Genomic DNA, 57,671 nt, shown 5'->3' with positions numbered 1-57,671 from the left:
CCACCTTCGGCGCAGAGGCGCTGATGCCGGCACTTGGCGGCTATCGACTGACCGCACCCGATGTGGAACTCGACATCACCCTGTCGGATCGCAATGTCGATCTCGTCGAGGAAGGCTTCGATCTCGCCTTCCGCATCGGCGCGATCGAGGACAGCGCCATGATCGCCAGACCTCTGGCGCCCTATCGCATGGCGGTCTGCGCCGCGCCCGACTACCTCGCCCGCCGAGGAACGCCGGTCCATCCGGACGACCTGGAAGGCCATGAAGCCATCGCTTTCACGCCTTCGGCGCGTTCGCCATGGACATTCGCGAGGGGCGACGACGAGAGAGCGGTGACACCTCCACGCATGATCACCGTGAACAGCGGCCAGGCAGTCCGCGCAGCGGCGCGCGCGGGCCTCGGCATCATCATGCAGCCGGAGATCCTCGTGCGGCGCGATATGGAGACCGGCTGCCTTGTCCGGCTGTTCCCGGAGTGGCGGCTGGGTGACAGACCGATGTGGCTTCTCTACCACCGTGACCGGCGCATGACGCCACGCCTGCGCAGCTTCATCTCCTTCGCGACCGCGGCCTTCGGTGTCGCGTGACACTCGGATATTTCGGCTTCGCTCAGGCGCCGCGCGGGCTTGTCATCCGCATTCCGGACGTGATCGTCCGGCCGGACGTGATCGTCCGGCCGGCGTCTGATTCCTCCCCGCGGAGTCCTGTGGACCCGGCCCGCGGGCGCGGATCGCGGCCCGGCCCGCCCGTGTTAGAACCCCGGTTCGGGTGAGTGCGGAGCCGTGATGACGATCTGCGTGGAGATGGGCGTGGCGGCCGGCCACCAGGCCGCCGCCCTCGATCTGGAGGAACTCCTCGCCACCCGCCTCCTCGTCCAGGGCAATTCGGGCTCGGGCAAGTCGCACCTGCTGCGCCGCCTGCTGGAGCAGAGCGCCGCCCATGTCCAGCAGGTCGTGATCGATCCGGAGGGCGACTTCGTCACCCTGGCCGACCGCTTCGGCCACGTGGTGGTCGACGGGGCGCACGGGGAGGCGGATCTGCAGCGCATCGCCGCGCGGGTGCGCGCCCACCGGGTCTCGGTGGTGCTGACCCTGGAGAGCCTCGACGTCGAGGCGCAGATGCGGGCCGCCGCCGCCTTCCTGGGCGGCCTGTTCGACGCCGAGCGCGACCATTGGTACCCGGTGCTCGTCGTCGTCGACGAGGCGCAGCTCTTCGCCCCGGCCGCCGCCGGCGAGGTCTCGGATGAGGCCCGCAAGGCGTCGCTCGGCGCCATGACCAACCTGATGTGCCGCGGCCGCAAGCGGGGCCTCGCCGGGGTCATCGCCACCCAGCGCCTCGCCAAGCTCGCCAAGAACGTCGCCGCGGAAGCCTCGAACTTCCTGATGGGCCGCACCTTCCTCGACATCGACATGGCCCGCGCCGCCGACCTGCTCGGCCTGGAGCGGCGCCAGGCCGAGAGTTTTCGCGACCTGGAGCGCGGCTCCTTCGTGGCGCTCGGGCCGGCCCTGTCGAAGCGCCCGCTGACCCTGCGCATCGGCCCGGTCGCGACCGCGCCGCGCTCGACGAGCCCCAAGCTCGTGCCGCTGCCCGCCCCCGCGGCCGAGGACCTGCGCGACCTCATCCTGACCCCCGCCGCCGACGAGCCGCTGCGGATGCCGGCGCCCCGCCCGGCCGCCCCGCGGCCCTCGCCGGTCGACCTGCTGCAGCAGCTCGCCCAGGCCCGGCCCCTGCCGCCGGAGCCCGAGGAGCAGCCCGCCCTCGGCCCGGAGGAGCGGGAGGCGGCCCTCGCGGCGATCCTGCGCGAGATCGCCGCCGACCCGGATGCCGGGCACCACACGGTCGCGGTGCTCTACCAGGATTTCCTGGTGCGCTGCCGCATGCGCCGGGTCGGGGCGCCCCTCGACCTGCCGGCTTTCCGGCGCCGGCTCGCGGTGGCGCGGGCGGGGCTCGAGGAGGGCGGGCGGGAGGCCGAGGCGGATGCGGTGCTCGACGCCTGCGCGGGCCTGCCGGAGGAGGTGCAGGGGCTGTTCCTGCTCCTCGCCCGCGCGGCCCGCGCCGGGGCGCCGTGCCCCTCGGACGAGGCCCTGGCGCGGGCGATCGGCTCCCGCTCGCCCGGCCGGGCGCGGCGGCTCCTCGCCTTCGTGGAGAGCCGCGGTGCCGTCGTCTGCCGGACCGATTTCCGCGGCAACCGGATCGTGGCGATCCCGGGCCTCGGCTGCGAGACCGGCCCGGGCGACCCCAAGGCGGCGCCAGGCGACCCCAAGGCGGCGCCAAGCGACCCCAAGGCGGCGCCGGGCGGCCCGAAGGGGGCGGCCGAGCCTCCGGCGGGGCTGTTCGCGGCCGAGTAGGGGGCCCTCAGGGGCGCCGCTCGCAGAGCGTCTTGACGTAGGTGGTGGCGTCCGGGCTGCGGCCGGCATGGGCCGCCATCGTGGGACCCATCAGCATGCATTCCTGGGGCGAATGCGCGGGCGCCGTCATCACGTCCTGCGCGGTGTCGCGGGTGCAATCCTTGGCATCGAGCGTCGAGGCGCAGACGAGCGCCACCACGAGCAGCACGGGCATCGGAACCTCCGACCGGGGGAGACCGGAATTCTAGAGCTGGTCTCTCGCCCGCCAAGGATCGACTCCTGCGGTATAGTGCACCGTTTCGGCACGGCCGCGGGCGGCTTCGCCGCCGCGCCCGCCACCCGCCTTCGGCCGTGCCGCCCCGGCCGGAGGGTGAGGGGTCGGGCTCCGCCTCCCGGATCCGTCCCGGGCCGCCGGGATGGGCCGCGGCCCGCGTCGGGACGATGGCCGAGCACGGCGCATCCGCCGCAGGCCGGCACCGTGGCGGCGGTGCCGGCTTGCGCCGCTCGCTCCACAAAGATGATGGGACCGCTGCGCGCCGCTGCCGGCGCGAGAGCCCGGTGAATCCGCGTGACATCGCAGAGTTTCAGCAAGGCCTGGGACGCCATGGCCTCGCATTTCGGCGCCGATCAGGTGAACGGCATCGTCAGTTCGCGGCGCCAGTTCGGCGCCCATCTGATGCCTGATCTTCGGGCCGCGGCGATGGCGCAGGTCGCCCCGTTCTCGCCCGTTCTGATCGGCCTGCATCAGCTTCACGACATGCTGCCGCTGACCGTTTCCAGTCTGCTGGTGCGCGGCTCCGCTCCGGACGAGTGCGCCGCCTGCGGCGACTGATACGCCATCCGGTTGATGGCTTCGCCCTCTCCCGTTCCGGCCATGCGGATGTCGGCGTCGCTCAGGCGCCGCGCGGGCTTGGGATCCGCTTCGAGCAAGCGGATCCCGGATCAGCCGCGCATCCTCCCCGGCGCGGGCGGCGCCGGGGCTGCGGCGCCGCCCCGGATCAGCCCTCAGGCGCCCGCCCGCAGCTCCGCCAGATGCGCGACGAGGCGCCGGGCGACCTCGTCCTTGGCCAGGGTCGGCCAGGTCTCGACCGCGCCGTCGCGGCCGATCAGCAGGATCGTGTTGCGGTCCCCGCCCATCACGCCCGTCCCCGCCGAGACGTCGTTGGCGACGATGAGGTCGCAGCCCTTGCGGGCGATCTTGGCGCGGGCATGGGCGACCACCTCGCGGGTCTCGGCCGCGAAGCCGACCACCAGGGGCGGGCGACCCTGCGCCCTCCGCGCGATGGTGGCGAGGATGTCGGGATTCTCCACGAGGGCGATGCCCGGAGGACCGCCCGGCCCCTTCTTGATCTTCTCGCCGGTCTCCGCGGCCGGGCGCCAATCGGCGACGGCGGCGGCGAAGATCGCGATGTCGGCGGGCAGGGCCGCCTCCACGGCGGCGAGCATCGCGCGCGCGGTCTCGACCCTGACCACCGTGACGCCCTTCGGGTCGGGGAGGGCGACCGGACCGGAGACCAGCGTCACCCGGGCGCCCGCCGCCGCGGCCGCCGCCGCGATGGCGTGGCCCTGCTTGCCCGAGGAGCGGTTGGCGATGTAGCGGACCGGGTCGATCGGCTCGTGGGTCGGGCCCGAGGTGACGAGGACGTGCCGCCCCGCCAGCGCCCCCGCCGGCGGATTCGCGAGGGGGCCGCCGGCGCGGCGCGCCAGCAGCGCCACCAGCGCCTCGGCGATCTCGTCGGGCTCGGCCATGCGGCCGGGGCCGGTCTCGGCCTCCGCCATGGCGCCCTCGTTCGGGCCCACCACCGCGACGCCGTCGGCGCGCAGGGTGGCGAGGTTGCGCTGCGTCGCCGGGTGCAGCCACATCCGCACGTTCATGGCCGGCGCGATCAGGATCGGCAGGGTGGTGGCGAGCAGCACCGTCGCGGCGAGGTCGTCCGCGTGGCCGCCCGCCATCCGGGCCATCAGGTTGGCGGTGGCGGGCGCCACCACCACCGCATCGGCCTGCCGGGCGAGCTTGATGTGGCCGATATCGGCCTCGTCGTCCCGGTCGAACAGGTCGGTATGGACCCGCTCGCCCGAGAGGGCGCCCGCCGCCAGCGGCGTCACGAAGCCCTGCGCGCCCTGCGTCAGCACGCAGCGCACGGCGGCGCCGCGCGCGCGCAGGCGCCGGATCAGGTCGAGGGACTTGTAGGCCGCGATGCCGCCCCCGATCACGAGCAGCACCCGGCGGTTCGCGAGGGGGAGGGGCGCGGAATCGCCGGGAAGCAGGGAATCCTCGGGGAGCATGGGGGCCTCGTGGGCAGTCGGATCCGGCGGGCGGCGGCGCGCCCGGCGCCTCCTCGATGACCTCGTCCGCCCGCGCCAGCAACCCGTCCGGCAGGCCGAGGGCCGAGCGCAGGGTGACGACGCGCGCGAAGGCGGTGGGCTGCTCCACCGGTGAGAACGGGCGGGGCGCCCCGCGCCTCCGCGAGGACCGGCTGCATGCGCCGGTTCGACGGAATGATCCGGGATCCGCTTGATCGAAGCGGCTCCCGGATCACGAGCCTGCGCGGCGCCTGAGCGAAGCCGACATCCGCATGGCCGAAATGGGAGAGGGCGAAGCCATCAACCGGATGGCGGATGAGCGGAGTGGCGAGGATGGCGACCCGGGCGAGGGCCGGAAGGCGCCGCCGCCGGGCCAGCTTCGGTTCACGGCGCGCGGTCGCGGGCGCTCACCGCGCCGCCTTCACCAGCGGGCAGCCCCCCTCGGCCAGGGGCCGGAAGGCCTCGTCGCCGGGCACCGTCGCCAGGAGCTTGTAGAGGTCCCACTCGCCCTTCGATTCCTGCGGCGTCTTCACCTGCATCAGGTACATGTCGTGGACCATGCGGCCGTCCTCGCGCACCCGGCCGCCCGTCGCGAACATGTCGTCCACCGGCATCTCCCGCATCTTGGCGACGACCTTGAGGGCGTCGTCGGTGCCGGCCTCCCGCACGGCCTTCAGGTAGTGGGTGACCGCCGAGTAGACCCCCGCCTGATGCATGGTCGGCATCAGCCCGTAGGCCTGCTTGAAGCGCGTCGCGAAGGCGCGGGTCGCCTCGTCCCGGTCCCAGTAGAAGGCCGTGGTCAGGAGGAGCCCCTGCGCCACGTCGATGCCGAGGCTGTGCACGTCGTCGATGTTGATGAGGAGGGCGAGCAGGGTCTGCCCGCCCTGGACGATGCCGAATTCGTGCGCCTGCTTGATCGCGTTGACCGTGTCGCCGCCCGCATTGGCGAAGGCGACGAGCTTGGCCCCCGATCCCTGCGCCTGGATCAGGAAGGACGAGAAGTCGGCGGTGGCGAAGGGCGCCCGCACGGTCGACAGCACCTTGCCGCCGGAGCGCTTCACCTCGGCGGCGCCGTCCCGCTCCAGGGCGTGGCCGAAGGCGTAATCCGCCGTCACGAAGGCCCAGGTGTCGAGGCCCCGCTTCACCGCCGCCTGGCCCGAGACGTGGGACAGCGCGTAGGTGTCGTAGGTCCAGTGCAGGCCGGTCGGCGAGCAGGCCGGCCCGGTCAGGTCCGAGGTGCCGCCCCCGGACACGATCAGGATCCTGCCCTTCTCCCTGGCGATCTGCTGGACCGCGAGCGCCACCGAGGAGGTCGGCACGTCGAGGATCACGTCGACGCCGTCCCGGTCGTACCATTGCCGGGCGATGTTCGAGCCGACATCCGGCTTGTTCTGGTGATCGGCGGAGACCACCTCGATCGGCCTTCCGCCGATCGTGCCGCCGAAATCCCGCACCGCCATCTCGGCCGCGATGAGCGAGCCGCGGCCGGTCGAATCGGCGTAGACGCTCGACATGTCGGTGAGGACCGCGAGCTTGACCTTGCCGTCGGTGAGGACGGGCTCCTCCGCCCGGGCCGCCCCGGCGAGGGCGAGGGCGGCGAGCGGGGCGAGGAGGGCGCGACCCGTGGTCCGCCGCTGGCGTGCTGGCATCGGGCGCGTCTCCCGGAGTCTCGTGGGGGTCAGTGCAGGGCGAGGAGGAGGACCGCGCCCGCGATGGCCCAGAGCCCGAGAGTAGACCAGACGGCCCGCCGCGTCTCGGCCCGCAGCTTCCGCTCGAGCTTCGCGCCCTCGCGCGGCGCCTCCTCGTCGAGGCGGATCAGCAGGCGCTTGAGGCGCTGGGACAGGTCGGGGGCGTCGGCCAGCACGTCCGCGAGGGTCAGGGCGGCGCGGCCCGCCTGCTCGATCCGGCCGATCGGCCCGAGATTCCGGGCGAGCCAGGTGCGCACCACCGGCTCGGCGGTGGTCCACATGTCGAGGCGCGGGTCGAGGGAGCGCGCCACGCCCTCCACCACCACCATGGTCTTCTGGAGCATCACCAGCTCGGTGCGGGTGCTCATGTCGAACAGGGCGGTGACGTCGAAGAGCAGGGTGAGCACCTTGGCCATCGAGATCTCGTCGGCCCGGCGCTGGTGGATCGGCTCGCCGATCGCCCGGATCGCCTGGGCGAAATCGTCGACCGAGTGGTGGGAGGGCACGTAGCCGGCCTCGAAATGCACCTCGGCCACGCGCCGGTAGTCGCGCAGGATGAAGCCGAGCAGGATCTCGGCCAGGAAGCGCCGCTCCTTGATGCCGAGCCGGCCCATGATGCCGAAATCGACCGCGGCGAGCCGGCCCATCGGGTCCACGAACAGGTTCCCGGGATGCATGTCGGCGTGGAAGAAGCCGTCCCGGATCGCGTGGCGCAGGAAGGACTGGATCACCGTGCGCCCGAGCGCCGCGGTGTCGTGCCCGGCCGCCACGATCGCGGCGCGGTCGTTGAGGCGGATGCCGTCGATCCACTCGCTCGCCAGCACGTCGCGGCCGGTGCGCTCCCAGATCGGCCGCGGCACCCGGAAATCCTCGTCGCCCTTGATGTTCTCGGCGAATTCCGAGAGCGCGGCGGCTTCGAGCCGCAGGTCCATCTCCATGGCGACCGAGCGGGCGAGGGTCTCCACCACCTCCCGGGGGCGCAGGCGCTCGGCCTCGGGGCGCAGGATCTCGACCACCCGCGCCATGAAGCGCATGGCCTGGATGTCGCGGGCGAAGCGCTCGCGCACGCCCGGCCGCATCACCTTCACGGCGATGGTGCGCTCGGCCCCGCCGGGCTCGCGGATGCGGGCCCGGTGCACCTGCGCGATCGAGGCCGCCGCGATGGGCGGGCTGAGGGAGAGGAAGAGGGCGCCGACCCGCTGACCCAGCGTCTCCTCGATGGTCGCCACCGCCACCTCCTGCGGGAAGGGCGGCACCCGGTCCTGCAGGCGTTCGAGGTCGCGGGCGGCCGCGACCCCGACGATGTCGGGGCGCGTCGCCAGGAACTGGCCGAACTTGACGTAGGAGGGGCCGAGCCGCGTGAGCGCGGTCGGAAGCCGGGCGGTCGGCCCGAGGCCGCGGCGCTCCAGCCGCCGGCCGAGCCGCAGGAAGGCGCGCAGGTGCGGGGGGAGGGCGGCCGCGTCCACGAAGGCGAGCGCGCCCTCGCGCGCCAGCACCCAGCCGACCTCGACGCCGCGCAGGAGGTGGAAGACCGCGCTCAGCACGACCGGCGGCCTCGCGATGCGGGGTCCGTCACGCGATCTTCCAGCCCGAATGGATGGCGCAGATCCCGCCCGAGAGCGGCCGATGCGTGACCCGGGAGAAGCCCGCCTCCTCGATCATGCGCGCGAAGGCGCCGGGCGTCGGGAAGCGGCGGATCGACTCGACGAGGTAGCGGTAGGATTCCCTGTCCCCCGCCACGAGCTCGCCGATGCGCGGGATCACCCGGAACGAGTAGGCGTCGTAGATCCGGTCGAGGCCCGGCACGTCCACGCGGGAGAATTCGAGGCACAGGAAGCGCCCGCCGGGCTTGAGCACCCGGAAGGCCTCGGCGAGCGCCAGCGGGATGCGCGGCACGTTCCGGATCCCGAAGGCGATCGTGTAGGCGTCGAAGGCATCGTCGGGCAGGGGCAGGGCCTCGGCGTTGCCGGCGACGAAGGCGATCCGCCCCTCGAAGCGCCCGCCGGCCCGCTCGCGCCCCACCGAGAGCATCGCGTCGTTGATGTCGAGGACCGTCACCTGCGTGTCCGGCCCGCCCGCGTCGAGGGCCCGGAAGGCGATGTCGCCGGTCCCGCCCGCCACGTCGAGGAGCCGGAACGGCCGCTGGCGCGAGGGGCGCAGGGTCGAGATCAGCGCGCTCTTCCAGGCCCGGTGCAGCCCGCCCGACATCAGGTCGTTCATCAGGTCGTAGCGCTTGGCGACGGAGCGGAAGACCTCGTTGACGCGCCCCTGCTTGTCGCCGAGGGGGACGCGCGAGAAGCCGAAATCGGTGCTGGTCTCGTCGGCCATCGGGGTCCTCCTCGCGCCGCCTCCATAGCGAAGGCGCGGGGTTCGCGCCATCCGGGGCCGGGCGGGCGGGGGTGCGGTTCTTCGCGCGGCCCTTCATCCGACATCCTGTTGATGGCTTCGCCCTCTCCCATTTCGGCCATGCGGATGTCGGCTTCGCTCAGGCGCCGCGCTCAGGCGCCGCGCAGGCGCGTGATTCAGGGGCGCGGCTCGGCCGGGCCGGCCGCGTCCGGCGCATAGGTCCCGTCCCGGTCCCGGCGGATCGCGCCCCGCCCGGCCGGTGCCGTCTCACCGTTGCGCTCCCTCACCGCCTCCAGCGCCTTGCGCAGCGTTTCGGCCTCGGCGCTGCGCGGGTCCAGCCCGGCATTGAGCAGCGTCGCGAAGCTCACCCCGAGCTGGTCCAACCCCAGATGCTTCTCGATCAGGTCGACGATCATCTTGGGGTCCTTCTGCTGCTTCAGCAGCGCGACCGTGTCGGCGTCGAGCGACAGCCGCTTGCCGATCGCGACGACCTTCTCCTCGTCGGCCGGCTTCGCCAGCAGGGCGTTGAACTCAGCCTTGATCGCCGAGGCGAAATCCGTCAGCGACGCGTAGCGCGAGCGGTCGAGGCCGAACACCGCGCCGGCGCGTTCGAGCAGGCGGATCACCTGCTTCTCGGGCGTCACGGTGTTGACGCTGAACAGCGCCTGGCTGGCTGCGCCGGCATCGACACGGGCGGGTCCCTCCGAGAGGCGGCCTTCCCGCGCGCCGGGGCGCGGCGGGGCCGTCCCGGGGGTGGCGGGCGGCCGCAGAAGCAGAAGGGCCGTGGACCTGCTGGCGACGATCGCATTCATCATGGCGATTCTCCCAAAGGGCGGTGCCGTTCCGGGCCGTGCCGGTCGATCGCGCCGAGCGTTGCCGCCCGGTGCGCGACGCGCGCCGTTCCTGATCGCCGAACACCGTAAAAAACCCGTATGTGCGGCGCGCGAAGCGCGACTTGCGGGGCCATGACCCTAGGAAAACATGACGCACAATGTAGGAACTACTTCCGACGAACGGGGGCGACGCCGGATTTTCGGTCCGTTCTGCCCTGCCGGGCGCCGGCCGCGCGCAGCCCGCCGGCGGATTGCCCGGACGACGGGCCGCATGGCCTTCGCGGCCGCGAGACCTCATCTGCCGGCAACCTGTCCCTCCGAGAGCCGCGCGCCGCACCCGTCATGCCCGAACTGCCCGAAGTCGAGACCGTGCGCCGGGGCCTCGAACCCGCCCTCGTCGGCGCGCGCTTCACGACGGTCCACCTCGCCCGCCCCGACCTGCGCTTTCCGCTGCCCGCGCGCTTCGCCGCGCGCCTCACCGGCCAGCGGGTCGAGGCCCTGTCGCGGCGCGCCAAGTACCTCGTGGCCGACCTCTCCTCGGGCGACGCGCTGATCATGCATCTGGGCATGAGCGGGCGCTTCGACGTCGTGTTCCCGGACGGGCGCCAGCTCTCCCCGGGCGAGTTCTACCTCGAAGGCGCCCCGGGCCAGGCCAAGCACGACCACGTCGTCTTCGCGCTCTCGAACGGGGCGCGGGTGACCTACAACGACGTGCGCCGCTTCGGCTTCATGGACCTCGTGCGGCGGGCGGAGCTGGAGACCTGCCGCCACTTCGCCGGGATGGGGATCGAGCCGCTCGGCAGCGACCTCTCGGGCGAGGCGGTGGCGCGGCTGTTCCGGGGCCGGCGCACGCCCCTCAAGGCCGCGCTCCTCGACCAGCGGCTGATCGCCGGCCTCGGCAACATCTACGTCTGCGAGGCGCTGCACCGCGCCCGGCTGCATCCCGAGGCCGCGGCCGGCACCCTGGCCGACGCGGCGGGCCGGCCCACCCGCGCCGCCGCCCGCCTCGCCCAGGTGATCCGCGACGTGCTGACCGAGGCCGTCGCGGCCGGCGGCTCGACGTTGCGCGACTACGCGCACACGGACGGCACCCAGGGGGCCTTCCAGCATCGGTTCCGCGTCTACGACCGGGAGGGGCTCGCCTGCACGGCGCGGGGCTGCCGGGGCAGGGTGCGGCGGATCGTGCAGGCGGGCCGCTCGACCTTCTACTGCGAGACCTGCCAGCCGGCGCCCTGAGCGGAAGGGCGCGAGGCGATCCCGCCCGGCTTCGGCGCAGGAGGCCGGGACCGCGCCGATGTGCGCTCCCGCACTTTTGGGCGGAAGCTTCCGGGCTAGGGAGGAACCCGCGGGGACGCGTTGGCGTCGCGGCCCCGCTGCCCTCGATGGGCGTTTCCTCCCTAGACTTCGGGCCGCTCCTCGTGGGCGGCCTCTTTTTTGGGCCGTCCCGCGCCGCTCCCGCCATTCTCGGGACTCGTCGCGCGCCGGGAAACCGGGCCTGGCGGCCTAAGCCGGTCCCGGCCCGTCGCGCCAGCGGGCCTGCGCCTGCGCGACCCGCAGGGATCCCCTCCCGGCGCGGGTGGCCGGCGGCGGGACCGCCTCGCCGGCGAGGACGCGCCGCTTCAGGGCGAGGAGGTCGGGATCGCCGAACGCGGCGAGGAGCGCCTGGAAGGCGCGGTGGCGGGCGGCGTCGAACCCGCCCCCGGCGAGCGGGTGGGGCGGCTGGAGCGACCCGATCGGCACCAGCCCGGCCGGGATCGGGGCGGTCGCCGCGTGGCTGCGCCGCTGGCGCAGCAGCTTCGGCAGGATCTGCAGCCGCGGCCCGGCATCCTCCCCGGGCCGGGCCTCCCCCCGGTGCAAGGCCTCCGCCCGGTGCCCCCCGGCCAGCACGACGCGGTCGCAGGGCAGGGCCAGCAGGGCCGCGAGCACCGCCTCGGACGGCGCCCGCCCGCGCGCGGCGCGCAGGGCCGCGAGCGCCGCCCCGTCCCGCGCCCGCAGGCACAGGCGCGCGGCCCGCAGGCCGAGACCGAGGTCGAACAATTCGCCGTCGCGATCCTCCGGCCGCGCGGCGGCGCGATCCGGGCCGAGCGCCGTCACCCGGTCGGGCAGGCCGGTCGGGCAGGATTCGGCCGGCAGGCAGAGCGCGACGGCGTGGCTCCAGGCGCCCCCGCCGAGCGCCGTCTCGTACGCGAAGGCGCGCAGCGCGCCGGGATCCCCGAAGGCGAGCGCCCCTCCGGGCACCACGGCGGCGAGGCGGCCGGGCAGGGGGCGGGCCCCCGGCGGGACGAGGATCGCCGCCCCGTAGGCGCCGAGGCTCCAGCCCGTGCGGGGATCGGCGAGCGCGCCGGCGATCAGGCCGCGCAGGGCGGCCGCATCCTGTCGTTGCCGCATGGGGGCCTGCCTTGAGCGCAGCGCAGCAAACCGTTACCTGTGCGCGGGCAGGGGGCGCCTGCGCTGGTGAGGGCGAGAGCGTGCAGGATCCGTCGCCGTTGATCCACGAGCCCGAACCCGCCGCCCGCAAGCGGGTCAGCGTCCGGGGCCGCCTGCGGAACTACTTCTTCACCGGCGTCATCGTCGCCGGGCCGCTGGCGATCACGATCTACATCACGTGGTGGTGCATCAGCCTGATCGACGGCTGGGTCAAGCCGCTCGTGCCCGCCACCTACCTGCCGGACCATTACCTGCCCTTCAACATCCCGGGGCTCGGCCTGCTGATCGCCTTCGTGGGGCTCACGCTGCTCGGCGCCTTCACGGCGAACCTGGTCGGGCGCTCGGTGGTGGAGTTCGGCGAGGTGCTGCTCGCCCGGACGCCGGTGATCTCGGGCCTCTACCGGGGCCTGCGGCAGGTCTTCGAGACGCTGTTCTCCACCAGCGGCACCTCGTTCCGCACGGTCGGCCTGGTGGAGTTCCCCGTCAAGGGAACGTGGTCGGTGGTGTTCCTGTCGGCGCCCGCCGGCCGCGACGTGCAGGCGGCCCTGCCGCCGGGCGGGGATTACGTGGGCGTGTTCCTGCCCTGCGCGCCGAACCCCACCACCGGCTTCTTCTTCTATCTCCCGCGCAGCGAGGTGATCGAGCTGCCGATCAGCGTCGACGACGCGGCCAAGCTGGTGATGTCGGCGGGCGTGATCCAGCCGGAGGACGCCCAGACCCGCCTGCAGGCGATGGCGGCCGGGTTGAAGGTGGCGCAGGTCGGCCCCGAGATGCCCGCGCGGGACAAGCAGGACGCGTGATCGGCCCCGCCCGGGCCGACCGGCCGGGGCGGATCACGCCCGGCGCGCGGCCCCGCGGGACGGCTGCGCCGGGGAGGCCTCCTCGGCTTTCAGGCCGTAATACTCCGTGAGCATCGACCCGTACGACAGGGACGGGTAGGGCCGGCGGCGCGCGTAGAGCTCGGCGAGCGGCAGGTCGAGCAGCCTGTCGTTGACCTCCTGCGGCCGCCCGATCAGCGCGGGATCGAGCAGCAGCCCCTCCTGGCGGGCCCGCAGGCGCTCGGCCGGAGCTCCGAGATCGAAGACGAGCGGCGGCAGGCCGGCCGCGAGCGCGATGGAGAGCGCGTAGCAGTAGGTTTCCGGCCAGATCGACGGGATGAGCACGACGTCTGCCCCTTCCGCCTCGAGGAGGTCCATGGCCTCGTCGGGCGAGCGGTAGCGTCCGGTCTCGGTGACGCCGATCTCCGACAGCCGGTCCGTCATGGAGGTGTAGCCGACGACCGCGTAGCGGATCGGCAGATCCCGCAGCCTGGCGTCGAGCCCCAGGCTGTGGAGCAGGGCGACTCCCTTGTGCGGCCCGATCGCGCCGACGACCGCCACGCGCAGCACCTCGCCCCGGCGCAGGGCGGGGAGCGGGCGGGGCGTCAGGGTCTCGGCGTGGGGGCGCAGCGCGATCCGCGCCCCGGGCAGGAGCGGCCCGATCCGGGCGGCGATGTCCCGGGAAGGGGCGAAGACCGCCTCGGCCCCCGCCACGAAGGCCGCGTAGGCGCTCCGGCGCTCGTCGGGGTCGACGCAATCGGGATCGTCGTGGTCGGCCGCCAAGCAGCCGCGGCAGGTCTCGACCCCGGGCAGGCCGCAATAGGTGCCGAGCCTCGTCACGAGGTCGTTGCGGTGACAGACGGGCGAGTAGTCGTGGAGCGTCACGTAGCGGCGCGGGAGGGGAGCGAGGATCTCCATCAGGCGGCGGGTCGCGCGCCACTCCAGCCCGACCAGGGAATGGACGTGGACGAAGAGCGGCTGCAGCCATCCGAGGAAGCTCTCGAGGGAGGCCGCGTGCCGCAGCACGTGGATGGCGTCGCAGGAGCAGGTCAGGACGGCGCGGCGGCTCTCGGGCGCGAATTCCACCTTGACCGTGGAGTGCCCCGCCACGCGCAGCAGCACGACCGGGACGCCCTCGCCCGCGAGGCGCGCGGCCGCGTCCCGGACGTGGGTCTCGATCCCGCCGCCCCTCTCGTGGGTGACGAACAGGGCCGCGCGCGGGCCGGCCTGCCGGGCGATGCGGTAGAGATCGAGGCGCATCCGCCCCTCGCGGCCGGGATCCGCCGCGATGAAGCGCTGCACGGCCCCGAAATAGTCGGGGTGCTTGAGGCTCAGCCGCCGCTCGATGCGCGGCGCGTTGTCGATGTAGGCGGTCGAGAAGGACACGCCGCCCGCGTGGTACACGAAGACGTCCTGGACGAGCAGGTTGCGGTAGCCGGCCTGCTTGGCCCGCATGCAGAAGTCGTTCTCCTCGCCGTAGCCGTGCCCGAAGGTCTCCGCGTCGAAGGGACCGATCCGCGCGAGCGCCTCGCCGCGGATGTAGAAGCAGAAGCCGACCCCGGTCGGCACCTCGACGGCGCGGCCCGGGTTGCAGGCGCGCGCGCAGGCGTCGATCTCGGCCGGGCCGATCTCGAGGGCGAGGCGGTTGTCGATGTTGGCCTGCGGGTAGCTGGCGATCGTGGCATTGTTGGAGAGGGGGGTCAGGGTCGCCGCGTCCGGGTTGGCGCGGGCGTGGGCCCGCAGGCGGTCGATCCAGTCGCCGGACGGCACGGCGTCGGAATTGAGCAGGATCACGTCGCGGCCGCCGCTCGCCGCGATGCCGCGGTTGACCGAGCGCACGAAGCCGAGATTCTCCGCGTTCTCGACGAGGATCAGGAACTCCCTCGCCGCCAGGGCCTGCAGGGCGGCGCGCAGCTGGGGCTCCGGCCCGCAATCGTCCACCACGACGAGGGCGAAGGACGTGGTTTGGCGGCTCGACAGGACGGCGTGGATCGCCCGCAGGGTTTCGGCCCGTCCCTTGTAGACCGGGACGATCACGACGACCTCGGCCGCCGCAAGGTCGGCGGCCGGCCGCGCCGCCTCCCACTCATCCGCGCGGGGCGCCTCCAGAGGCGGCCATTCGCCGCAGCCGAAGGGGTTCGGCAGCAACCCCGCCGGCCGCCCCTCCGTCAGGTAGTGGTAGAAGGGGTTCACCGCGTCGCCGAGGTGCGGGGCCTGCTCCTCCCGATAAAAGCCCGTCCAGAACCACTCGCTGGGATCGCGGCCCTCCTTCCAGCCGAAATCCACGTAGTGCTCGACCGGGTCGATGCCCGATTGCCGCACGTCCGCGTACCGGGTCAGGTAGGAGGCGCGGTCGAATTCCTGCGCGATGGTGCTGAGGACGACGGGGCGGGACACCCGTGCCCTCCCTCCGCTCGCGCCGCGGGCCAGGGCGGCCTCGAGCGGCTCCGGGTGATCGAGCAGGCCGTAGGTGGACACGAAGTGGTAGAAGGGGCACAGGCCCGTCGCCGCGATGTGGCGGTGCTTGCCCGCATGCGCGGCCGACGAGAAGCCGGGCGCCGGTTCGTACCCCTCCCGCCATCCGACCGTGAGATAATGCGTGAGGGCGTCCGCCCCGGCATCGAGGCGCGCCGCGTCCCTGTAGAAGGCCTCGTCGAAATGGTCCCGGACGACGCGGGCCTGGATCGCGACCGCCTCCTCGGCCGAGAACGCGACCGCCCGCTGCCGCTCCGCCTCGGGCCGCGCCGCGTAATGGGCGAGCGGGTTGGTCCGCGGCGTCGGGCCGAGATGCTTGTCCTTGTAGAGGAGGGTCGGGAAGGAGGGCGACGGGTCCCGCCCCTCCTTCCAGCCGAAGGACATGTAGTGCGCGAAGGGATCGGCCCCCGCCACCCCGACATCGGGGTAGCGGAGCCGATAGAATCGCTCGTCGAAATGCACGCGGACCGACAGTTTTCTCGGCGAGCGCAACCACCTCAGCATCAAATCACGGCCCCGCGGCAAGCGTGTCGAGTAGACCACCCGCGCGCGGCGATTCAATAGTCATCTCTCGATGGGTAAGCGCGCCGAGGCGGTCCGCGCGCGAGGCCCCGGGCGGAGCCTCTCGGGGGGTCAGGAGCGGGCGGCCTGACGCATGGCCGCACGCATGGCCGCGACGGCGGTCTCGACGCGGGCGACGCCGTCGGGCGTGAAGGTGATCTCGTCCGCGCTGAGGGACGCGAGGCCGCGCGCCTCGATCTCGGCGGCCCCGTCCGGGTCGGCCCGGTGGCCGGACCCGTCCCGGCGCACGACCGCCCGGATGGGCTGGCCCGTCGCCAGGTGGTGATAGGCGGCGAAGGCGAGGATCGAGAGGGCGCGGTCGGAGAGAGGATCGGTGCTGCTGGCCATCGGCGGTTCCACCCGGGATCTGGTCTGAGAGCTCCGGCCCGGCGTCTCGGGCGAGGCGCCGGCCGGACCCGGCATCAACGCCGCAGCGGCGGCTTCGTGCGCGGTCGCGGGCTGGCGCAGGGTGTCGCGGCCGGACCCCGGTCAGGCCTGGGCGAACGGACCGCCCCCCCGGGCGTTGCCCCACGCCACCGCCACCGGTGGCGCGAGATGCGGTGGAGGAGACGGCGCATGAGAACGGCAACGATGGGGGCCGCGGCGGCCCTGGTCGGAACGCTCCTGGTCGGCACGGCGACGCTCGCCGCCGAGGGCTCGGGTCCGGGCGCCTCCGGCGCGGCGCCCGGCCGGGAGGTCCAGCCGAGCGGGCGCATGCAGGGGCCGCCCAACGCGGCGGGCTTCAACGGCCAGACCGACGCGACCGGCTCGACGCGTCCCGGCGCCTCGGGCGCGGCGCCCGGCCGGGAGGTCCAGCCGGGCGGCCGGATGCAGGGTCCGCCGAACGCCAACGGCTTCGGGAAGTAGCGCGGCGCCGGAGCGCCGCTCCAGGCCAGGGTGCGGGTCGCGCCGTCGGCCTCGACCGCTCCGCTCGCCGCGAGGCGCGGCGGAGCGGCGGCCTGGACCTCGCTCAGCGATTCGCGCGGGCCCTGCGGCCCCTCGGCGGCGGGGAGCCGCCGGGCGGCCGGCAGGGCGCCGGTCCGACCCCGCGCCAGGGCGTCACGATGCGGGGGCGGTCCCGAGGGCGGCTCAGGAGGTGGCGCCGTAGGCATCGCTGCAACAGGCCGGCAGGGGCAGGCCCTCGCTCAGGCGGTCCGCGCAATCGTCCATGCTGCCGGAGGGCGCGCCGAGGGCGTCGCCGGTCGCGAGCCCGAGGCCCAGGGCGCCGGAGCCGACGGCCCGGCCGCAGCCGCGACGGCGGCCGAAGCCGCGATGGCGGCCGAAGCCGCCCGCCTGGCCCTCGCGGCCGTTGAAGCCGCGCCCGACCACGATCCCGCGATTCGCGCCCGCGGCGATGCCGGCCGCGCCGAGGGCGGGTCCCCGAGCGCCGATGCGCGCTCCGCCCGAGCCGAGCCCGCCGGTGCCGATCCCGGTCCCCGGAACCCGCCGCCGAGACCGGCGCCGCCGCGCGCATCCGCGGCGACGGGGGCGAGCGCGAATGCGGCGGCCACGGTGCCTGCCAGCCAAGTGTGTTCCAGCCAAGGGCGCTCCAGCCAAGGGCGCTCCAGCCAAGGGCGCTCCAGCCAAGCGTGATGGGTCGTTCCATCCGCTCCACGTTCGGTCCGGTGCGTTCGTGGCGGGCCAACGGGCCCGGCCGCCGGACCGTTCACGCGGGGCCGGCGGGCGTCCGCCGCGGCACGCGGGCGCCTCGCGGGATCTCGGGCCGGGGCCGAGGCTCGCCCCTCCCGGTCTCGGCGACGCCCGTCCGGCTATCGGGGCGCCCGCGGCGCTTGGTCGGGCGTTCCCGCGACGCGCGCCGGGGCGCCGAGCGCGCCCTGGGCGCGGTCGGCGCGATGCGCGGCCGGCATGACGAAGGTCTGCGGACCGCCCGCCATCACGGCGCGGCGCTGCCCGGTCGAACTCGCGGACAGCGCCGCGACGTAGATGCAGAGGGCGAGCGCGGCGACGCTCAGCACGCCGCTCACCAGATCGGCCCACGGCTCAAGCCACTTGATGACGAGCAGGCCGACGACGAAGACCGGGACCGCGACGAGGGCGAGCACGACGGGCGAGGACACCGGCTTGGTCTCCTGGACGGAGTTCGGAGACGCGACCAACGTTCCGCTCGCCCCGAGGATCCCGGCGCCTCATCCCGTCCGGGGCCCGGACCCGCCCGCAGCGCCGTCCGATCCGACATCCGACGGATTGCGTCGCCATCTCCCATTTCGGCAATGCGGATGTCGGCTTCGCTCAGGCGCCGCGCGGGCGTGTCATCCGACATCCGGTTGATGGCTTCGCAATGCGGATGTCAGCCTCGCTCAGGCGCCGCGCGGGCTCGTCATACCCGGACGTGATCGTCCGGACAGCGGATGGGGAATAGAATCCTTCAACCGATTGCGCGCATGATCGGCGGACCGGGCGCCCCGGGCCAGGGCGCCGGTTGCCCACGTCGAGCCGCCACGGGAGAGGTCGGTGCCGGATCCAGAAGACCAGCACGAGGAGCCATCCAAGGATGCCGGGGCTGGCGCGTCGGGCGGGGGACCCGCCCCGGAGGCGGGGGACCGCGATGCGCTCCCCGACCGCGATCTGGACGCCGTGTCCGGCGGGACCGGCCCCAAGAGGCCGCATGCCGGGTAACCCGAGCGCCGCGACGGTGCCCGCGCCGTCCCGGCGGCCTCCCTCGCGTTCGGAGCGCTCGGCGTGATCCGCGCGACCCTGTCCGCCACGGTCCTGCTCGCGCTCGCCGCCTCGCCGGCTTTCTGCGTCGCGACGATCGACGGCGAGTGCCTGATCCAGGTGAACGGCCGCACCGTCAAGGACGGCTTCTGCCGCATGATCGTGTTTCCGGGCGGCTCGTTCCAGACCGGGGCCGAGCAGCCCGGCGAGGCCTTCGCCATCGTCAGCACCGACGGTCGGACCGGGCGGGCCGAGGCCTTCTGGAACGGCGTCGAGCGCGCCCCGCACGCCCACGACCCGCTGGGCAACGTGGTGCGCCAGGGCGGCTGCTGGGTCAACGACCGCGCCCGCGTCTGCGCGTGGCGGCCCGGAACGCGACCGCGCTGAGGGGCGTCACCGGTGCGGGCCGCGGGCGCGCCGGCCCGCCGGCGGGCCGGCTCGCAGGCGATCACGACGAGAGCAGCGCCCGATCACGCTGAACTCGGACGCTGCTCTCGGTCGTTGATGGTGCCGCATCGTCTGCGAGGAACCGGCATCCACGTCGTCGGACGGTTGCCGCCGCGACGCCGCGCGCCGGGCATGTCACGTCTCGAGCCTTCGTCGCGCAATGCAGGCGCTGTTCGCTCGCCTGAGCATTCTCGGATCTGCCTCACGCAAATAGATTATGTCGGTTTGTCGCAGATCCGGGCCATCCCCGTTCCTAGCCTCGATGCACTATCAATCTCATCTGGTTTGACATAACCAGTCAAGCTCCGGGGAGAGACCGATGTCCGTCAGCTACGATTCGGCAACGAATACATATACTGTGGTCGACGACGCCCAAAATGTGCCCGACGCCAACCCTTACAAGTATGATCTGTCCGGAACGACCGTCCCGGTCAATTTCCAGTTTCAGAGCTCGACTGGCAACGATTCGCTGTACGGCAGCACCGGTGCGGATACCATCTTGAGCGGATCCGGCAACGACCAGATCGCGGGCGGCTACGGTAACGACCTGATCGACGGCGGCGGCGGTGACGACGTCATCGCGAGCGGGGGCAATGCCGATCTCGCGACCGGCCGCGACACCGTCTACGGCGGCGGCGGAAGCGACGTCATCTACTGGGCCTACGACACCACCGGTTCCCTGCTCTACGGCGACGCGGGCGACGGAGCGGCCGACGGCGGCAACGACACGATCACCGGCGGCTCGGGCAACGACACGATCTTCGGGGAGGGCGGCGACGACTACATCCGCGGCGGCAAGGGGAACGACGCGATCGACGGCGGATCGGGCAATGACACGATCCGTGGGAGCGGCGGCGAGGGGATGGACACGGTTCACGGCGGCAGCGGGAACGACCTGATCACCTACACCACCGACGCGTCGTCCGTTCGGCTGTTCGGTGATGCCGGGGACGACTCGATCGCCGGCGGCTACGGCGCCGACACTCTGATCGGCGGCGTCGGGAACGACACCCTGTCGGGTGGGCTCGGTGCCGATTCCTTCGTGTTCGGTGCCAACGACGGCACCGACGTGGTCCGGGACTTCTCCGTCGGCCAGGGCGACAAGATCGCGCTGATCGCCGGGACCACGGCCGAGAAATCCAGAGCCTCTGACGGATTTCTGCAGCTGAATTTCTACGACAGCGGCCATGTTCTCGGCGGCTCGGTCGAGCTGTACGGCGTGTCGTACAATACGAACCTGAACAATGTTCTCGTTCAGGCGCCGAGCTCGATGACCGCCTGAGCGCTCTCGGCCACGCGCACGGCGCCCGGGCGGTGGCGTGCGCGTGCGGGGGCGGGCCGCTGCGCCGCGGCTCGACGGATCATCCCCCCTGCGTGCCGGCCCGGCCCGGGCGGTCGACGGCGCGCCGCGCCCCCGCCCAGGACCCGGCACATCACCGCGTGGGCGCCGGGAAGTGCGGATCGTACCTGACCTCGGGCTCACCCTGCGGCGTCGCCTCGGCCCGATCCGGATCGGCCGCGCGATCGCGGCGCGGCGCGCGAGGAAAGTAGGGATCGAACGGCACGACCCTCGGGCGGCGCGGGGCTGCCTCGGGCGCTTGTGGTCGAACGGGTTGGGTCGGCCACTGAGTCACGTGGACCTCCTCCATCCTGGGCAGCACCTCGCATCGATCGGTGCTGACGGGCCGACCCTACTCGGACGCCGAAGGAGACGATCTGCAATTCGTCAACGAATCGTGAAAAAACCGGGTGCTGCGAGGTCGAGCTTCCTGTCTCCGACAGTCAGCGACTTCCCGGGACTGAGATCGTTCAGACCGGCTTCGATGAACGCGCCGAGATTTTCGTCCGCGTCATGCTGCTTCGTGAGCAGATCTTCGATTGAGAGCTCGGCTGGAGCGCCGACGGTCGAAGTGGAATGACCATATTTGCAGCACATGACGGAGTTCTGTGCACCTGGACATCCCACGAGCAAGAGAATTGATCTGTCTCATGTTCAGGGATGCGTCCATGTACTGGCGGCTCTGGATGCCCGCCGCCTCCGCGGGGCGGGGGCCGGGAGGTTCGCGCGGATCGGCGCGACACCCGCCGGGCGTTCGCGCATCGGGCGCTCAGCCGTAGAACGAGCTGACGGCCGGAAGCGACTCGGTCGACCTGCGGGTGCCGGGATCGATGCGCACGCGCGGGATCCTGGCCATCACCGCAGCGTAGCGCGCGGAGATCTCCGCGGGGACCAGCGGCGGACGGGCCGTGTCGGGGGTGGGAAGACGGGCGGCGGAACGCGTGTGCAGACTGGACATGCCTCCGCAACGAACCGGCAGCGCAACGTGTTGCATCGCGGTCGCGCGCCGTGTGCGCTGCAGCACATGCCGCGGCCCGATCGGCACAGCGCGTGCGCACCTCGCGCCAGCGCATCCCGGAGGCCCGGAGCTCGACGGGGCGGGCGCCGGCGATCCCGCGCCGCAGCCCGTGGCGGCCCCCGCGTTCAGGCAGCTGTTGGCGGGGCCGTCCACGCCGCCGATCGGCGGGTGGAGGACCGTGCGGCGCGGCAAGGCCTGAGGAAAGCTCAGGCTGCGCCGGACGATCGAGGATCCTGGCCGGCTCGCCCGCCTCCGGTTTCGGGGGCGGGCGCGGGGGGCTGCTTGTCCATGGGCGAGAGATTCGGCCTTTCCGCCAGTCACTCGGCTCCCGAAGGTCGCGGAGAGGGGGGCGCCCGCGACTGCCGGGACGGCGCCGCGGCCGGCAGGCCGGCCGCACCGCATCGGCGGTGCTCAGCCTGAGGAACGGGGAGACGGCGGAGACTAGCTCAAGTGAATGCGCCGGAACGGCGGGCGTGGTTCTCTGGTGCGGACCCAATCGCACACTCCCCGGCCCGCCCGGCCCGCCCGCGGCGGGCCTCTCTTTCGGTTTGGCCGGGGTCGTGCCGCGGGACTGCCGAGCTTGGGTCCTGCTGAGCTTGGTCCCTAAGTGCTATTCTGGCCACCGCCCGGCGGGCCTACACTTCGACTGCTCTTCCTGAGCAGGATCTTCACCGAGACCCCTGGCCCGCCCGGCCCTTCCCCCTCGCCGTGGCGGGCTCTTCTTAGCACGGGCAGGGCAGCGTGAGATCCGCGCGGCGCTCGGGTGCCGGAGGATCGCGATGGTCGAGAACGATGGGCCGATCGAAGCTCGGCGGATGGCCGGGCCGGCGGGCAAGCCCTGGCAGCTCATCGATTGCAGCTTCCGTCCCGCGATCGTCCGCCTGACCCTCTTTCAGCAATCGGCCGCGCGGTCGCTGTGCGTGACCATGAACACGAAGGCTGGCTGCAAGCGGTACGCCGTCCGGTGCGAAGGCAGCCCGAGTCCGTCCTAGGCGCCGGACTGGAACGACCGCGACCGGCCGCCTGCCTCGGCCGGGTTTGACCTGCCCGCGCTGACAACCCGCGGCGCCCGGGGACGAGGCGAGCGCCGGCGGTCCCCCGGCCGACCGGACCGCGGCCGGCCCGCCGGATCAGGCTCCGGGAGACGGCTCGATTGCTTCGGGCGAGTGCGGTTTCGGTGTCGGCGGTGGCGCAGGGGGATCGTCCAGGGGCGGCGGCCCGGGCGGCGGGGGCGTCGAACCGCCTTCCTTGGTTTCGTTCTCTTCGGGCATGATCATCCTCGCCGGCGCGACGCGTCGAGCCCTTGCTCATTCACGGCGCAATTGAAAAGCTGGCGCCGAACCCCGCGTGAGACGCCCAGGGGCCGGAAACGACAAGGGCGACCCCCGGGGTCGCCCTTTGCAAGTCGCTCAGGTGATCGCTGGAATTTGGTCGGAGCGGCGGGATTCGAACCCACGACCCCTAGTCTGTGGTCTCGAGCTCTCTTGACGAGCTTGGATTGCTCCACCGACCGCCTCAGCCGTCGTGGCGCTGCCGTGGAGAATCTGTCCCATAGCGCGTCCCTCCATGCGGCAGCGGTCGTACCACCACACTGCGGGATCGAACGTCATCACTCAAAGGCGGAGTCTGAGACGCGTCTGGCGGCACGCCTAAGCGCACCTCGGCCTCAACAGCGTTGACCCCCAGGCGTGGCTGGCTGATGTGCTCGCGCGCATCAATGAACGCCCTGCGAGTGACCTCAATGCCTTGCTGCCGTAGCACTGGCGGCACCCTGCCGCCACTCACCTCGTCGCCAACGCCGGCTGACGCGCCGATCTATTTCGACCGGAATGCCTGCGGCCCAGGCCGGATGCTTGCTGATCATACGCACGGTGCGCGCCTTCGTAGAAGTTGGCGACGTGACCCGCTTCGGTAGTTACCCGCGGGTTGGGCGCGAGCGCTGCGTGACCCACGAGCGGGGTTCCTGGAGGGAGCCCGCGGCGCCTCTTGAAGGGAGCCGATTTCCCTGCTTCCCTTGTAGGACGAGCCGCAGTGAGCTGGAACGTCTGAGCAAGCAGGAGTTGACCGAGCTGATGCTGTGCCTGCAGCGCCCGAAGACCACCTCGCGCACCTCCTCTAAGCCGCCCTCGACTGATCGCAAGGAGCGGCGCGCAGGCCGAGCTCGGCGGGCCAAGTCGGGTCACAGTCGGATGCTCAATGAGGCGTTTGGTATGCTACATCAACAAAATTCGATCATAGGTTGTGATTAGCCTCTGGATGGGTCGCCATGAAATCGCTGAAGAGAGCAGCATTCACAGCTTGTTTTGCCGCCAATTGTATAATTATATCTTATGATGTCACTTCTGCGCAGAACGCTAACCAAGTTGTACGTGATGTCGAGCCAATTTTTTCTAAATGCACAGAGACGGAAAAGGACAAACTGAAACTTGCTCTCAATAAATCCAGAGAGTTGATATCGTCTGCTTTTCATGAGCTGTCGAACAAATCGCCTGCTGAGCGGTCGAGATATAAGCTTTACGTTGTTTGGTTTGGCACTTATAGCCCTGAAAGATATGAATCAGTTGTTCAGACCGTTTCTAAGATTCAGCGTGCTCTCCAGGGTGTAAAGTTAACGTTCCTGTGCCGAGGCGGCGATGATTGTGAGCGCGATGACTACGCCTACGCCGATGAACCCTCCGTGATAGGAATTTGTAAAAATTTTTGGTCGAAAATGACGCCAACCACTGGAGCTGATTCCAGAGCTGGTACTTTGATCCATGAGATTAGTCACTTAACCCATGTAGCGGGCACTGATGACGCCACTTTGTGTGGCCGCGTACAATGCTCCGGTCAAGTCGACGCTAAGTTTCTTGCACGCAATCGCCCCGGACTAGCCGTAAAAACAGCCGACAATTACCAATATTTCGTGGAAAATACTCCTGAAATGAGTGAGCAATAGAATTCCTTTCATGAAGAAAGACTGTATTGGTTATGCGGTGAGGGGTGGAACTTGCTGTCACTGAGAAATCATTTGATGATTGCCCGGGATCGCCGATGTGGACGCGAGCCGCCTGCGCCGAGCTTGCGTTCTGCGGCCACGCCGGCCTTCTGCATACCTAAGCGCTTGGCCACGTCCATACCCCACGCCTTTAGCGTGCTCCAGCGTAAGACCGTATGTCAGCGGAGCCGGGGTAACTCGCCCTACACTGCGCGTTCGAGGGTTGCTCGGCGGGGCCGAGCCGATCCTCACCACAGGAGGACGAGCCGTGGGCCATGCTACTGAGGTTTTCGTCGGGATCGTCGTGTCCAAGATGCGCAATGCCGTCGCCGTCGCGGACGGCGAGCGTGGCGGCAAGGTCCACTACCTGGGTGAGGCCGACGCCTCGCCCGAGAGCATGCGCCGAGCGCACGGCGCGGCGGCGCGCGAACCGTGGCGCCTTGCCCACCCACCTGACGCGCGTCGAGCGCGTGGTCGACATCGAGAGCACCGTCTGTCCCTGCTGCGCAGGCCGCCTGAATCGGATCGGCGAAGACGTGTCCGAGCGTCTCGACGTGGTGCCCGCCCAGGTTCGGGTGATCGTGATCCGGCGCCCGCGCTACACCTGCCGCGCCTACGAGGACGTCGTCGTGCAGGCCCCCGCGCCCGCGCGACTAATCGAGGGCGGGCTGCCCACCGACGACCTCGTCGCGCAGGTCCTCGTCTCCAAGTACGCCGACCACCTGCCGCTCCATCGGCAAGCGCAGATCCTCGCCCGCCAAGGTGTTCACCTCGACCGCTCGACACTCGCCGACTGGGTCGGGCGCGCCGCCTTCCTGCTGCGGCCGGTGCACGCGGGTCTGCTGGAGCAGCTGAAGGCGTCGGGCAAGCTGTTCGCCGACGAGACCACCGCGCCGGTGCTCGATCCCGGACGCGGGCGCACCTAGACGGGCCAGCTCTGGGCTTACGCACGGGATGACCGGCCCTGGGGCGGGAGCGATCCGCCAGGGGTTGCTTACGTCTACGCGCCCGATCGCACGGCCAGGCAGCCGATCGCGCACCTCGCCGGCTTCCACGGTGTGCTGCAGGTCGATGGCTATGACGGCTACAAGGCACTCGCCCGGCAGGGTGAGGTGCACCTCGCCTACTGCTGGAGCCACGTGCGTCGGGCCTTTTACGATCTGGACGGGCCGATCGCAGTCGAGGCCCTGGCGCGCATCGCGCGGCTCTACCGGATCGAGCCGATCTCCGCGGCCTCCCAGCCGAGGAGCGGTGTGCGGCGCGTCAGGCCCGCAGCCGCCCGATCCTCGAGGCGCTGGAGCCGTGGCTGCGGGAGAAGCTCGGGCTGATCAGTCAGAAGAGCAAGCTGGCCGAGGCGATCCGCTACGCGCTCACGCGCTGGGCGGGGCTGAGCCTGTTCCTCGCCGATGGGCGGGCCGAGATCGACTGGAACGTGGTCGAGCGCACCATCCGGCCCCTGACTCTCACGAGAAAGAACGCTCTCTTCGCCGGCTCGGGTGGCGGGGCGGAGCACTGGGCGGTGATCGCCTCACTGATCGAGACCTGCAAGCTCGCCGGCGTCGAGCCGCGGGGCTACCTGGCCGACGTGATCACCCGCATCGTCGAGGGCCATCCCAACAGCCGCCTCGACGAGCTGCTGCCCTGGGCCTACCCCGCCATGCCCACCGCCAAGGCTGTGGCCTGAGAACACCGCATACGCATCAGAGATTGATCACCGACGTCCATCAGGTCCCGCCTCCACCTGTGCGCGCCCATCGCAGCTTCACCGCCCGGCAGGGCGGATGGGCACGCTCGGCCCCTGCGTTGACAACGGAAGCGTCGTCTTGGCGGCACCCTTCGGCCGCTCGGCTGAGCGTGGGATACGGAGCGGGTGGGGAACTCCGTCCTATGTCGATGGCAGGGCGTATGGCTATGTCGGAGCCGCGCGCCTACTCGGCCGACGTGATCCCCGCATTGTCGAGAGGCACCCCAACAGCGGTCTCGATGAGCTGCTGCCCTGGGCCTATCCTGCCACGCCCACCACCAAGGCCGTGGTTTTAGGACGACGCTCTGATGTCCGCAGTCAACTACCGGGACGAGCGAGATCGTTCGCTCCGAGGAGCGGCGCAGTGAGGATGTACGCGCATGGGTGGGGGCGGGACCGATGGACGTCGGTGATCAAGCTCTGATGCGCGGGTTGGCTACCGCAGTCCCGAGTGTGCGTCCGGAGCTGTCCCGATCTTACAACGGGCGTCGGCCTCACGGCCGGCCACAAAGCGTCTGACGGGCGTTCTCCTGCCGTGGTCCCGCCCCCGCCGATGCGCGAGGAGGCGTCCCGCTTGGTGGCCGCCTCAGGCGACCCGCGCCTCCCGGGCGACCGACCACATGAAGCCGACGAGTTCGCGGGCGATCGCCGTGCAGACCACCGTCGCCTTCTTGCCGCGCCCGATCAGCGCCCGGTAACGAGCCGTGAGGCGGGTCTGGGCCTTCCAGGCGATCTCGCGCACCCGTGGCGTCGCGGCTTCCATCCGGTAGAGCTTCTATGCTCCGACCTTCGGCGGGTGACGGTAGGTCCAGGCGCTCTCCACCAGCATGTGCCGCACGCGCCCATTGCCGGCCTTGGTGATCCCGCCGCGCCGGACCGTGTCGCCGGCGGACCGCTCGCTTGGCACCAGGCCGAGATAGCCCATGAGCTGACGCGGACTCTCGAAGCGGCTGATGTCGCCGACCTCGGTCGCGAAGGTGACAGCGACGATGAGGTCGATGCCGCGCAGGGTCTGCAACGCCCGCACGACCGGACCGAGCGACCAGGTGGGCACGAACTCAGCGATGGCCGCCTCGATGCGCGCCACGCGCTCCTTGGCGATCCGCACCGCCTCGACCAGCTCCTGCAGGGCGATCTGGTGAGCGGGATGGTCGAAGCGCTGCTCCTGCAGCCAGCAAAGATAGCGCATCGTCCAGCCCTTCTTGCGGGGATAGACGCGCCCGTGCTTGAGCATGAAGGCACTGACCTGCTGGCGATGGACGCGCAGGCTCTCGACGGCAGCGGCCCGGGCGCGCACGAGATCGCGCATCGCCTCATGGCCTTGGTCGGGCACCCATACGGCTGTGAGCTCGCCGGCGCGCAGCAGCTTGGCGAGCGCCACCGCATCGCGGCGGTTGGTCTTGACCCGGTCGCCGGGCTTCCTGGGGATCAGAGAGGGCGCCACGACGGAGCAGGAGTGGCCGAGTTCGGTGATGAGGCGGTGGAGACCGTAGCCGGTCGGCCCGGCCTCGTAGCAGAAGTGCAGGCGCTCGTGCTGGCCTGCCAGGCGCCTCACCAGCCGGCGCATGCTCTCGGGCGAGGCGTCGACCTCACCCAGGTAGCGGACCTCGCCTCCACGCTCGCCATCAGCAACGGCGACGGCATTGCGCATCTTGGACACGTCGATCCCAACGAAAACCTCGGTAGCATGGCCCACGGCTCGTCCTCCTGCGGTGAGGATCGGCTCGGCCACTCCGAGCAACCCTCGAAGGCGCAGTGTAGGGCGAGCCACCCCGGCTCGGCGGACATACGGTCTTACGATCGACACTCATCCTGACGGCAGTCCAAGATCTGACGCAGCGAGCCTGCCACGAACAACTTGAGTTGATCCCGATCTTGCTGACCCAGCATGGGATCTCTAGCCATTAACACTGACAGAGAATCACTACCCGACCGCCCAGACTAAAACTAATCACCCTTTTCAGCAGGCTCGGCGCGGCTATATTACATCGCTATCTGGTCCAGGGCTGTGGTCGCCCCCAAGCCCGATAAGTCCGCAAAGCCTGTCGTTGATGGCTCGCGCGAGCTCGGTGCCCTCGCGGTTGCCGAACAGCAGCTGGTCGAGGGTGCGGTCGCCCATGATGTCGAGCAGCTGCACCCGCTGGCCGGTTTGAGGCCGATCTGGACTTGCTTCGGGAAAGTGGAGAGCTCTTTCCGTGAGGGAGGAGGTTCCCGATGCGAGAACCGAAGAAGCGCTTCACCCCTGAGTTTCGCGCCGAAGCCGTGCGCCTTGCTCACACGAGCGGGCGCAGCCGCCGAGAGGTCGCCGAGGATCTCGGCATCGGCCTCTCGACGTTGCGCCACTGGATCGACGGACAGCGCGATCGCGAGATGGAGGCGCCGCCCTCCGACCGCCAGGAGGACATGGCCGCCGAGCTGAAGCGGCTGCGGCGGGAGAACGAGGTGTTGCGCCAGGAACGCGAGATCCTGAAGCGGGCCACGGCTTTTTTCGCCAAGGAGGGAAGTCGATGAGGTTCCAGCTCATCGATGCGGCGAAGAAGGACTTCCCGGTCGCGCGTCTGTGCAAGCTCCTGGATGTCAGCCCGAGCGGCTACTTCGCCTGGAAGAACCGGCCCGCGTCGCGCCGTCAGCGCGAGGACCTCGTGCTGCTCGCCCACGTCCGCTCGGCCTTCGCGCTCTCACACGAGACCTATGGCAGCCCGCGCATGACGCACGAGCTGCGCGAGCAAGGGCTTGGCGTGGGCCGGCGCCGCACGGCGCGGCTGATGCGGGAGAGCGGGCTCAAGGCTCGCCAGCCGCGCCGCTTTCGGCGCACCACCGACAGCCAGCATGCCTTCCCGGTCGCGCCCAACCGGCTCGACCAGGATTTCACCGCCGCAGAGCCCGACGAGAAGTGGGGGGCTGACATCTCCTACATCTGGACACGGGAGGGCTGGCTTTATCTGGCGGTGGTGATCGATCTTTATGCCCGGCGGGTCGTCGGCTGGGCAGCTGGCGACCGGCTGCACAAGGAATTGGCCCTGACTGCCTTGCGTCGCGCTTTGGTTGTGCGACGGCCGGCAGCTGGTCTGGTGCATCATTCGGATCGAGGTAGTCAGTATTGCTCGAACGAGTACCAGGCTGAACTACGAAGCCGCGGGATCACCATTTCGATGTCTGGCAAGGGCAACTGTTATGACAATGCGATGGTCGAGACGTTCTTCAAGACGCTGAAAAGCGAGATGGTCTGGCGCACCGTCTTCTACACGCGTGCCGAGGCGACCGAAGCCCTGGCCCGCTACATCGATGGCTTCTACAATCCCTGCCGGCGCCATTCCGCGCTCGGCTTCGTCAGCCCTGTCCGGTTCGAGAGGCGGGGCACCTGTTCAACCGCTCTCTACTAAACCGAAGCAAGTCCAATCCTTCTGAATGCGCCAACCCGACTTTCGGCGCTCGCCCTGTCGGGGTGCACCACTCGCCGTCGAAGTGCTCGACCGGGCACTGCTTCTGCAGTGCCTTGAGCATATAAAGACCTGGGACTCAGCTCCGTCCCGGTCCCCGTCCACGAACACCCCCGTCACGCGGGCGCGCTGGCAGACCTGCTGGAGGCTGAGCACTGAACCCAACAACGCACCGGCCTCACATCTCCGTTTCTCGATCCCGGGACAACATTCCAGTTGCCACAAAACTCACTCAAATAGTTTATCAGCGCCAACTGTAAACATGATCAGAATTACTAAGCAGATATTTTTGCAACTCCCTTCACCAAAGAGTCTTCGCCGTCATTACGTATGTGCAGCTCGTATCGTCCGGCCGGGAATTCGGCTGGAATTAAAAAATTTCCTCTGATTGTTGTGGAGATTTGCTGATTCAACTCAGTCGCGTCAACGGACTCGCCATTCAGAAACAACCGGACGCTGCATGCTTGTACCGGTCGAGCGACGGCTATAGAAAAAGATTGCTTTTGTCCATTCGCCGTAAATACGTCCGGTGTGATCCGAACGGAGTCGCAAGTTTCTTGTGATTTACAGGACAAAACTTTCCACAAGTCAAGCAACATTATCACATAGGGGGTTTGCTTTAAGCTATCGATTCTCGTCTCGACAACTTCATCAGCGAGCTTTTCATCTGACATAAACGAGCCCAGCAGTACGCGGCCGGCCGCGTCGTCTGACATATCTAAAAATGAGACAATATCACGAACACTTTTTTGGCGAGCTTTGATTACCCCTTTGGGACCAATTTCAATTATTAATTGCGCTTGGGCAATCCAGTCTAATATTTCCAAAAGGTTGTACGGCGTTGATATGTATAACGAGATCGGATTTTGCGTTGCCAGATTTTGGACGTCATTGACTTCATAATTTGCGAGGCGGAATTTTATTCCGGAGTCAATCCCGTCAATGAGATCGAGAGGGAGGTCTCGACTTATTTCCGGTACTTCGGCAACGACGCGTTTCATCTTAAAATTTGCCGGAAGCCGGTCTATCAAAGTATTTATTCCGAGGGCTGGAAATAGGCCAGTCAGGAAAGCGATGAGGAGTACAATGCCTAGAGTAAATGCGGCCTCTGTTCCGGCCGCAATTACGTGCCTTAGGATTCCGGCAATCAGGACAGTCAACAGTATATGTGCAGATGCGCGCAAGAAATCTAAGGGGGTAAGATCGAAATTGGCGACTCTCATTATCAAGTAGTTCACAGACCATATATAAGATCCCAAAAACGCCCCAGAGACGATCAGCGCAGTAGCGGCGCGGTACGCAATGATGCTGTTCGGATCGTTAAATAATCCAGACATTAACAGGTTAGGGTCGCTGAATCCGTAGTTTATGATTGACATCACGAGAAAGAAACCTATCGCGCTAAACAATATAAAAATTCCCGTTGGCAATGTATATATTACATAACTATTTAAAACAATCGATTGCGTCTCAGGGATATCCTGATTGTACCGCGCGCGCGCGACATCAAGGTATCGCTGAGACGGCCCGCGTTCCGTTTGTGTATTGAATAGAGTCCTTTCGAGATTATCCAGATTCTCAAGTCGGCGGCTACGAATATTGCCTTTTCCAAAAAAAATCGCGAAAGGAAAGAACGCTGAAAGAGATAGAACAATAATCCACTCTATAAAAGAAAGCTGAACGAGCATCGGCATTCCCCACTGCGCAAGTTCGCATGAAGCTCAGAGCGGACAGAGTACGTTTTGTACCGTTTAACTGTCAATAGCATGAGTCGACGAGCGATGCTTTTCAATTTAGACCCCGTTGCATAATGACGTGCCCAGCTTGACAGGTGAGTGAGTGGCGGGCGCCACGGGCGTTGGAGTAAGAGCTCCCAAGAAGTTGTACGCAATTAAACGACTTGCTGCGCCTGGGCATGGGCGACCATTCTCCGTGAGATGATGGAGATCATGGCAATCCAGACGTGCGCCGCGAAGAGATCCGGCTGGCGGTCGTACACGATGTTGAGCCGGCGGTAGCGGCTCAACCAAGCGAACAATCGCTCGACTACCCACCTGATCCCGCACGGCAGGAACTGGCCGTCCCGTGTGCCGCCGGTCGAGGCGAAACGCTCACCCCATCAGGTGGTTCAAGCGGTCACAGGCTGTAGGGGTCTCAAACTGTCCCGCACGGCGCAGGATGGCCCCTCCCTAATGGCGGTGCTTCCTGCCCTCGTGATGCTGCCCGTGAAACCCCGTTTCGATGACACCTGCCGGCACCGCGCCACAACCCGGCCCGGCACAAGACGTTCATGCTCCCGAGCAGGCACTCCGTCACTGCCCAGGTAAGAAGCGGACACCTCTCGGCAGCCGACACCTTCGCCGGCCGTCCGCAAAGGGGGTGGGACTGCAGCAGATTTTCTCAGACGGGATATTGCACAGCCGTTCCATAGCTGTAGAGACGGATCTGGACGGCAAGCTTTGAGCAATCAGGAAGGCGACCGAAATCGCAGCGCACCACCGGAATTGCGGTACACGCGGTGTAGACCGTCGCCGAACTGTTACTCATTCTGAATGGGTATTCCCAGTGATGTACAATCTGCGGCCTGAAAAATGGTTACTTCACCTGAGACAAACAGCCAATAATACCAGCCCTCGATGAGCGGGACTCACGCTGGGTAGCGGTGTGCGACGGCTCGTGATTCCGTCCTCTGGCTTTTCGCCCGAGGAGGATGGCATGGCCGCTCCGATCCGGCTGCGACCGGATTTCGACGCTGAGGCGCTGCGCCGTTTGGCCAAAGCCTCGGGCGGCCCAGCCCAGACCCGCCGCCTGCTGGCGCTGTCGGCGATCTACGCGGGTGCCTCACGCACGCAGGCCGCCGCACTCGGCGGGGTCGGGCTGCAGACGGTGCGGGACTGGGTCCTGGGCTTCAACGCCGAGGGCCCGGACGGGCTGATTGACGGCAAAGCTCCTGGCGCGCGGCCGCGCCTGACCCCCGAGCAGCGGGAGGCGCTGCGCACCCTGGTCGAGCAAGGACCGATCCCGGCTGCCCACGGGGTGGTGCGCTGGCGGCTGGTCGATCTGAGCCAGATCCTGTTTGAGGACCGCGGCGTCTCGGTCTCCGAGCAGACGCTGAGCCGTGTGCTGCGGGCGATGGGCTACCGCAAGCTGTCGGCCCGTCCCCGCCACCACGCCCAGGATCCAGCTGCCGCTGACGCTTTTAAAAAGCCTTCCCGGCCCGCGTGGCAAAGATCGCGTAGGCGACGGGCGGCAAGCCGATAGAGGCTTGGTTTGCCGACGAGGCCCGAGTTGGTCAGAAGAACACCATCACCCGCCGCTGGGCACGCCGAGGCACACGGCCGGCAGCCCCGAAGGACCAGCGCACGGCGTCCGCCTACATCTTCGGCGCGATCTGCCCCGCACGCGGCACGGCAGCCGGGCTCGTCCTACCCCGCTGCACCACCGAAGCGATGACCCTGCACTTGGCCGAGATCGCCAAGGCCGTCGCGCCGGGCGCGCACGCCGTGCTGCTGCTCGATCAGGCCGGATGGCACATGACCACAAGGCTCACCGTACCCGCCAACATCACACTGCTGCCGCTGCCAGCCCGCACACCCGAGTTGAACCCGGTCAAGAACGTCTGGCAGTTCCTGCGCGAGAACTGGCTCGGCAACCGGATCTTCGCCTCCTACGAGGCCATTCTCGACCACTGCTGCCAAGCCTGGAACACCCTGACTGATCAGCCCTGGCGCATCATGTCCATCGGACTGTGGAGTGCACCCAGTTTGACCGGACAGGTAGCGGGGTGGGTTTAGGCACTCTGGCTGATGAACTCGCGAGGCGAGAGCATACGCAAACCGGAGTGCTGTTGGACGGTGTTGTAGTCCTCGAACCAACTCGGCAGAAGCCGCATCACGGTCTCGGCGTCGGGCAGGATCGCAAGGCGTGCGTAGTCACGCTTGGACTTGCTTCGGTTTAGTAGAGAGCGGTTGAACAGGTGCCCCGCCTCTCGAACCGGACAGGGCTGACGAAGCCGAGCGCGGAATGGCGCCGGCAGGGATTGTAGAAGCCATCGATGTAGCGGGCCAGGGCTTCGGTCGCCTCGGCACGCGTGTAGAAGACGGTGCGCCAGACCATCTCGCTTTTCAGCGTCTTGAAGAACGTCTCGACCATCGCATTGTCATAACAGTTGCCCTTGCCAGACATCGAAATGGTGATCCCGCGGCTTCGTAGTTCAGCCTGGTACTCGTTCGAGCAATACTGACTACCTCGATCCGAATGATGCACCAGACCAGCTGCCGGCCGTCGCACAACCAAAGCGCGACGCAAGGCAGTCAGGGCCAATTCCTTGTGCAGCCGGTCGCCAGCTGCCCCAGCCGACGACCCGCCGGGCATAAAGATCGATCACCACCGCCAGATAAAGCCAGCCCTCCCGTGTCCAGATGTAGGAGATGTCAGCCCCCCACTTCTCGTCGGGCTCTGCGGCGGTGAAATCCTGGTCGAGCCGGTTGCGGCGACCGGGAAGGCATGCTGGCTGTCGGTGGTGCGCCGAAAGCGGCGCGGCTGGCGAGCCTTGAGCCCGCTCTCCCGCATCAGCCGCGCCGTGCGGCGCCGGCCCCACGCCAAGCCCTTGCTCGCGCAGCTCGTGCGTCATGCGCGGGCTGCCATAGGGTCTCGTGTGAGAGCGCGAAAGGCCGAGCGGACGTGGGCGAGCAGCACGAGGTCCTCGCGCTGACGGCGCGACGCGGGCCGGTTCTTCCAGGCGAAGTAGCCGCTCGGGCTGACATCCAGGAGCTTGCACAGACGCGCGACCGGGAAGTCCTTCTTCGCCGCATCGATGAGCTGGAACCTCATCGACTTCCCTCCTTGGCGAAAAAAGCCGTGGCCCGCTTCAGGATCTCGCGTTCCTGGCGCAACACCTCGTTCTCCCCGCCGCAGCCGCTTCAGCTCGGGCGGCCATGTCCTCCTGGCGGTCGGAGGGCGGCGCCTCCATCTCGCGATCGCGCTGTCCGTCGATCCAGTGGCGCAACGTCGAGAGGCCGATGCCGAGATCCTCGGCGACCTCTCGGCGGCTGCGCCCGCTCGTGTGAGCAAGGCGCACGGCTTCGGCGCGAAACTCAGGGGTGAAGCGCTTCTTCGGTTCTCGCATCGGGAACCTCCTCCCTCACGGAAAGAGCTCTCCACTTTCCCGAAGCAAGTCCAGATCGCTGCGATCGGACCCGTGGCGCGCTTTGCCGGCCCGGATCGGCTCGTGGCCTATCTCGGCCTGAACCCGAGCGTGCATCAGTCCGGCTCCGGTAAGCCGCGGCACGGGCGCATCACCAAGCAGGGCCGCACCCACGCGCGTACCATGCTGGTCGAGGCTGCCTGGCAGGCGGTGCGCGGGCCGGGGCCGCTGCGCGGCTTCTTCCAGCGCGTGTCGGCCCGGCGCGGACCTCACGTCGCGGCGGTGGCGGTCGCGCGTAAGTTGGCGGTCATCATCTGGCACCTGCTCACGCGCGGCGAGGACTACGCCTGGGTGCGTCCAGCGCTTCACGCCAAGAAGTTGCGGGAGCTTGAGCTGCGTTCGGGTGAGCCGGCGCGACGTGGTCAGCGCGGACCCGCCTATGCCTACAACCTGACGCGGGTTCGCCAGGAGGAGCGGCGGCGCGTCGAGCAGGCTGAGGTCGCCTACCGGCGCCTGACCGAGGGCTGGAGCCGACGGGGGCGGCGGGTACCCACGGGCGCCGCAAAGGAGGAGCGGCTGTGAGGACGGCGCGACTGGGCTTGCACCTCGAACCCAGCTCTTCGTCACGCGGTCGCCCGTGGGCGGCAACAAAATAGCATGGATCGCCGCAAGGGGGCTGTTCAACCTCATCCGTCGTTTTGGCCCTGTAGGGCCCCCTGGGCCTCAGCTCGGAGCTCCTCGGTGGTGACAGCGAGTGTTTGCATGCGCAGGGTTTCAGCGGCCCTTTGAGCGAGGGCTGCTTCGTGCACGTCGAAGCGAGCAGCATGAGGCCGACCGCTGTTGTCTAGGCCGAAAACAATCAGCGCGGCATCGAGCGCAGCACGATGGGAAGTAGATTGTTCTGGAGCATGGCTCATGATCAGGTTCCTTGAGCGAAAAAAGAGCCGTGAGGCCCCCTCGTAAAAAGCTTTTCGTTTCGAGCGAATCTGAGTGATACTCACATTGTGGCGTCCTCCAATGTTGCTCAAGCCTGTTCTGGTCAATGCGAGCCGCCATTATATTATTCGAAACTTAAAAATGCAATGTCAACAGATAATTTGCGGGTCACATTTTCACATACAAACCAGTGCATTGTGCTCGGCCGCCCAGTTCGAGCTACATGACAAAATATGCATCACCATGGATCAGAGATACACGGAAAATTTTCTCAAATCCCGCTGAAGCTACCACGCTTCAGCCTGCGCTGGGTCAGGCCGACAAGAAGCCCTAAACCGCGCTCATCCACGAGGCCGAACGCGGATGCCGGGCCAGCAAGGCCCGCACCTTCGGGTGCTTGTGGGTGGCGTAGTTGTCCAGGATCACGTGAACGGCCTTGCCGGCCGGCACGGCCGCTTCGACAGCGTCGAGGAAGCGGATGAACTCCTGGTGCCGATGGCACTGCATGCAGCGGCCGATCACGGTCCTATCGAGGACCGACCGGCTCGACGCGGCCATGCTGCTGCGGGCGGCTAGCGGGGCAGGCGTGTGACCGGAGCTCGACGGGATTTGCTGCCGTCGCCAAAGATGGGTTCCGCCGCTCAGCCGGTTCGCCTCGCATGAGGCATCTTGGTCAGGAACTTTCTGTTCCGCCGGATACGAGTGGATCCGCGAGCCCAGCGCTCGCACGACAGCCCGGCTCCCCCGCCCGTCCGAAACGTCGATCACCGAACCCTTTGCGGAAACGCCTCATACGAGTCGAGCGAAGGCTGCGGTGGTGCTGCTGGAGACGCGCTAGGTTGCGGCGGCGCTCTAGCTGTTCAATTGTTCGGGCGGAGCGTCTCGCGTGTGGTACACTGAAAATTTTTCGCCACAGAGCGTCGAAGTTAGCTTGATAGTCTCAACCTTCTGTGATTAAATATAGCTCGGAGCCTTATCGGACAACCCGTGCGCTGCATAATGGTGTTGTGGAGAGTTGACCGATGGCGCCGGTTAGACGAGATCAGTCAATGCCCGTTCTTAGCTCTGCGTAAGCTAGGCGATATGCGGACAGTTATTTGAAAAAAACTAGAGATGAAGCGCGGCAAATAGGAGTCGATAAATGGATCCTATCTCACTTTCGACGATTACGTCTGCTGTTGCTGTTTTGGCAACAGAATGCTTGAAGGAAGGCGGTACCGAAATAGGAAAAGACGTTTGGAGGAAGATAAAGGCGACGATTGGTTGGGACAACGATCCTAATCCTTCAGATCTAGCGCCACAATTGGCGTCAAAAATGCAAAATGACCCAGAGCTTGCTTCAAGGATTGTAGATCTTTTAAAAAAACAGGATAACAGAACCTCGGCATCGTATCGGCTGATTGAAAAAGTGGATGCAAAAAACGTCATTGTTGTTAGCGAATATACGAGTGGAGTTATCAATATGTCGTAGACTGTTGCGTAATAGATCCTGGCTACTTGTTGGAAGCTGAGATGTCTATTCAGGACGACTCGCCTATTGTTGGGACAGTTTTCGCCCGTAATGCGGTCGTAATCAGGCACGCGAACGAACTGCACCTCTCGACAAGCGAGGAGTTTAAGGGAGAGAAAATCGCTTGGAACAATAGCGCGGATTCCCTTGATTTTGAAGCATTAAAGAGGGCGATTCTGTCGGGACACGAAAATATCAAAATCGGAGGCTGGGTCATCGAAGCTAAATCTATTGGAAACTTGCATATATCAGCGTCCTCTATCGCTGAGCCAGGCCGAGAGACAGTAGAGTCTGCGATAAGAAAGATACTAGAAGAACTCAAATGTGATAAGAACCTGAAAAGTCTTCAGTCTTATATGGCGGCAATGCGCATGAGTTGCGCTAAGCCGCCGTATTTGTCGTTACGCCATACGGATGAAGTACATAATTGTTATGTAAATTTACCGGCACAGTTGCCGGACGGACGAGTGACGTCTGACGCTTTGCGTCAAGCGGGACGCTGGTTGTGTGATAACACCATAGATAGCGTATACATAGAGGGCAATGCTGGTTCGGGGAAAACATCAACAATGCTTCGCCTCGCCACGGTTGCGATGGATGCCCCTGAATCCGCCGAGCTCCACACAAAGTATATACCTATGTTTGTGAAATTCAGACATTTAAACCGTGCGAATGGCAGTTCGATCGAAGAACGTTTATGGAATGCTGTGAAATCTTCTAACGAATTAGACATACAAGGTGAGCAGCCGTCGCCAGGTTTTATGGCCGCCTGGTCTCATCATATGGATGGGCTACCTTGGCTCATTTTACTTGATGGATTTGATGAACTCAACGACTCCGATAGATACAAGATGCGTTTGTGGATATTGGACGCGCTCCGCACTCATGGAAATATAAAAATCGTGGCATCAACTCGCCAGCTGACTATGATTGGGCAGCAGCTCACAGACAGAGGGCAGGCAAGATCCATTAGACTGATGAATGTTGATAGTAATACTCTGGAATTACTGTCTAATGCAATATTAGGCGAGAAGTCGATACAATTCAATCAACAACTTCATGCGAAATCACTGATTTCCGTCATCAATAACCCGCTTGATTTGACTATCTGTTCGTTGGTATATCAAGCACAAGGGACTATCCCAAGTTCAAGAGCTGAGATTATCAACGAATTTCTTGATATATCAATTCGAGAATCTATTTATCAGGATTTGCATCACGAGATTGACGTGGATTTTACGGTACCGGTTTTAGAGGCCGTTGGTCTTACGTTTTTTGAAAGCCGTCAGGGCACATATGAAGAGGCGCTTGATGTAGTCGCTGAAATCTTAGGCTCGGATAATAGTTCTATCATTGGGAACGTAGCTGAAATTCGCGCAAAAAAAATTTTAGAGACATTGGCACGAAGGAGTGGCATATTTAGAATCGAGAACGAATTAATTGTTTGGGCTCACGTATTGTTTGCCGACTTCTTAGCGGCTCGAGCGGTTGCGAGGCGGCTGAGTAGTGAATCACAACGAGCGGTTAAAGTTGCGACTACGTGGTTTGACCACGAAAACCGCAATCCGCTGTTCTTTCTGCTCGCACTCTGGTCTGATTGTAAGAAGTTCAAATTAAGAAAAAAGGGAAACGACGCGACCAACGTAATACGCTCTATTCTTCTCCGAGATTATGAGTTTGAGCCACAAGATGCCAATGATGTTGCTTCAAGTGCAGCAAGCGCGCGAGCAGCCATTGCCTTGTCGCCCGCTTTCCTTGAGGGCGCCAGGGCATCGAAGGATATTGAAGAATTAGTTGCACATCTAGTAACGGGTGATCAGGAACCTTTCATAGAATACAATGCGTGCGCGAGGATATTTTCTTCGGAATATGATGCTGTCCGAGCCTTTTCCGACTTGATTAGGATCCCGAGATTTAAAATATATTTCTCTGATTTTTTTGCCCACGCTGTCGTTTGGTTGAGGTCTGCTGATCGACGGTTGGCAGAGTCAGGAGCCTTTGTTCTCGGTACGGCTGGTTGTGCGCATGAGCTAATAGAAGCGGCAAGCAACAGTTCATGCATTGATGAGGAAGTCGTCTTGGCCGGCGCACGGTATTTGGATAGAAAATTGTATGCTGCTGAGCTGAAAGAAATAGAGACCAAGCTTATAGCGCGAAGATCGGCGGTTTCTGCGTAACCTGCATAAGGGGAATTACGATGGAGAGAAAAATGGGTGTCGCAAGCAATGCAAATTCCCGGTTGCCGTTGTCGATGTACTGCCCGCTCATCGCAATAGTTGGATTCGATGATGAGAAAATTCGAGCCGAGCAAATCCTTGACTCGAATGCTAGAGGGCGTGTCGCCATTTGTATCCTACCAGTGTTAGAAGATGGTCAGCACTACTACGCTCAGTGTAATTTCAAGCGGAATCGGCAGGATGTTGGGACGTTCAAGTTCGTAAACAAATTGGATTTATTATGCCAAGAGGATGTACTGCCCACCTTAGATCGCGAGCATAATGTAGATGTCTATCTTTTTTCCGACGCTATAGCGTTAAATCGATTTGCCGTTCAACCGATACATAGAAGGCTCGCTAAAAAATTCGTACTCCTGGGAAATAATGGAATTCGCCGGGATGGTGACGACTCCAACAGAAGCAAAAAGTCTTCGACCTTCGCTTCGCTCAAGTCACTCTTTAGAAGAAGCTAGAAATCTAGTGATTTTCGCGATCCTACTGGAGGAACGGCGTGTTAACGTTTTTTCCAATTGAGGAGCAGTTACATGGCAACTGCCGTCTTCCAGGCACTAGAGCATTCTCCTGTCAGCTAGAAATGGCATCGCTTGGGGTGTGCGGCGAGGGCTTCTTATCGGCTCTGACACGGCGCAGGCTGAAGCGAGCCAGCTTCAGCGGGCTCGTCAATCTTCAGGCGGCGATTATCCGCACCATCGCCGAGCACATCCTGGGTATTCCTCGACACGGTCCCTATCATGGTGCTTGTCCGTCGCCTTGAACGCTCCTGCCAACTTCTCGGACGGTCACTAACCCCGTTGATTAGGGCATCGAAGTCAGTTAGCTTAATGACGCGCAGCGTTCGCAAAAAGCGACTGTACCATGAAATCTATATGGCTACTGAGTTTTTGGGCGGCTGTTTTTTGGACGGCAGTTGCTCAGGCGCAGATCAAGATTGGCGTTGCCGGGCCCTTTACCGGCGCGAACGCGACGTTCGGCGCCCAGATCAAGAACGGCGCCGCCCAGGCGGTCGAGGACATCAACAAGGCGGGCGGCATCCTTGGCCAGCAGATCGTCTTGATCGACGGGGATGACGCTTCCGATCCCAGGCAGGGCATCTCGGTCGCCAACAAGTTCGCCGCCGAGGGCGTCAAGGCGGTAGTCGGCCACTTCAACTCCGGGGCGTCAATCCCGGCCTCGGAGGTCTACGCCGAGTCGGGCATCGTCCAGATCACCCCGGCCTCGACCAACCCGAAGTTCACCGAGCGCAAGCTCTGGAACACGTTCCGCACCTGCAGCCGCGACGACCAGCAGGGCGCGGTGGCCGGCGCCTACCTCGCCGACAAGTTCAAGGGCAAGAACATCGCCTTGGTGCACGACAAGACACCCTATGGCCGCGGCCTCGCCGACGAGACGCTCAAGGCCCTCAAGGCCAAGGGCGGCAAGGACGTGCTGTTCGAGGGCATCAACCCGGGCGAGAAGGACTACTCGGCCCTGGTCTCCAAGCTGAAGCAGGCCAAGACCGACGTGGTCTATTACGGCGGCCTGCACACCGAGGCCGGGCTGATCGTGCGCCAGATGCACGACCAGGGCCTGAACGTCCCGCTGATGAGCGGCGACGGCATCAGCGACAAGGAATTCGCCCAGATCGCCGGGCCGGGCGCCGAAGGCACCCTGATGACCTTCTCGCCGGACGCCCGCAAGAACCCGAACGCCAAGGGCGTCGTCGCGGCCTTCCGGGCCAAGAAGATCGACCCCGAGGCCTACACCCTCTACTCCTATGCCGCCGTTCAGATCCTGAAGACCGCCATGGAGGACGCGAACTCCACCGACGGCAAGGCGGTCGCCGAAGTGATGCGCTCGGGGAAGGCGTTCAAGACCGTGATCGGCGACATCGTGTACGACAAGAAGGGCGACATTACTCGCCCTGATTTTACGATATATGTATGGACGAAGCAGTACAATGGTAAAATTGGCTACGTTGAGCGGTATGTTAAAACGCGTACTGAAGTTTACCTAGACGTTCCAACTACCGAGAGACGATATGTTAAAGGCGGCTCGATCGGACTAGGGTCTGCTTCGTTCAGCCCTGGAGAGTCGGTGAGTATACCGATAAGCGCGATGGACGTCTTTAAACGAATACAAATCGACTCATTGGTTAGAGAGTCGGTTCGCGATTTTTTCAATTTTGATGCTCTGCAGGGAGGTGGTCCGTGGATTAGCAAGGACAAGTCAATTATCGCACAGATTACTAGGCTGGATAGAGAATTGGCTGAATGCAGGCTGGAAATATACGGTCTCAGCAAATTTATGGCACTTGGTAGCAGCGACTGGGTAGAGCGACATCGTTGGCAGATTAGTTTATCTTTGATTGATGATCGTAAGCTTAAGCTCTTCACGCATGACTACGAGCCGATGCTCCGCACGACAGCAGCTCTGATACCTGTCGACGATGATAAATTCGACTACATACCGCGCTCATACGACAATGCGTTAAAGGCGTTTCAAGATAAATTCCAAGAAAAAATCAGAGAGAATCTAGAGAGCGCGATTAGAATAACCACGGGGAACTATCGATGACTTGGTATATTTTCAGATATGTGTGCGGGCTGACGGTCCTGATAAGCCATATAGCGGCGATCTATATGCTCGGAACGACAAAACGTTTTCCGGAACTCGTTGATCAAATTGGTAGTATATTAATTGTAGCGCCAGTTTTCTTGTTGTACACCGCGCCGTTCATCAAATACGTTGCCAACAATGCCAATGTAGATCGTGTCACACCGGATGAACGCGTCCGAAGTCTTGCGGCTATAACGATGTATATTGTCATAGTCGTCTTCTGTGTAAGTTTAATATATGTTGTCGCACAGTTCGCCTATTTCTCTAAATTTAAGGTGAACGATTTTAAGATGTGGCTCGGAGCGGTAGAGTCAGCTTTTGGCGCATTAATAGGCATCGTTTTCGAGCGCTTATTCGGAGTCGCTCCAGCAATGACTGCTAATCAGCCGGAACAGCATGAACACAATCTTCGTAATCAGGATGTTTCAAGAACCTGATAGTTCGTGGCCTTAATGATCTATGACCACTAGAGGGTGTCTGGAAATTCTATGCTTTTGTATTTGCTATTCTTTTTGCCATGAGGCGGCTCATCGCGAGATAGATCCAGGTCTCGGTCGTGACCGAGAGCCGCTCCCAATCCTTGGCTAAGCGACGATTGCGGCCGAGCCAAGCAAAGGTGCGCTCGACAACCCAGCGTCTCGGCAGAACCGAGAAGCCCACTGGCAGCGCCGGCGGAGCCTGCCCCGGGCCCACCCAACACCAGCGACGGGGTCGCCGCACGATCATCAGCTGCCAGGCCAGATGCTCCCCAAGCCAGGACCCAAGCCCCTGGTAGCCCATATCGGCAAACAGCTGCCAGATCTCAGGAAAGCGGCCGCCCAAGTCGCGCAGAACCTGCTCGCTTCCGCGTCGATCATGGACGTCAGCCGGATGAACGCAGGCCTGCAGGACTAAGCCCTGGCTGTCCACGACGAGGTGACGCTTGCGTCCACACAGACGCTTGCCGCCGTCATACCCGCGCTCTCCACCTGCCTCGCTGGTCCGCGCGGTCTGACTGTCGATGATGGCGATCCGCGGTGCTCCCATGCGGCCCATCAGAGCGCGAGCCCTCTCGCGCAGGGCATCATTGATGGCATGCCAGGTCCCGCTGCACCGCCAGCGCCGGAACCGGTCATAGACGCTGTGCCAGGGTGGGTAGTCATGCGGGAGAAGCCGCCAGGACACGCCGCCGCGCAGCACGTCCAGCACGGCATTCAGCATGGTGCGCACAGCATGCGTGCGCGGCCGTCCGCGCCGCGTGCGCGGCTCAAGGAGCGGCGCGAGGATCTCCCATTCGGCGTCGCTGAGATCGGTGGCATAATGCTGAGTGGTCATCTCACTCAGTTGGCCATCAGGAGATTTTCCAGACTGATCCTCCCCTGATTTCGCGGACACGGGGAGTTTAGCTCGCGGTCCGTTCGGCTTGCTCGGGCGTGAGATAACCGAGTGCCGAGTGGATGCGCTGCCGATTGTAGTAGCCCTCGATGTAAGCGAACAGGTCGCGGCGCGCCTCATCCCGGGTCGCCCATCGTCGCTGATGGACGAGCTCGACCTTGAGGGTGTGGAAGAAGCTCTCCATCGGGGCATTATCGTAGCAGCAGGCCGTCCGGCTCATGGACGGCCTGGCCCCCATGCCGGCGAGCTGCCTCCGGTAGGCCTCGGCCGCGTACTGGCTGCCGCGATCCGAGTGGCAGATAAGCCCGGCGGCCGGTCGCTGCCGCTGGGCGGCCATCATCAGCGCAGCCACGCTCAGCTCGGTGCGCATATGATCGCGCATCGACCAGCCGACGATCTTGCGCGTGGCCAGATCGAGGACGGCAGCCAAGTAGAGTTAGCCCTCGCCGGTCGGCAGGTAGGTGATGTCGGCCAGCCAAACCGTGTTCGGCCGCGCGGCCGAGAAGTTCTGCCTCAGGAGGTTCCGGGCGATNGGGAGATCGTGACGGCTGTCGGTCGTGCAGGGCCGGAACCGACGCCCCGCCAGGGCACGGATGCCGTGCCGGCGCATGAGACGCTCCACCCGCCCGCGGCTGGCTGAACGGCCCTCGGCCCGCAGGGCGGCATGCACGCGTGGGGCACCATAGCGCCGGTGGTGGGCGGCATGGATGCGCCGGACATCGTCCAGGAGCTGGCGGTTGGAGGCCGAGCGGGCGCTCTCAGGCCGTGACCGCCACCCGTAAAAGCCGCTGGGGGAGACGTCGAGCACGCGGCACATGAGACGCACCGGCCAGGTCCGCGCATGCTGCTCGATGAAGGCGTAGGTCACGTGGGCATCTCCGCGAAGATGCCGATGGCTTTTTTTAGGACGTCGCGCTCCATGCGCGTGCGGTCGAGCTCACGCCGCAGACGGGCGATCTCGGCGGCCTGATCGGACGGCGAGGCGATCGGGCTTGATGGCAAGGCCCCGGTCGATCCTGCCGGCCGCGGTCGGGGCGGTGCCCCGTTCAGCGTTGCACGCCACTGCCGCAACATCGAGGGCTGGATCCCGAGCTCGGCCGCGATCTGCATCTGCGGCCGGCCGCTGCTCTCCAGCAGGGCGACCGCTTCGCGTTTGAACTCGGGCGTGAACTCCCGTCTCGTCTTCGCCATCCGGCACCTTCCCCGCTCCGCCAGAGCGTATCAGAGGTGTCCGTGAAACCGAGGGAGGATCATCTCAAGATCACGATGGTTGTAGATCGTGATGCCCAGCACCTCACACCGCACACGCCCGTTGAGGCGCTCCACCATCCCGTCCTGCGGCGCCGGCTGACGCGGGAGGGCGTCGTCCGGCTCGCCGCGACGCTGCCGGCCTGCACGGTTACGATGGAAGCGTGCTGCGGCGCGATCCCGATCCCGTCTCAAGGTGATCGGCAGAGGTGGGGATTTTTGCTTCGGCGGATCTGAGGACGATGCACCCGGCGTTGACAGGCGGCCAAGGTCACGCGGTCCGGCTCATGTCGCCGGAGTACGTGCAGCCCTACATGAAGGCGTAGAGGAACGACGAGCGGGACGCGGAAGCGATCGCGGAGGCGGCGACCCGGCCGACCATGCGGCTCGTCGAGCTCAAGAGCGAGGCGCAGCTCGACGCTCAGATCCTCCATCGCGCCCGCACCCCCCTCGTCGGCCAGCGCACGGCGCTGATCAACCAGCTGCGCGCCACGCTGCTCGAGCGCGGCTTCGTGATCGCCAAAGGGCGTCGGCAGCTGGAGGTCCGCTTGGCGGAGCTGTTGAACGACGCCGAGCCGCCGGCGCTCCTGAGCGGCCGGATCGTCCAGCTGATCGAGGACATGCGCGCGGAATGGGCCGAGCTCGACCGACGCATCGCCGCGCTCACGGCCGAGTTCGTTCAGCAGGCGCAGGCGGACAGGGCCGTGCGACGCCTGGCCGGCATCCCGGGCTTCGCCGCCTTGAACGCGACCGCTCTCGTCGCGGCGATCGGCGCGGGCGAGACGTTCTGCTGGCCCGAGACCTCGCGGCCTGGCTCGGGCTCGTGCCGCGGCAGGCGGGGACGGGCGGCAAGCCGCGTCTCCTGGGGTCACGAAGCGGGGCAACACGTAGCTGCGCACGCTGCTGATCCACGGCGCTCGGGCGGCGCTGCCGTCGCATGCGGAGAGCCCGACCGCGATGGGAAGCTGGCTCCGCGGCCTTCTCGGGCGCACGCACAAGAACAAGGTCGTCGTGGCGCTCGCCGGTGAGCTGGCCCGCATCGCCTGGGCGTTGCTGCGCTCCGGGGAGAGCTATGCGGTCAAGAAGGCCGAGCCTATGCCGGCCTAAACGGGACGGGTCGTCTGGGCAGCCCGGCCCGGCAATCGACGAAGTCTGCAGGCGGTGGACGCGAGATGGCCTGACGGTTGATCCGGCACCCTTTGATCCTGGCACAAAAAATGGCGTTCGACACCGAAGCTATTATAAGGACCAGGGTGCTCAGAACCCATCTTGGCCGGGGCACGACCCCGAGACCGGATACGTTGGCGCAGACCGGTCAGATCACCTCACAAAACCCGCTTGCAGACGGGGTGGGCCATACGTTGGCGTCTGCAGAACAGGTGAGCTCCGTGCCTAGTTTTCGATTGTTTCTGTCGCCTATGTCCAGGTCGCAATATAACGGACTTGGTTGCGATCAGCGAGTGCCAATTTTATGCGATTTCAAATCACTATCACAGATCGAGTGAAATCTTGTGTTGCTATTGCTATAGAAACGCATAAAATAAGCGTCCATTGCTATCGGACATATCGACCATAACCCAGAGTGATAAGTCGCGTTTTGTACTTGTCCGTTTGCTGTCGAACAACGGTGCATAATTTTTTCTCGTAATTAACAGCTGAAACGATGCCATATACTGCATCGATCCCACCTCGGACAGAAAAAAGTTCTTCGAGTTTAGTTTTATCGCCCGCGTCTTTTGTAAAACGTCCCAATGCAATAAATATCCTTATAAGGCGGGTCTCTGATCCGCTGTCGCCAGCCGCTTGGTGCAGCTTCTCGACGATTATTCGCTCTATGTCGCACCTCTTAGCTGGCAGCTTTGCTTCATCGATCGGCGTTCTGAGGCTTGCCTGGGCCAATATATTCTCAAGACGTGACAGAATCTCATTATCATCGGACGAAATATGCTTTTTCTGCCTGTTAACTGTATAATAATCCTTGATGTAGCCTCGCATTCTGCTTGAGCTCATGATTTCCTCCCATTGAGGTCATATTTATTGCTTAAGCAAATGCGCGCTAAATTTCCCGCTGGCAGGTGAGCCGAGGCCGCCGTCGCATGACTGTGTCGAGCCATCTCGGGCCCAGGGGCCTTACCGGTCGCGTAAGCGGTGAGACCTGTCGGTCCTGGCGGTCGCCTCGGTAGACACTGTCAACATTATGCACCGATAGGTAGACATTGTATCCTGGTCGGGCTTGCCGCGCAACTTCGTGCCAAAAAACGCTTCTTTCTCGTCCGGAGCGACGATCCCTGTACTGACCCTACCAAGTTCACTCTCGTCGAAGCGGCCTGAGAGCACCGCATACAATCAACCGCTACATCGCCGAGCACAACAACAGGTCCATGTCCTTCGTCTAGACCAAGCTGGCCAAGTTCATTGTCGATATTGTCAATGGCAGCGCTGCATCGTCCGGATAAGTGCTGCATTAGCTGGCGCCTATACCGTACTCGCCTTCGCAATCTCCTCTGATCGATGGATGTTTGTGTCGCCCTGGAAGCGAAATTGAAAGGGTATGTGTTCGGCGAGCACAGCCGCCTGTTGCATCACTTGGAATTTGTCAAGTTTACCCTCGCGCGCCGTGCCGTCCGAGAACTCAACTCGTACTCGTTCTTTCGCGTCGAACGCCCTCTCAAGGATTGCTCTAGCTTCCTGCTGCCCCTTGGTCATTACACTTACCTTTCAATCTGAGCGATACGAACCCCGAAGGAAATGCCCATCATTCCTCGAGAACCGCGACCCGGACCAGGTGCCACATTTCATGCTGATGCTCCTATGTAAAATCTTCAGGGAGGTCGCCACCGCGTGCAGGCGTGACCGAACGGCGTGCGGGCCGCCGCCTGCGGCACCGGAGGGACGACGCGCCTGCCACACGACGGGCAGCGCACCGCGAGCTGTTGATGCTGGATGACGAGCGGCGTCACTTCGCGCAGGTCGATCCGTTCGAACACGCTAACGATCTGCGCGACCACCCCGTCAGGATCGGCGAGGAGTGTGCCGCCGCGCCCCTCGTGACCCGGCTTGGCGCCGCCAGGCTTGGCCTGCTCGCGCCGCTCCTTGCGACCAGTCGAGGGCGGTTTAGAGGAGGTGCGCGAGGTGGTCTGCGGGCGCTGCAGGCACAGCATCAGCTCGGTCAACTCCTGCTTGCTCAGACGTTCCAGCTAACTGCTGTGAGCGGGCGTTGGATCCTGGTTCTTCCGCACTTTGATATTGGTGGCGAATTCGGCGCGGCTCCTGCGATGAGAGGACGACCCACGCGCTGCGTTTGAGCGACGATGCGGCCCCAAGCCAGCCGGGGGTGGGTGATGTCGCTCGACGTGAAGCGCACGTATGTCGTGCCGGACCGGACCGCGCAGGTCGCGCGGGCGAACTTTCCGAATGGCAATCCGGTCATGCGCCTCTACGACGATCTGCACAGGGTCGTGGAGGATGGCGACTTCGCCGACCTGTTCCCAGCGCGGGGACGGCCCGCAGAGGCGCCGGTCCGGCTCGCCCTCGCGACCCTGCTGCAGTTCATGGAGGGGCTGACCGATCGGCAAGCCGCCGACGCGGTCCGTACACGGATCGACTGGCGACTGTATCGCGGGTCAAGCCCTGGGAGGCGATACGACGGTTTGACCTCTTAGAAACAGGATGGCTGGCCCCGCCCGAGAGGCGCTCCAGCGTCGGGTTGTTCACCGTCGTGTGCGCGTCAAGGCTGGCGCTCCGCGCCATCGCGCGTTGCGCGACAAGGCCTTGACCCGCCCCCGCCGGCGAACGGTCATGAGGCGGAGGGTCGATGCGAGGCATCGACCCTCCGATCAAGCCAGCGATCACGCCAGCGCATGCTGGTGTTGCCCCGTTGTCGCGAGGGGAGCCGTCCCGGAAGTCGCCTGACAAGTCACCAGGTCGCTCTGGTCGAAAGTTTTGTTGGCGCGGAGGAGAGCATTCGCCAGGGTCACGACGCGTCGCCCTGTGGCCACGATGGCGAGCTTGGCCGGTTTGCCGGCGTCTCTCATGGCGCGATAGGGTTTTCGGAAAGCGGGACAGGCGCGTGCGGCGACCATGCCGGCCATGTAGAAGGCAGTCCGCAGGCACGGCCGGCCGCCAGCGATGGCATGGCGGCCGGGATGGGCCCCGCTCTGGCTGGGATGAGGAGCCATGCCAGCCAGGCTCGCGGCGGCCTTGCGGTCGAGCCGTCCAAGCTCGGGCATATCGGTGATCAGCACGCCGGCGATGCGCCGGCCGATCCCCGGGATCGAGGTGAGGATGATGCGCTTACGGGCCAAGGCCGGGTCGGCAGCGATGCGCCGGTCGAGCTCGGCTTCAACCTCGGCACAAGTCCGCGTCAGGGCCTGGAGGACGGCCCGGTGGCTGTCGACGATCATCGGATCGAGGGCCTGGGCCAGCCGGGTCTTCTCCATGGCGATCAGCTCGGTGAGCTGGCGCCGGCGCGTCGACAGAGCCTTGAGGGTCACCTGGTCGGCCGTGGGAACCGGGCGCAGAGACTCGCTCATGCGATGAGCAAAGCGGGCGATCAGCGCCGCGTCCAGCCGGTCGGTCTTGGCGATCAGCCCCTCGGCAGTGCGGAAGGCCTTGACCCGTCGCGGATCAATCAGCGCCACCGTGAAGCCGGCGGCAACGAGGGCATGCACGAGAGGCTGAGCGTAAGGACCGATCGCCTCCAGGGCGACGCGTATGACGCCTCGTTGCCGCAAGGCCGCGATCAGGCGCTTGATGCCGGCCGGATTGTTGTCGCAGCGCATCGGCTTGCCGGCAGGATGGAAGCCGAGATCGAGGAAGTGCTTGCCGGCATCGATGCCGGCCACCAGTCCGGGACTGAGCATGGGCGGATCCTGTCCTGTACGCGGGCGTCCGCGCGAGCGGAGCCCCAGCGACTGTTCGGAGGAACGCGACAGGGCATCCGGGATCGTGCCAATCGGCGATCGCGGCACAGGCGTTGCTGAGCTACGCCTGCGTCGGACCGGAAATACCTCAGATCGCCGGACGCCCAAGCCGCACTGAAGCACGGCTCGTCGTCAGGTACAGGAAGTACCTGCTGTGCCTGGAACTGGCTGACGCCGGTTTCGACCACACTGTCTTGAGCGAGTTCCGCACGCGCCTTCTCGCGCATGGAGCGGAAAGCCGGCTCTTCGACGCGACCCTCGAACTGGCACGAGGGCGTGGACTGCTGAAGGGCGGCGGGCGCCAGCGCAGCGACTCCACGCACGTCCTCGGGGCGATGCGCACCATGAGCCGGCTCGAAGTTGTCGGGGAAACACTGCGCCACGCGCTGAACGAGCTGGCGACGGTGGCGCCCGACTGGCTGCGCGCGTGCACGACCCCGACGTGGGTCGAACGCTACGGGCTTCGCGCGAGCGAGTTCCGGCTGCCCAAGAGCCAGGCTGGCCGGCGGGCGTGGGCGGTGCAGACCGGTATCGATGGGTTCACCTTGCTGGCTCTCGCCACAGCGGACGGCGCGCCGCCGGTCCTGCGGGACGTCGCGGCCCTCGAGATCCTGCGACGCGTCTGGGTGCAGAACTTCCTCGTCGAGCACGGGCCGGACGGCGCCCGCGTCGCGTGGCGGACGAACGATCAGGTGCCACCGTCGGGTCGGTACATCGGCTCGCCGTACGACGTGGAGGCGCGCTACGCGAGCAAGGGCGCGACGGTGTGGAGCGGCTACAAGGTGCATCTGACCGAGACGTGTGACGATGGCACCCCGAACCTGATCACCCACGTCGAGACGACGACCGCCGCGGTCTCGGACGACGCGACGACCTCGACCATCCACGCGGCGCTCGCTGCACGGGGCCTGCTGCCCAGGACACACATCGCCGACACCGGCTTCGTGAACGCGGCGCTGTTCGTGGAGGCCCAGGAGCGCCACGGGATCGATCTGATCGGCCCGACGCGGGGTGATCGGCAATGGCAGGCCCAGGCCGGCGCCGGCTTCGCCGCGCGGGACTTTACCATCGACTTCGCTCAGCGGCGGGCAACGTGTCCGGGAGGGAAGGAAAGCCAGAGCTGGACGCCCACGCTCGTCCACGGCACGACACCGGTGATCAAGATCAAGTTCGCGGTCCGCGACTGCCCGGGATGCCCGCTGCGCCCGCAGTGCACACGCTCAAGGTCGGCACGCCGGGCGATCACGATCCGCCCCAAAGCCCAGCACGAGGCGTTGCGCGTCGGGCGGGAGCGGGAGAAGACCGCGGACTTCGCAGCCGAGTACGCCCGGCGAGCTGGCGTCGAGGGCACGATTGCACAAGGTTTGCGGTCATCTCGGCTCCGGCGGACACCGTACTTCGGACAGGCCAAGACGCACCTCGCCCATCTGATGACGGCAGCGGCGATGAACTTGGTGCGACTGCTGCGGTGGCTCGCAGACGAACCGAAGGCGCGAACACCCCACTCAGCCTTTGCTCGGCTGCATTCACTCGCAGCTTGACTGCGCCGCGCCGGATTCGTCACCAATATCACTTCGTGTGGCGCGGAGGCGGTCAAAACCGAGCAAGGACACGTTGCCGGAGAAGCGCGAAGCCAGCGGGGACTGTCAGGATTTCCGTGTTCGGGCGGGCATGATGGGAACGCAGGAGATCCCCGATGGCCCGCCGCAAAGCACCCAGCATCCGCGATGGCGTGCTCGACCAGTTGCTCGCCGGTGCTGATCCAAAGACCGCCTTCGATCCCGGCGGCTTGCTCGACAGCCTCAAGAGGGCGCTGGCCGAGCGCGCCCTGAACGCCGAGATGGACCACCATCTCGCGGGCCAGGACGGGGCCGACGCTGGCAACAGCCGCAACGGCTATGGCAAGTGGACGGTCACCACCGACACCGGCACGTTCGAGCTGGCCGTGCCGCGCGATCGCCACGCCACCTTCGACCCGCAGCTCATCGCCAAGTACCAGCGTCGCTTTCCCGGCTTCGACGAGAAGGTCATCTCGCTCTACGCCCGGGGCATGAGCACCCGTGAGATCGTCGGGCACGTGCGCGATCTCTATGGCGTTGAGGTCTCGCCCGACCTGATCAGCGCGGTGACTGATGCCGTCCTGGAGGAGGTCGCCGCCTGGCAGGCTCGGCCGCTCGAACCGGTCTACCCGATCGTGTTCTTCGATGCTCTGCGGGTGAAGATCCGCGACAAGGGCTTCGTGCGCAACAAGGCGGTCCACCTCGCACTCGGGGTGCGGGCTGACGGAAGCAAGGAGATCCTCGGGCTCTGGATCGAGACCAACGAGGGCGCCAAGTTCTGGTTGCGCATCATGACTGAGATGAAGAACCGCGGCGTCGAGGACATCCTGCTGGCGGTCGTCGACGGCCTGAAGGGCTTTCCCGAGGCGATCGTTTCGGTATTTCCGGAGGCCACAGTTCAGACCGGCATCGTTCACCTCTTGCGCCACAGCCTGGACTTCACCTCCTACAAGGACCGCAAGTCCGTCGCGGCAGCGCTGAAGGCGATCTACCAGGCCACCGATGCCACAGCGGCGGAGAAGGCGCTGACGGCGTTTGAGGAGGGCGAGTGGGGCCGCAAGTACGGCGCCATCGGCCAGAGCTGGCGACGGGCGTGGAGCGAGGTCATCCCGTTCTATGCCTTCCCGGCCGACGTGCGCCGGATCGTCTACACGACGAACGCCATCGAGGCTTTGAACGCCAAGCTGCGCCGGGCGGTGCGGGCCAGGGGCCATTTTCCCTCGGACGAGGCCGCACTGAAGCTTCTGTTCCTGGTCTTGAACCGCTCCGCGAAGGAGTGGAGGATGGCGCCGCGTGAGTGGGCCATGGCCAAGGCGCAGTTCGCCATCCTCTTCGGCGAGCGCTTTACACGGGCCATGGCCTGAGCAGGTTCAACCGCCTGCCCAAACACGAAATTTCCGACAGTCCCCGGAGATATGAAGCCCCCACCGGAACACGCCCCCGCGCCACACGAAGTGCGGAAGAACCAAGGTTCGAAGCCCGTTTACAACTGCGGCCCATCTCACGAGAGAATTAGCGAAATCACCTCCCGGCACGGGCGGTCCCCCGGATCTAGGTCCGCCCGACGGGTGAGCCTCCGGGTCTCATTAGGCGGCCTCTCGGGCCGCTGCCAGGGCGAATTCCTGGGGCGTCCGCCACCCCAAAGCTGTGTGAGGACGGCTCTCGTCGGACTGCCGCCGCCACGCCTCGATCTTGGCCCGGGCATCGGCCAACGAACAGAACCAGTACGCGTTCAAGCGCCGGTCGCGGAGGCGGCCTTTAGACGACTCGACCAGCGCATTGTCGGTGGGCTTGCCAGGACGTGAGAAGTCCAGCATGACGCCGTTCTCGTAGGCCCAGCGATCGAGCCGCCTTCGAGACGAACTCAGGCCCGTGATCGACCTGAATCGCACCCGGTGCTCCGCGCAGGAGAGACAAGCGGGCGACGACAGCCACGACCTGCTCGCCCTTGATGCCCTGGTCGATTTCGATCGCCAGCGCCTCACGCGTGAAGGCATCAACCACCGTCAGGGCCCGCAACCGTCGAAGAGCGCGCCACCTGTCAACGAATATTACTCCAGAAACGATGGTTTCCAATGGTGGCTACCTCACTGGCTCGTGGCGAGTTTTTTATCCACGAGGGCGTTATACTGGTGGCGTGGTAATGTAATGCATCGCCGATGATATTTGGCAGTTCACCCATCACGGCGCTTTGGGCGACTTTATATATCTCATCAAATTGAGAATTGTCGCCAAACTTTAGCTTACTTATCAATTTGTAATTCGGATCATCTATGTTCCAGCAGGAAAACTGGCGCCTTTGTAGGCATACTTTGGAAATTGTATTAGGATAACGTCCGGAGTTAACGCGATTAATGATAACGTTAGCAACGGCTTGGATGCCCTTCAATGGTTCGCCACGAGCCTCGCCATAGAGAGTGCGCGCCAAAACTAGTATCTCAGCGGCAATTGCGCTATCGCTGTCCGGCGGCGGAGCTGATAGCGCGGGCTTGCCAGGTACGGGCGCCTTATCCCAAATCTCACCAAGGCCGAGAGCACGACCTGTATCAGGCCCAACCTCTCCATCGACAGCAATCCCGACGTGATTCTGGAAGGCACTAACAGCTTTAGCGGTTACTAGGTCATAGACTCCATCGATTTGAATAGGCGCGAGATACTCCAAATCAGCTAATCGCTGCTCGATCTGCTCGACGCACGGGCTATATCCGGCCAGTGGCTGGAGTACTTTGAAGATTAGATTTTCACCACCTGTTCCGTCAGGTGTATCATAAAGTACCCCTGGTATGAGAACGCCAGTATTCCATTCCCGGCCGGTTGCTTTAGATTTCACAACGCCATATTTCGCGCCTCTCGCCTCGTAGATATCTTCACCATTGCCCAATGAGATAGCTATATGTCCATACGGAGGGGGCTCCCCGCTGGGTGGGAAACGCAGAAGTATGGCACCTGGAATATGGAGCGCATCACGCCAGCTTATCATAATGCCCAATTTCTCAGCATCTCTTTTCCAGTAACCGGTGTAAGAATTGTATTTGCTAATAGGATCTATCACCACCCCATAGGGAATATCGTAAGCTCGAAATGCGCAATAGGAGACATACTCAGCGCAATCGAAGGGGCCGGGCCAATCTGGCTGATCATATTGTGGCGTCGGAGTGAACGCGTACTTCTTGCCGAGATGCTGTTTAGCTACGTCGAGAATCGTAGCTCCAAGCTTGTAGCTGACACTCTTCCGCCGTTGACTCGGATCTGCTTCCGACACATTTGCGCCTGGACTGAGCTGGGACCCGCCGACTTCATGCGAAGGGAACTGCAAATCGTCATTCGTTGCAACAAGCAGCTCGAATGCAGCACCGGGCGGACTTGACGGTTGGGACCATTCTGCCTTCGCAAGCCAGTGCAGAATGCCTCGGCACAAAACAATGGCGCATTCGCGAGAAGCAGATACACCGCCCGGGCTGGAAAGTCTATCAACAATTTCTTTGCTTATTAAGATCGTATTCGGACGATTAGGGTCATATTTCCCCCGGCCGTCACTATTTTCGACAACATCAACCTCAATCCACGGATTAGTATTTAAATTTAACGCCTCATATACATCATCATCTCTAACCCCTGAGGACTCGATTAGAGCCTTGCAGAAATTCGGGCTGTTAGAAACCGCCTCACCAATTTCTTCCAATAGGGATCCTAACAGCGGATATTTACTTTCAGAGTTGGCAGTTATGCGCATAGTAGCTTCCTATTAATCTAGACAGGATTCATCGCACGCTAAAAGTCTCAGCAAATAAGTTCGCGATTTCGGCTGGACTTTTACTGCGTATCACGCTCTCGATCTGGCTTTGTTTGTCAATGCCCCATCTTTTTTTCTCATCCGAGGTCATTTTAGAAAAATTCTTTCTCACGAATTCGACGATTGACGATTTAGTTCCATCGTCTATTTTCCCAGAGCAATCTTGTGCTGAGCAATTAAGCCCAACATTCTCTTTGCTCAGAAACAATTGAATGCTCCTTGCTAAACGTTCGTCCGCTTCTCGAAAATTGTCACTGGGGCTTGGGGGCTTGATTCCGGCGCGCTGCCATTGACCTGATAATATACACTCTAAACTTTCAGGGCCTGAACCAATAACAAGTATTGTTCCCACTGGTACCGAAAATGGTCCGGCAACACAAAAATCAGAATATTTTTCTGGGCATTTTTGATCAGAATTTACCCAGCCACCGTTTTTGCATGAAAATAAGTACTGCTCTACACGATCCCCTTGCACTTTTGGGAGGCAGGATGAGGCTCCTTCGCTGTACGCGAAACCGCCCTTGAGGCATTGTGGTTGCGCCAAACTAAGCTGTGGGAATACAATAAGGGCAGCAAGGAGCAGAAAGGAACGCATGACGATTCCTAGCATGCGGTTTGGAACTTTGGGCGATTGTACGTCCGGTTTGAGTTTAACGTCAAGGACCATGTAGCATTTTGAGTAATTACTCATACGCTTGGCTGCGAGGAAAGATGCCGGTGGACTCCAGGATGGTGACGGGGGTGTTCGCGCTCGAGAAGCAGGCAGTTCAACGGTAGTGCCCACGTCTGCCTTGCCCTATGCCACCAACCTTACTTGGTGGCCATTTGTCAGCTTCGGATACACCAAAGCCGGGCGAAGCGCCGGTCCACCGATATTGCTCGTGAACGCGACCTGACTGAGATTGAGAGAGGGGAAAACGTTAAGTCTGTTCCAGGCGCACCTAATCTTACAGTGTAAGGTGCACGTCGGATCGCAGTGACCAGATGTGACAAGAGTCTCGGACAGTTGCCGCTTCAGGTCTCGGCTCTTGGCGGCTAGGGTCGAAGCGGCCAGATTGGTGACGTGCACTGGCCGGCTGGACACAGGTCCCGATTGCCGGGAGCAAGCGAAATTTATGCATTACTCGATAAGGACACAAGATGCCGCCGTTTATCGGTAGCCAACCAGATCAAGCAAGTTAGGCGAATCGGGTAGCTGAAGGCGACGCGTGCGTGCGCACGATATCACTCTTGCTTCTCTGCGCTGCCAAGCTCTTCTGAGCGCGTTGCTCCTCACCTGCCCTCTGATACCACGTGAACTCGCGGCTGCCATTCAAAAAACCCGTGACTACGCAGCATTGTTGTGAGACGCTATCGAACAACGATCCGAATCGGCCTGTTGCGATGCGGCAAACGACCATATGCGTACCTCTTGAGGTAAAGCCGGAGAGCTGTAGCCGCCTCTCTGCTCTGATTGACCGGCTTAAGTGCGAGCTCGATCAGGCGGGGGACCCTTATGTGCCAAATTTTGTGAAGCTGCACGAGAGAGTTCCAGTGCTTCATTTCATGTCTTTCAGTATATTTACCTCGGAAAATTACGATGAGATCTTTATTATAGAAGCCAACTTTGATGGAGAGGCAGGCCCGTTCTGGGGACAGCTTGAGGCGGTCATCGGAGAACGCCTCCGCGCAATGGTGCGTTGCTGCAAGCGGCCGCTCGACGGGTCCGGCGATCTCTATGACGCAGTGACCCATTCGGCAGCCTCGAGGCCGGTTGCGGCCTATTTCGAAGCGCGTACCCAAGCGCCCAGCGTTTTCTTCCACGGCAACCGCGGCCTGAGTCGGGACTGCATCCTGCAGGACCACGCGCTGTTCCTGTCGCTTCGAGATGAGATAGACGACCTGTCACGGTCGGGACCAAATCCCTACCGGCAGGTGTCCTGTGCCGAAGCGCACCGGCGCCTGCGGCTCAAGATGGATCTGCGTTTTCCCTGGCTCGACGAGCCAGCTCCGAAGCGGATCAGCACGATGGAGTCCGTTATGGACTATATCCGGTTAATCCGTTTTCTGGTCGTAACCCTCCTTGTCCTGTCACTGCCTGGCGTAATGATTGCGCCACTGGTTCCATGGCAGCTCTACCTCATCATCGTGGCAGCCGGTGCCTCGGGCGTGGTGACGCTACTCTACACTAATCGCAAAGCGATCGCCGGGACTGAGGTCGTCAACCGCGTCGGCGTATCATTATTTGGCCCGAGGCGCCTCCTGCTGCTGCTGTCGGGCATCGCCGTCTACGTGATGTTGGCGGTACTCGTGCTATCGCCTGTGGTCTTCATGGTCCACGGACTCCGTGTCGTGGCGGGAGCGATGAACCTGGGATACGAGGCCCAGCTCTGGCCGGCATTCTTTGATGCTGCGCGCGCCGTGCTCCTCGGCCTTCTCAGCGTCGTTCTTACTCTTCCCCTGCTGTTCCTACTCATTCGATACAACGAGATGCGGGACAGCAGCCAGGATGCTCCGCCCGTCAGCGAGCGTGCGGTGCGCGAGATCGTCCGGCGCGAGGATTGGATTGCTCAGAACCACATGGGATCCATCGTGCTTATAAAGCCCGGCGCATTAATTGCGGCGATTATCCGTGCCGGGCATTACGGCCTTGGCCTGCTGCTGCGCGTAGACCGGCGGGCACGGCAAGGTTATCTGGGAAGCATGCGCACGGTGCATTTCGCACACTGGGCCTTCCTTAATAATGGAAGCCGGCTATTGTTCTTCTCGAATTTCGACCACAGCTGGGGCAGCTATTTAGACGACTTCATTGAGAAAGCGCATATCGGACTGACCCTTGCGTGGGGATGTGGCGTCGGGTTCCCACCCACACGCATGCTGATCTACGATGGCGCGAGCCACGGGCGGCAGTTCAAGAACTGGGCACTCGCA

Annotated in this window: 36 protein-coding genes and 17 pseudogenes (2 of these 53 only partly in view); 26 read left to right on the top strand and 27 right to left on the bottom strand. The window is 65.0% G+C overall.

The annotated features are described in order from the left end of the window. Positions 1-587, top strand: the 3' portion of a protein-coding gene (locus MET2598_RS0131300) for a LysR family transcriptional regulator (protein WP_018263536.1). Its footprint begins 298 nt before the window's first position; 587 of the gene's 885 nt are visible here — the last part of the coding sequence; its start codon lies beyond the left edge, outside the window; the stop codon is at positions 585-587. Positions 588-785: 198 nt separating this feature from the next. Further along, positions 786-2,348 carry an ATP-binding protein gene (locus MET2598_RS0131295; protein ID WP_018263535.1) on the top strand — a complete coding sequence of 521 codons (1,563 nt, stop codon included), beginning with the start codon at positions 786-788 and terminating at the stop codon, positions 2,346-2,348. A gap of 7 nt (positions 2,349-2,355) precedes the next feature. Here the strand turns inward: MET2598_RS0131295 and MET2598_RS0131290 are convergent, their stop codons facing one another. After that, positions 2,356-2,562 (bottom strand): hypothetical protein, encoded by a 207-nt coding sequence (locus MET2598_RS0131290; protein ID WP_012335892.1) that lies wholly within the window; start codon positions 2,560-2,562, stop codon positions 2,356-2,358. Positions 2,563-2,952: 390 nt separating this feature from the next. Between MET2598_RS0131290 and MET2598_RS0131285 the strand changes: the two genes are divergently transcribed. Beyond that, positions 2,953-3,180: a hypothetical protein gene (locus MET2598_RS0131285; protein WP_157182304.1), complete on the top strand. Its 228-nt coding sequence runs from the start codon at positions 2,953-2,955 to the stop codon at positions 3,178-3,180. 173 nt (positions 3,181-3,353) lie between these two features. Here MET2598_RS0131285 and coaBC read toward each other — a convergent pair whose 3' ends face one another. The 5 genes from coaBC to MET2598_RS0131260 all read right to left on the bottom strand — a co-directional run bounded on the left by coaBC (position 3,354) and on the right by MET2598_RS0131260 (position 9,501). Continuing rightward, positions 3,354-4,634, bottom strand: a complete 1,281-nt coding sequence (gene coaBC / locus MET2598_RS0131280; protein WP_018263533.1) for a bifunctional phosphopantothenoylcysteine decarboxylase/phosphopantothenate--cysteine ligase CoaBC — start codon at positions 4,632-4,634, stop codon at positions 3,354-3,356. A gap of 425 nt (positions 4,635-5,059) precedes the next feature. Beyond that, a complete protein-coding gene (locus MET2598_RS0131275; protein ID WP_018263532.1) occupies positions 5,060-6,301 on the bottom strand; it encodes an ABC transporter substrate-binding protein in 1,242 nt (413 codons plus the stop codon). 29 nt (positions 6,302-6,330) lie between these two features. Continuing rightward, positions 6,331-7,884 carry a 2-polyprenylphenol 6-hydroxylase gene (gene ubiB / locus MET2598_RS0131270; RefSeq protein ID WP_018263531.1) on the bottom strand — a complete coding sequence of 518 codons (1,554 nt, stop codon included), beginning with the start codon at positions 7,882-7,884 and terminating at the stop codon, positions 6,331-6,333. A 28-nt stretch (positions 7,885-7,912) separates the two neighbouring features. Further along, complete coding sequence (gene ubiE, locus MET2598_RS0131265) at positions 7,913-8,668, bottom strand: bifunctional demethylmenaquinone methyltransferase/2-methoxy-6-polyprenyl-1,4-benzoquinol methylase UbiE (protein WP_012335896.1); 756 nt, start codon at positions 8,666-8,668, stop codon at positions 7,913-7,915. A 194-nt stretch (positions 8,669-8,862) separates the two neighbouring features. Beyond that, positions 8,863-9,501 carry a hypothetical protein gene (locus MET2598_RS0131260; protein WP_012335897.1) on the bottom strand — a complete coding sequence of 213 codons (639 nt, stop codon included), beginning with the start codon at positions 9,499-9,501 and terminating at the stop codon, positions 8,863-8,865. A 360-nt stretch (positions 9,502-9,861) separates the two neighbouring features. Between MET2598_RS0131260 and mutM the strand changes: the two genes are divergently transcribed. Beyond that, positions 9,862-10,755 (top strand): bifunctional DNA-formamidopyrimidine glycosylase/DNA-(apurinic or apyrimidinic site) lyase, encoded by an 894-nt coding sequence (mutM, locus tag MET2598_RS0131255; RefSeq protein WP_012335898.1) that lies wholly within the window; start codon positions 9,862-9,864, stop codon positions 10,753-10,755. A gap of 267 nt (positions 10,756-11,022) precedes the next feature. On the opposite strand, the gene MET2598_RS0131250 is transcribed toward mutM, so the two are convergent. Then, positions 11,023-11,907 (bottom strand): DUF6925 family protein, encoded by an 885-nt coding sequence (locus MET2598_RS0131250; RefSeq protein WP_018263530.1) that lies wholly within the window; start codon positions 11,905-11,907, stop codon positions 11,023-11,025. An 80-nt stretch (positions 11,908-11,987) separates the two neighbouring features. On the opposite strand from MET2598_RS0131250, the gene MET2598_RS0131245 reads away from it, so the two are divergent. Continuing rightward, complete coding sequence (locus MET2598_RS0131245; protein WP_012335900.1) at positions 11,988-12,746, top strand: DUF502 domain-containing protein; 759 nt, start codon at positions 11,988-11,990, stop codon at positions 12,744-12,746. Positions 12,747-12,779: 33 nt separating this feature from the next. On the opposite strand, the gene MET2598_RS37730 is transcribed toward MET2598_RS0131245, so the two are convergent. Beyond that, on the bottom strand, positions 12,780-15,743 hold the full coding sequence (locus tag MET2598_RS37730) for a glycosyltransferase (RefSeq protein WP_063824150.1): 2,964 nt from the start codon (positions 15,741-15,743) through the stop codon (positions 12,780-12,782). A 129-nt stretch (positions 15,744-15,872) separates the two neighbouring features. After that, on the bottom strand, positions 15,873-16,148 hold the full coding sequence (locus MET2598_RS0131235) for a hypothetical protein (protein WP_018263528.1): 276 nt from the start codon (positions 16,146-16,148) through the stop codon (positions 15,873-15,875). A 228-nt stretch (positions 16,149-16,376) separates the two neighbouring features. On the opposite strand from MET2598_RS0131235, the gene MET2598_RS0131230 reads away from it, so the two are divergent. Continuing rightward, positions 16,377-16,667 (top strand): hypothetical protein, encoded by a 291-nt coding sequence (locus MET2598_RS0131230; protein WP_236728846.1) that lies wholly within the window; start codon positions 16,377-16,379, stop codon positions 16,665-16,667. A 222-nt stretch (positions 16,668-16,889) separates the two neighbouring features. On the opposite strand, the gene MET2598_RS0131225 is transcribed toward MET2598_RS0131230, so the two are convergent. Together MET2598_RS0131225 and MET2598_RS0131220 are read right to left on the bottom strand one after the other, a co-directional pair. Beyond that, positions 16,890-17,129, bottom strand: coding sequence for a hypothetical protein (locus MET2598_RS0131225; RefSeq protein ID WP_018263527.1), 240 nt, complete (start codon positions 17,127-17,129; stop codon positions 16,890-16,892). 440 nt (positions 17,130-17,569) lie between these two features. After that, positions 17,570-17,878 (bottom strand): hypothetical protein, encoded by a 309-nt coding sequence (locus MET2598_RS0131220; RefSeq protein ID WP_018263526.1) that lies wholly within the window; start codon positions 17,876-17,878, stop codon positions 17,570-17,572. 622 nt (positions 17,879-18,500) lie between these two features. Between MET2598_RS0131220 and MET2598_RS0131215 the strand changes: the two genes are divergently transcribed. Both MET2598_RS0131215 and MET2598_RS0131210 read left to right on the top strand, forming a co-directional pair. Continuing rightward, positions 18,501-18,863, top strand: a complete 363-nt coding sequence (locus MET2598_RS0131215) for a hypothetical protein (protein ID WP_018263525.1) — start codon at positions 18,501-18,503, stop codon at positions 18,861-18,863. A 379-nt stretch (positions 18,864-19,242) separates the two neighbouring features. Next, positions 19,243-20,205, top strand: a complete 963-nt coding sequence (locus MET2598_RS0131210; RefSeq protein ID WP_236728845.1) for a calcium-binding protein — start codon at positions 19,243-19,245, stop codon at positions 20,203-20,205. Between the two features lie 444 nt (positions 20,206-20,649). On the opposite strand, the gene MET2598_RS41740 is transcribed toward MET2598_RS0131210, so the two are convergent. Then, a complete protein-coding gene (locus tag MET2598_RS41740; RefSeq protein WP_157182303.1) occupies positions 20,650-20,859 on the bottom strand; it encodes a hypothetical protein in 210 nt (69 codons plus the stop codon). Between the two features lie 1,200 nt (positions 20,860-22,059). Here MET2598_RS41740 and MET2598_RS0131200 point away from each other — a divergent pair. Beyond that, positions 22,060-22,272 carry a hypothetical protein gene (locus tag MET2598_RS0131200; protein ID WP_012335909.1) on the top strand — a complete coding sequence of 71 codons (213 nt, stop codon included), beginning with the start codon at positions 22,060-22,062 and terminating at the stop codon, positions 22,270-22,272. A gap of 459 nt (positions 22,273-22,731) precedes the next feature. Here MET2598_RS0131200 and MET2598_RS43940 read toward each other — a convergent pair. Beyond that, positions 22,732-22,833, bottom strand: a pseudogene (locus MET2598_RS43940) (IS481 family transposase); the annotation flags it as partial. A 112-nt stretch (positions 22,834-22,945) separates the two neighbouring features. Between MET2598_RS43940 and MET2598_RS40105 the strand changes: the two are divergent. The 5 genes and pseudogenes from MET2598_RS40105 to MET2598_RS43935 all read left to right on the top strand — a co-directional run. Then, positions 22,946-23,038: pseudogene (locus tag MET2598_RS40105) on the top strand (transposase domain-containing protein); the annotation flags it as partial. A gap of 508 nt (positions 23,039-23,546) precedes the next feature. Further along, positions 23,547-24,218, top strand: a complete 672-nt coding sequence (locus MET2598_RS40100; RefSeq protein ID WP_084673965.1) for a M35 family metallo-endopeptidase — start codon at positions 23,547-23,549, stop codon at positions 24,216-24,218. Positions 24,219-24,525: 307 nt separating this feature from the next. Further along, positions 24,526-24,663, top strand: a pseudogene (locus tag MET2598_RS41730) (IS110 family transposase); the annotation flags it as partial. Then, a pseudogene (tnpC, locus tag MET2598_RS40095) lies at positions 24,605-25,707 on the top strand (IS66 family transposase); the annotation flags it as partial. The pseudogenes MET2598_RS41730 and tnpC, both read left to right, overlap by 59 nt. Before the next feature lie 69 nt (positions 25,708-25,776). Continuing rightward, complete coding sequence (locus tag MET2598_RS43935) at positions 25,777-25,941, top strand: transposase domain-containing protein (protein WP_442919017.1); 165 nt, start codon at positions 25,777-25,779, stop codon at positions 25,939-25,941. A gap of 646 nt (positions 25,942-26,587) precedes the next feature. Here the strand turns inward: MET2598_RS43935 and MET2598_RS37725 are convergent. Further along, positions 26,588-27,697: pseudogene (locus MET2598_RS37725) on the bottom strand (IS110-like element ISMtsp6 family transposase). Between the two features lie 518 nt (positions 27,698-28,215). Here MET2598_RS37725 and MET2598_RS0131165 point away from each other — a divergent pair. Next, a protein-coding gene (locus MET2598_RS0131165; protein ID WP_085984595.1) for an IS3 family transposase occupies positions 28,216-29,384 on the top strand; the annotation gives its coding sequence in 2 pieces (ribosomal slippage) (positions 28,216-28,483 and positions 28,483-29,384; 1,170 coding nt in all). 332 nt (positions 29,385-29,716) lie between these two features. On the opposite strand, the gene MET2598_RS41725 is transcribed toward MET2598_RS0131165, so the two are convergent. Beyond that, entirely contained in the window at positions 29,717-31,135 is a 1,419-nt protein-coding gene (locus MET2598_RS41725) for a hypothetical protein (RefSeq protein ID WP_157182301.1), read from the bottom strand. A gap of 982 nt (positions 31,136-32,117) precedes the next feature. On the opposite strand from MET2598_RS41725, the pseudogene MET2598_RS40085 reads away from it, so the two are divergent. Further along, a pseudogene (locus MET2598_RS40085) lies at positions 32,118-33,235 on the top strand (IS630 family transposase). Here MET2598_RS40085 and MET2598_RS41720 read toward each other — a convergent pair. Both MET2598_RS41720 and MET2598_RS40080 read right to left on the bottom strand, forming a co-directional pair. After that, positions 33,232-33,381: pseudogene (locus MET2598_RS41720) on the bottom strand (IS3 family transposase); the annotation flags it as partial. The pseudogenes MET2598_RS40085 and MET2598_RS41720 sit on opposite strands and share 4 nt — an antisense overlap. 14 nt (positions 33,382-33,395) lie before the next feature. Next, positions 33,396-34,569: pseudogene (locus MET2598_RS40080) on the bottom strand (IS3 family transposase). Positions 34,570-34,623: 54 nt separating this feature from the next. On the opposite strand from MET2598_RS40080, the pseudogene MET2598_RS37710 reads away from it, so the two are divergent. Then, positions 34,624-35,169 (top strand): annotated as a pseudogene (locus MET2598_RS37710) (transposase); the annotation flags it as partial. Between the two features lie 104 nt (positions 35,170-35,273). On the opposite strand, the gene MET2598_RS41715 reads toward MET2598_RS37710, so the two are convergent. Then, positions 35,274-35,588 carry a hypothetical protein gene (locus MET2598_RS41715; protein WP_157182300.1) on the bottom strand — a complete coding sequence of 105 codons (315 nt, stop codon included), beginning with the start codon at positions 35,586-35,588 and terminating at the stop codon, positions 35,274-35,276. Between the two features lie 209 nt (positions 35,589-35,797). Further along, positions 35,798-36,063, bottom strand: a pseudogene (locus tag MET2598_RS40540) (IS630 family transposase); the annotation flags it as partial. A gap of 601 nt (positions 36,064-36,664) precedes the next feature. Between MET2598_RS40540 and MET2598_RS41710 the strand changes: the two are divergent. The 4 genes and pseudogenes from MET2598_RS41710 to MET2598_RS41705 all read left to right on the top strand — a co-directional run bounded on the left by MET2598_RS41710 (position 36,665) and on the right by MET2598_RS41705 (position 42,302). After that, positions 36,665-36,994 carry a hypothetical protein gene (locus tag MET2598_RS41710; RefSeq protein WP_157182299.1) on the top strand — a complete coding sequence of 110 codons (330 nt, stop codon included), beginning with the start codon at positions 36,665-36,667 and terminating at the stop codon, positions 36,992-36,994. Positions 36,995-37,035: 41 nt separating this feature from the next. Beyond that, on the top strand, positions 37,036-39,210 hold the full coding sequence (locus tag MET2598_RS40075; RefSeq protein ID WP_084674037.1) for an NACHT domain-containing protein: 2,175 nt from the start codon (positions 37,036-37,038) through the stop codon (positions 39,208-39,210). 915 nt (positions 39,211-40,125) lie between these two features. Next, positions 40,126-41,223 (top strand): annotated as a pseudogene (locus tag MET2598_RS37700) (branched chain amino acid ABC transporter substrate-binding protein); the annotation flags it as partial. A 596-nt stretch (positions 41,224-41,819) separates the two neighbouring features. Then, entirely contained in the window at positions 41,820-42,302 is a 483-nt protein-coding gene (locus MET2598_RS41705; protein WP_157182298.1) for a hypothetical protein, read from the top strand. A gap of 49 nt (positions 42,303-42,351) precedes the next feature. Here MET2598_RS41705 and MET2598_RS0131110 read toward each other — a convergent pair whose 3' ends face one another. Continuing rightward, positions 42,352-43,179: an IS5 family transposase gene (locus tag MET2598_RS0131110; RefSeq protein ID WP_018263512.1), complete on the bottom strand. Its 828-nt coding sequence runs from the start codon at positions 43,177-43,179 to the stop codon at positions 42,352-42,354. A 67-nt stretch (positions 43,180-43,246) separates the two neighbouring features. Continuing rightward, a pseudogene (locus MET2598_RS37695) lies at positions 43,247-44,430 on the bottom strand (IS3 family transposase). Positions 44,431-44,505: 75 nt separating this feature from the next. On the opposite strand from MET2598_RS37695, the pseudogene MET2598_RS40535 reads away from it, so the two are divergent. Next, positions 44,506-45,594: pseudogene (locus MET2598_RS40535) on the top strand (IS110 family transposase). A 447-nt stretch (positions 45,595-46,041) separates the two neighbouring features. On the opposite strand, the gene MET2598_RS41700 reads toward MET2598_RS40535, so the two are convergent. After that, positions 46,042-46,497, bottom strand: a complete 456-nt coding sequence (locus MET2598_RS41700) for a hypothetical protein (RefSeq protein ID WP_157182297.1) — start codon at positions 46,495-46,497, stop codon at positions 46,042-46,044. A gap of 810 nt (positions 46,498-47,307) precedes the next feature. After that, positions 47,308-47,648, bottom strand: a pseudogene (locus MET2598_RS0131090) (IS66 family transposase); the annotation flags it as partial. 180 nt (positions 47,649-47,828) lie between these two features. Here MET2598_RS0131090 and MET2598_RS0131085 point away from each other — a divergent pair. Further along, positions 47,829-48,098, top strand: a pseudogene (locus tag MET2598_RS0131085) (transposase); the annotation flags it as partial. Positions 48,099-48,335: 237 nt separating this feature from the next. Here MET2598_RS0131085 and MET2598_RS0131080 read toward each other — a convergent pair. Beyond that, entirely contained in the window at positions 48,336-49,349 is a 1,014-nt protein-coding gene (locus MET2598_RS0131080) for an IS110-like element ISMtsp9 family transposase (protein ID WP_018263363.1), read from the bottom strand. Between the two features lie 203 nt (positions 49,350-49,552). Here MET2598_RS0131080 and MET2598_RS0131075 point away from each other — a divergent pair. Together MET2598_RS0131075 and MET2598_RS0131070 are read left to right on the top strand one after the other, a co-directional pair. Continuing rightward, positions 49,553-50,950 (top strand): annotated as a pseudogene (locus MET2598_RS0131075) (IS1182 family transposase); the annotation flags it as partial. A 155-nt stretch (positions 50,951-51,105) separates the two neighbouring features. Beyond that, positions 51,106-52,332: an IS256 family transposase gene (locus MET2598_RS0131070; protein WP_018263507.1), complete on the top strand. Its 1,227-nt coding sequence runs from the start codon at positions 51,106-51,108 to the stop codon at positions 52,330-52,332. A gap of 222 nt (positions 52,333-52,554) precedes the next feature. Here the strand turns inward: MET2598_RS0131070 and MET2598_RS37685 are convergent. The 3 genes and pseudogenes from MET2598_RS37685 to MET2598_RS41690 all read right to left on the bottom strand — a co-directional run. Further along, a pseudogene (locus MET2598_RS37685) lies at positions 52,555-52,993 on the bottom strand (integrase core domain-containing protein); the annotation flags it as partial. A 16-nt stretch (positions 52,994-53,009) separates the two neighbouring features. After that, a complete protein-coding gene (locus MET2598_RS40065; RefSeq protein ID WP_157182295.1) occupies positions 53,010-54,701 on the bottom strand; it encodes a cell wall hydrolase in 1,692 nt (563 codons plus the stop codon). A 28-nt stretch (positions 54,702-54,729) separates the two neighbouring features. Continuing rightward, the gene (locus MET2598_RS41690; RefSeq protein WP_157182294.1) at positions 54,730-55,356 is read right to left on the bottom strand and encodes a hypothetical protein; all 627 of its coding nucleotides are present in this window, start codon (positions 55,354-55,356) and stop codon (positions 54,730-54,732) included. A gap of 938 nt (positions 55,357-56,294) precedes the next feature. Here MET2598_RS41690 and MET2598_RS0131060 point away from each other — a divergent pair. Then, positions 56,295-57,671, top strand: the 5' portion of a protein-coding gene (locus tag MET2598_RS0131060) for a hypothetical protein (protein ID WP_210163412.1). It continues 144 nt past the right edge of the window; 1,377 of the gene's 1,521 nt are visible here — the first part of the coding sequence; its start codon is at positions 56,295-56,297; its stop codon lies off the right edge, out of view.

The sequence above is a fragment of the Methylobacterium sp. WSM2598 genome, assembly GCF_000379105.1.
GTDB lineage: Bacteria > Pseudomonadota > Alphaproteobacteria > Rhizobiales > Beijerinckiaceae > Methylobacterium.
This window is presented reverse-complemented; position numbering and strand designations above follow the sequence as displayed.

What these genes read in the sequence shown, in the direction of transcription:
- MET2598_RS0131295 (WP_018263535.1), top strand. Translation starts at nt 786, where the DNA reads ATGACGATCTGCGTGGAGATGGGCGTGGCGGCCGGCCACCAGGCCGCC.
- MET2598_RS0131290 (WP_012335892.1), bottom strand. Translation starts at nt 2,562, where the DNA reads ATGCCCGTGCTGCTCGTGGTGGCGCTCGTCTGCGCCTCGACGCTCGAT.
- MET2598_RS0131285 (WP_157182304.1), top strand. Translation starts at nt 2,953, where the DNA reads ATGGCCTCGCATTTCGGCGCCGATCAGGTGAACGGCATCGTCAGTTCG.
- coaBC (WP_018263533.1), bottom strand. Translation starts at nt 4,634, where the DNA reads ATGCTCCCCGAGGATTCCCTGCTTCCCGGCGATTCCGCGCCCCTCCCC.
- MET2598_RS0131275 (WP_018263532.1), bottom strand. Translation starts at nt 6,301, where the DNA reads ATGCCAGCACGCCAGCGGCGGACCACGGGTCGCGCCCTCCTCGCCCCG.
- ubiE (WP_012335896.1), bottom strand. Translation starts at nt 8,668, where the DNA reads ATGGCCGACGAGACCAGCACCGATTTCGGCTTCTCGCGCGTCCCCCTC.
- MET2598_RS0131260 (WP_012335897.1), bottom strand. Translation starts at nt 9,501, where the DNA reads ATGATGAATGCGATCGTCGCCAGCAGGTCCACGGCCCTTCTGCTTCTG.
- mutM (WP_012335898.1), top strand. Translation starts at nt 9,862, where the DNA reads ATGCCCGAACTGCCCGAAGTCGAGACCGTGCGCCGGGGCCTCGAACCC.
- MET2598_RS0131250 (WP_018263530.1), bottom strand. Translation starts at nt 11,907, where the DNA reads ATGCGGCAACGACAGGATGCGGCCGCCCTGCGCGGCCTGATCGCCGGC.
- MET2598_RS37730 (WP_063824150.1), bottom strand. Translation starts at nt 15,743, where the DNA reads ATGCTGAGGTGGTTGCGCTCGCCGAGAAAACTGTCGGTCCGCGTGCAT.
- MET2598_RS0131235 (WP_018263528.1), bottom strand. Translation starts at nt 16,148, where the DNA reads ATGGCCAGCAGCACCGATCCTCTCTCCGACCGCGCCCTCTCGATCCTC.
- MET2598_RS0131230 (WP_236728846.1), top strand. Translation starts at nt 16,377, where the DNA reads ATGAGAACGGCAACGATGGGGGCCGCGGCGGCCCTGGTCGGAACGCTC.
- MET2598_RS0131210 (WP_236728845.1), top strand. Translation starts at nt 19,243, where the DNA reads ATGTCCGTCAGCTACGATTCGGCAACGAATACATATACTGTGGTCGAC.
- MET2598_RS41740 (WP_157182303.1), bottom strand. Translation starts at nt 20,859, where the DNA reads ATGTGCTGCAAATATGGTCATTCCACTTCGACCGTCGGCGCTCCAGCC.
- MET2598_RS0131200 (WP_012335909.1), top strand. Translation starts at nt 22,060, where the DNA reads ATGGTCGAGAACGATGGGCCGATCGAAGCTCGGCGGATGGCCGGGCCG.
- MET2598_RS40100 (WP_084673965.1), top strand. Translation starts at nt 23,547, where the DNA reads ATGAAATCGCTGAAGAGAGCAGCATTCACAGCTTGTTTTGCCGCCAAT.
- MET2598_RS41725 (WP_157182301.1), bottom strand. Translation starts at nt 31,135, where the DNA reads ATGCCGATGCTCGTTCAGCTTTCTTTTATAGAGTGGATTATTGTTCTA.
- MET2598_RS41710 (WP_157182299.1), top strand. Translation starts at nt 36,665, where the DNA reads ATGGATCCTATCTCACTTTCGACGATTACGTCTGCTGTTGCTGTTTTG.
- MET2598_RS40075 (WP_084674037.1), top strand. Translation starts at nt 37,036, where the DNA reads ATGTCTATTCAGGACGACTCGCCTATTGTTGGGACAGTTTTCGCCCGT.
- MET2598_RS41705 (WP_157182298.1), top strand. Translation starts at nt 41,820, where the DNA reads ATGACTTGGTATATTTTCAGATATGTGTGCGGGCTGACGGTCCTGATA.
- MET2598_RS0131110 (WP_018263512.1), bottom strand. Translation starts at nt 43,179, where the DNA reads ATGACCACTCAGCATTATGCCACCGATCTCAGCGACGCCGAATGGGAG.
- MET2598_RS41700 (WP_157182297.1), bottom strand. Translation starts at nt 46,497, where the DNA reads ATGAGCTCAAGCAGAATGCGAGGCTACATCAAGGATTATTATACAGTT.
- MET2598_RS0131080 (WP_018263363.1), bottom strand. Translation starts at nt 49,349, where the DNA reads ATGCTCAGTCCCGGACTGGTGGCCGGCATCGATGCCGGCAAGCACTTC.
- MET2598_RS0131070 (WP_018263507.1), top strand. Translation starts at nt 51,106, where the DNA reads ATGGCCCGCCGCAAAGCACCCAGCATCCGCGATGGCGTGCTCGACCAG.
- MET2598_RS40065 (WP_157182295.1), bottom strand. Translation starts at nt 54,701, where the DNA reads ATGCGCATAACTGCCAACTCTGAAAGTAAATATCCGCTGTTAGGATCC.
- MET2598_RS41690 (WP_157182294.1), bottom strand. Translation starts at nt 55,356, where the DNA reads ATGCGTTCCTTTCTGCTCCTTGCTGCCCTTATTGTATTCCCACAGCTT.